Annotated in this window: 27 protein-coding genes and 1 pseudogene; 13 read left to right on the forward strand and 15 right to left on the reverse strand. The window is 68.1% G+C overall.

The window, feature by feature from the left end; translation table 11 throughout:
• The 3 genes from E2493_RS12990 to E2493_RS12995 form a co-directional block, all read right to left on the reverse strand.
• On the reverse strand, window positions 1-962 hold a 962-nt coding region (locus tag E2493_RS12990), incomplete at its 3' end, for an IS3 family transposase (protein WP_225421457.1).
• Entirely contained in the window at window positions 845-1,111 is a 267-nt protein-coding gene (locus E2493_RS21835; RefSeq protein ID WP_225421447.1) for a transposase, read from the reverse strand. The genes E2493_RS21835 and E2493_RS12990, both read right to left, overlap by 118 nt.
• Before the next feature lie 27 nt (window positions 1,112-1,138).
• Window positions 1,139-2,710: a hypothetical protein gene (locus tag E2493_RS12995; protein WP_135087455.1), complete on the reverse strand. Its 1,572-nt coding sequence runs from the start codon at window positions 2,708-2,710 to the stop codon at window positions 1,139-1,141.
• Window positions 2,711-4,101: 1,391 nt separating this feature from the next.
• On the opposite strand from E2493_RS12995, the gene E2493_RS13000 reads away from it, so the two are divergent.
• Window positions 4,102-5,019, forward strand: a complete 918-nt coding sequence (locus E2493_RS13000; protein WP_225421448.1) for a hypothetical protein — start codon at window positions 4,102-4,104, stop codon at window positions 5,017-5,019.
• 927 nt (window positions 5,020-5,946) lie between these two features.
• On the opposite strand, the gene E2493_RS13005 is transcribed toward E2493_RS13000, so the two are convergent.
• Genes E2493_RS13005 through E2493_RS13015 form a run of 3 tightly spaced genes read right to left on the reverse strand, consistent with a single transcriptional unit; the run spans window position 5,947 to window position 12,274 of the window.
• Window positions 5,947-8,325 carry a glycoside hydrolase family 2 TIM barrel-domain containing protein gene (locus E2493_RS13005; protein ID WP_135087457.1) on the reverse strand — a complete coding sequence of 793 codons (2,379 nt, stop codon included), beginning with the start codon at window positions 8,323-8,325 and terminating at the stop codon, window positions 5,947-5,949.
• A gap of 44 nt (window positions 8,326-8,369) precedes the next feature.
• Window positions 8,370-9,614 (reverse strand): glycosyl hydrolase 53 family protein, encoded by a 1,245-nt coding sequence (locus tag E2493_RS13010; protein WP_225421449.1) that lies wholly within the window; start codon window positions 9,612-9,614, stop codon window positions 8,370-8,372.
• Entirely contained in the window at window positions 9,611-12,274 is a 2,664-nt protein-coding gene (locus tag E2493_RS13015; RefSeq protein WP_225421450.1) for a TonB-dependent receptor, read from the reverse strand. Before E2493_RS13015 ends, E2493_RS13010 begins: the two co-directional genes overlap by 4 nt.
• A 68-nt stretch (window positions 12,275-12,342) precedes the next feature.
• Here E2493_RS13015 and E2493_RS21840 point away from each other — a divergent pair, with 68 nt between their 5' ends.
• The 3 genes from E2493_RS21840 to E2493_RS13025 all read left to right on the forward strand — a co-directional run bounded on the left by E2493_RS21840 (window position 12,343) and on the right by E2493_RS13025 (window position 14,838).
• The gene (locus tag E2493_RS21840) at window positions 12,343-12,483 is read left to right on the forward strand and encodes a hypothetical protein (protein WP_225421451.1); all 141 of its coding nucleotides are present in this window, start codon (window positions 12,343-12,345) and stop codon (window positions 12,481-12,483) included.
• A 570-nt stretch (window positions 12,484-13,053) separates the two neighbouring features.
• Window positions 13,054-13,365, forward strand: coding sequence for a hypothetical protein (locus tag E2493_RS13020; RefSeq protein WP_135087459.1), 312 nt, complete (start codon window positions 13,054-13,056; stop codon window positions 13,363-13,365).
• A 123-nt stretch (window positions 13,366-13,488) separates the two neighbouring features.
• Complete coding sequence (locus E2493_RS13025) at window positions 13,489-14,838, forward strand: MFS transporter (protein WP_135087461.1); 1,350 nt, start codon at window positions 13,489-13,491, stop codon at window positions 14,836-14,838.
• 67 nt (window positions 14,839-14,905) lie between these two features.
• Here E2493_RS13025 and E2493_RS13030 read toward each other — a convergent pair whose 3' ends face one another.
• A complete protein-coding gene (locus tag E2493_RS13030) occupies window positions 14,906-17,194 on the reverse strand; it encodes a glycoside hydrolase family 3 N-terminal domain-containing protein (protein ID WP_135087463.1) in 2,289 nt (762 codons plus the stop codon).
• 161 nt (window positions 17,195-17,355) lie between these two features.
• Between E2493_RS13030 and E2493_RS13035 the strand changes: the two genes are divergently transcribed.
• The 3 genes from E2493_RS13035 (at window position 17,356) to E2493_RS13045 (ending at window position 22,103) form a co-directional block, all read left to right on the forward strand.
• Window positions 17,356-18,402, forward strand: coding sequence for a LacI family DNA-binding transcriptional regulator (locus tag E2493_RS13035; protein ID WP_225421452.1), 1,047 nt, complete (start codon window positions 17,356-17,358; stop codon window positions 18,400-18,402).
• A gap of 172 nt (window positions 18,403-18,574) precedes the next feature.
• On the forward strand, window positions 18,575-20,014 hold the full coding sequence (locus E2493_RS13040; RefSeq protein ID WP_135087465.1) for a glucoamylase family protein: 1,440 nt from the start codon (window positions 18,575-18,577) through the stop codon (window positions 20,012-20,014).
• 157 nt (window positions 20,015-20,171) lie between these two features.
• Window positions 20,172-22,103 carry a hypothetical protein gene (locus E2493_RS13045; RefSeq protein ID WP_135087467.1) on the forward strand — a complete coding sequence of 644 codons (1,932 nt, stop codon included), beginning with the start codon at window positions 20,172-20,174 and terminating at the stop codon, window positions 22,101-22,103.
• A 24-nt stretch (window positions 22,104-22,127) separates the two neighbouring features.
• Here E2493_RS13045 and E2493_RS13050 read toward each other — a convergent pair whose 3' ends face one another.
• The gene (locus E2493_RS13050) at window positions 22,128-22,592 is read right to left on the reverse strand and encodes a DUF1579 domain-containing protein (RefSeq protein WP_225421453.1); all 465 of its coding nucleotides are present in this window, start codon (window positions 22,590-22,592) and stop codon (window positions 22,128-22,130) included.
• A 314-nt stretch (window positions 22,593-22,906) separates the two neighbouring features.
• Between E2493_RS13050 and E2493_RS13055 the strand changes: the two genes are divergently transcribed.
• The 4 genes from E2493_RS13055 to E2493_RS13070 are packed head-to-tail and all read left to right on the forward strand — an operon-like array spanning window position 22,907 to window position 28,171.
• A complete protein-coding gene (locus tag E2493_RS13055) occupies window positions 22,907-23,314 on the forward strand; it encodes a GntR family transcriptional regulator (protein ID WP_135087469.1) in 408 nt (135 codons plus the stop codon).
• Window positions 23,311-24,261, forward strand: coding sequence for an ABC transporter ATP-binding protein (locus E2493_RS13060; RefSeq protein WP_225421454.1), 951 nt, complete (start codon window positions 23,311-23,313; stop codon window positions 24,259-24,261). Before E2493_RS13055 ends, E2493_RS13060 begins: the two co-directional genes overlap by 4 nt.
• A 21-nt stretch (window positions 24,262-24,282) precedes the next feature.
• Window positions 24,283-26,070, forward strand: a complete 1,788-nt coding sequence (locus E2493_RS13065; protein ID WP_135087471.1) for a hypothetical protein — start codon at window positions 24,283-24,285, stop codon at window positions 26,068-26,070.
• Between the two features lie 46 nt (window positions 26,071-26,116).
• On the forward strand, window positions 26,117-28,171 hold the full coding sequence (locus tag E2493_RS13070) for a S9 family peptidase (RefSeq protein ID WP_135087473.1): 2,055 nt from the start codon (window positions 26,117-26,119) through the stop codon (window positions 28,169-28,171).
• A 146-nt stretch (window positions 28,172-28,317) separates the two neighbouring features.
• Here E2493_RS13070 and E2493_RS13075 read toward each other — a convergent pair whose 3' ends face one another.
• The 4 genes from E2493_RS13075 to E2493_RS13090 form a co-directional block, all read right to left on the reverse strand.
• Window positions 28,318-30,141, reverse strand: coding sequence for a discoidin domain-containing protein (locus tag E2493_RS13075; protein ID WP_135087475.1), 1,824 nt, complete (start codon window positions 30,139-30,141; stop codon window positions 28,318-28,320).
• A gap of 4 nt (window positions 30,142-30,145) precedes the next feature.
• On the reverse strand, window positions 30,146-30,820 hold the full coding sequence (locus E2493_RS13080; RefSeq protein WP_135087477.1) for a DUF6445 family protein: 675 nt from the start codon (window positions 30,818-30,820) through the stop codon (window positions 30,146-30,148).
• A 76-nt stretch (window positions 30,821-30,896) separates the two neighbouring features.
• Complete coding sequence (locus tag E2493_RS13085) at window positions 30,897-33,839, reverse strand: TonB-dependent receptor (protein ID WP_225421455.1); 2,943 nt, start codon at window positions 33,837-33,839, stop codon at window positions 30,897-30,899.
• Window positions 33,840-34,008: 169 nt separating this feature from the next.
• Complete coding sequence (locus E2493_RS13090) at window positions 34,009-35,595, reverse strand: tryptophan halogenase family protein (RefSeq protein ID WP_135087479.1); 1,587 nt, start codon at window positions 35,593-35,595, stop codon at window positions 34,009-34,011.
• A gap of 178 nt (window positions 35,596-35,773) precedes the next feature.
• Between E2493_RS13090 and E2493_RS13095 the strand changes: the two genes are divergently transcribed.
• Both E2493_RS13095 and E2493_RS13100 read left to right on the forward strand, forming a co-directional pair.
• Window positions 35,774-36,712, forward strand: a complete 939-nt coding sequence (locus tag E2493_RS13095) for a methyltransferase (RefSeq protein WP_135087481.1) — start codon at window positions 35,774-35,776, stop codon at window positions 36,710-36,712.
• A gap of 59 nt (window positions 36,713-36,771) precedes the next feature.
• Complete coding sequence (locus E2493_RS13100) at window positions 36,772-37,353, forward strand: YbhB/YbcL family Raf kinase inhibitor-like protein (protein ID WP_225421456.1); 582 nt, start codon at window positions 36,772-36,774, stop codon at window positions 37,351-37,353.
• A gap of 12 nt (window positions 37,354-37,365) precedes the next feature.
• Here the strand turns inward: E2493_RS13100 and E2493_RS13105 are convergent, their stop codons facing one another.
• The 3 genes and pseudogenes from E2493_RS13105 to E2493_RS21845 all read right to left on the reverse strand — a co-directional run.
• Entirely contained in the window at window positions 37,366-40,239 is a 2,874-nt protein-coding gene (locus E2493_RS13105) for a tandem-95 repeat protein (RefSeq protein WP_263854089.1), read from the reverse strand.
• A gap of 33 nt (window positions 40,240-40,272) precedes the next feature.
• Window positions 40,273-40,416 (reverse strand): annotated as a pseudogene (locus tag E2493_RS22250) (putative Ig domain-containing protein); the annotation flags it as partial.
• The coding region (locus E2493_RS21845) for a putative Ig domain-containing protein (protein ID WP_135087485.1) at window positions 40,413-42,462 on the reverse strand (2,050 nt) is incomplete at its 5' end. The pseudogene E2493_RS22250 and the gene E2493_RS21845, both read right to left, overlap by 4 nt.

Below are 42,462 nucleotides of genomic sequence, written 5' to 3' on the forward strand. Positions count from 1 at the left end.
GCAACGGCCTGCACGCGTGCAGGCCGTTGCTTTTCGAGCCCGGCGGCGAAGGCCGCCGGTGTGGCGTAGCCGAGCGAGGAATGCGGCCGCTCGGTGTTGTAGTCGTCGACCCACGTGGCGATGATCTCGCGGGCCTGGGCAAGGCTGAGGAACAGCGTCTCGTTCAGAAGCTCATCGCGCATGCGGCCGTTGAAGCTCTCGACGTAGCCGTTCTGCATCGGCCGGCCGGGCGCGATGTAATGCCAGTCGATCTTTGCCTCACCGCACCAGCTCAGCACCGCGTTCGAGGTGAGCTCGGTTCCGTTGTCGCTGACGATCATCCTGGGCGCACCGCGCTCGGCGACCAGGTCGGCCAGCTCGCGCACCACCCGCCTGCCCGAGATCGATGTGTCGGCGATCGCCCGCAGGCATTCCCGGGTGACATCGTCGACGATGTTGAGCACCCGGAAGCGTCTTCCGGTGGCGAGCTGGTCGTGGACGAAGTCGAGGCTCCAGCGCTGGTTGGGAAGCGCCAGCACCGGCGCCGGCGCCCGCGCGCCGACGGCGCGCTTTCGTCCTCGCCTGCGCCGCACCGTCAGTCCTTCCTCGCGATAGAGACGCTGCGTCTTCTTGCGGTTGATCGTGATGCCGTCACGACGCAGCAGGACGTGCAGCCGGCGATAGCCGAACCGTCGTCGCTCCGCGGCGACCTCGCGCAGTCGCGCCCGGATCTCGGCATCGTCGCCGCGACGCGAGCGATAGCGCACGCTCTTGCGATCGGCGCCAACCACCGCGCACGCCCGACGCTCGCTCATGCCGAATTGCGACCTGAGGTGCGCGACCGCCTCACGCCGGGCGGCCGCGCTCACCACTTTTTTGAGAGCAGGTCCTTCAGACCCGCATTGTCGAGCATCGCGTCGGCGAGCAGCCGCTTCAGCCTCGAGTTCTCGTCCTCGAGCGCCTTCAGCCGCCGCGCCTCCGATACCTCTAGCCCGCCATATTTCGCCTTCCAGGCGTAGAATGTCGCGCTCGATATGCCGTGCTTGCGGCACAGCTCCGTCACCACCGCGCCGGCCTCAGCCTCCTTCAGGATGCCGATGATCTGCTCTTCCGAAAACTGCTTCCGCTTCATTCGTCCGTCCCTTCCTTGGGCCGGACTCTAGCTCCAACTGGAGGAAAAAGCGGGGGTCACGTCAACGGAAATGCGTCCAACGTACATCGCCGCCCAAGCATCGAGCGACCTGGTTAACACCTCTGCTATGGGATCCTTGCGATCGATCGCGGCAATGACCAGAACTTCACCGAATGCCTCTACCGATAGATGGAGCAGCCCGGAGCGCGCGAGGAGACCGATCTGGAGATTGCCCGGGGTGGCGGTGATGCGCGCAACGTCCTTGCGAAGAGCGAGCGGGAGGTTGCCTATCGGCAGCCATTCGAGAGGAACGTCGGTGACGAGTTTAATGGCAGTCGCTCTCTCGATCACAGACGTGAGCTCAGGGCCCACGGCGGACGCTAATCGTTCTTGCACCCTCGCAAACGTCTTGATCAGCTTCCCGGTGGGCTTCGATTTCTCGGAACGCACGTGATTTGCGAACTGCCGTACAGAGCCTTGTGCCCGGTTCACAGCGGGCGGGACCCTGACGGTGGCTGCCATAGTGCCAGCCGCGGCGAGTCCCGCTGCCGCTACTTGGATGGCGATCTCCGCGGACCTAACCTCCATGATACCCCGAGCTAGTGGACTCTTCATGATCCGAGACCAAATCTGGGCATTTGCGTGTAACTGGTATCCGGCCTGCCGCGCCAAGATCCGAAGAAGGTCGCGGGCAGCGCGCTCATCCGGGGTGCCGGAGGGACCTAGTCCTTCCTCGTAGAAGTGGCTGTAAAGCGAAGGAGCAGTCACGTAGAGGTCGGGCTGCGGTGGGGTCGTGCGGAAGGCAGCCATTGAACGGTGGCGCGACCTCTCATCCAACACGTAGGTGGCCAACATCCGGATCAGAGCGACGTAATCCTCAGGGTCTGCTCCTACAAACGGGCCGGCATCCGCGAAATGAAAACCGGCCCCCTGCAGCGCCATGACCGCCGGCAGCGACACGTTGTGCCCCGGCACAGGTTTGGCAAAATTCTGGATTTCTCGCGGTGACCATTTCGACAGAGCCTCCGTTACGAGGCGGCGTTCCAAGGTAGGCTCATCTCTGGCGACCTGAGCCAACACGGCTCGGAAGTGGTCCAGCAGGTGACTTGGCGTTAGCTTACTCATCAAAATACGACCGCTCGCCTCGGACGCGCTTACGTGAAGCGGGTGGTAACGCTGACTTGCAATCCACCGATCCGCCTTCTTAGCGACCTGCGGGTCTTGAGTGAGAATGACCATGAACGGTGACTCGGCGCTCACGGAGAGTTCGCCGAGCACCCTCACTGCGAGCGGCGTCCAACTCCAAGCAGCCGTTCCGTTTACCCGTCGGCCTACTTGCGCTGAGCGAGGTAGCGCCGGCTCCAAAACGTCTGCTGGGAGCTCGACAAGCAGCCGTAGGACGTGAGCAGTTTCAACCATACCCTGCGAGAAGCCCTGCATCGGACTCGCCTCGCTGGGCTCGTCTTCAGGGATCAGCAACACGTACCGGATGGTAGGATCAACCTGAGGGTTCGGAATGGGTTTGGCCAGTCCACTTGCGATAGATCGCTTCCACGACACCGCGCGCCCTGCGGGCGACTGATCGTCGTTCTTATCCATGCTCCCGACCTACACCAGTTTCGCAGCGAGACGCGAAAAGTGGTTTGCGGGCGGCGCTCGCGCCTCAGATGGGCCGCCGGCATTGCCCGTAGTAAATTCATTGGCAGATCAACTCGCGGCGACCTGTCCGCAAGTGATGCTTTTATCCCTTCTTGCATGTTGTTGGCAGGTAGCTGTTTTTACTGCGTTTCTTGAGAAGGGCTGGGGCGGACCCGTTCAAAAGCGGCTTTGAAGCCCCTTCTCGCGCTCGGAGCGGTCGCGCAGCGGCTATCGATCCGGGCCGCGCTCTCCGGCGGTCCTAGCGGCCTTCTAGCGCCGTGAACAAGTCGGGATCATCGGCGTCGAGAGCGTCTATCAGGCGAGCCCGCCTCGCGGATTCGAAGTGTCGGGTCCTCCGTTCCCATGCCAACTCGGGCGAGCGATTCGGCCGATTCGTTATCGGCTCCAACTGCGGTCAGATTGGACCTGTAGGTCGGTTCGGGAAGGCCCGCGTGGCGTACGGCTCCAGACCGCGTCTACGTCGTTGCGGAGGGCTCGCCGCCATGGAAGAAGGATTGCGGCTAAGGGGGAGACTGCTGTCGTGGGTGTGCGTGAACGACTGGAGCGCTTCGTGTGGAGCGTCTTCTGGTGGGTTGTCTTCGCCGTTTGGGTTGCTGGCTTCCTGCTGTCCCTCCGCCTTCTGAGTTGGCGTACCGTGCCCGCCGTTGAACTTTGGCACCTCCTTACACCGATCTCCCTTTTTGCGGCCGCGGTGCTGGTGCTGTATCCTCCGTGGCGAGCGACTCTGTCTTCTCGCCTAGGGAAAGGGCGCAAGTGGCTGTTGGCAGCCCTGTTACTCGGCAGCCCATTGGCAGCTCTGATGGCGTTCGCCTCGTCACAAGAGGCATGGCATCGGACCCCGGAAGGGCAGATGGAGAAGGCGCAAGCGGATGAAGCGCACGAGCAGCGCCTGGCGGAAGAGCGGGAGCGCATTGACGAAATCCGACGGGCTACCGCGAGGGCGAAGGCACTCGGGGAGAAATGGGCTCGGGAAGCGGAGGGTCTTCCAGTCAATAGCGCACATGAGGTCTCCAGCTCTGAGGAGCCAGTGCTTGATCCAGTGCGCGAGTGCAGAGAACGAGGCGTGGCGTACTTCCGAGATATCGGCTCCTACCCCACTCTACACAGCTACCCGGACGCCGGCCGCACCGCTGAGGACGTGGCGGCGGAGCGGTGTTCCAGAGGACTTACGGCATTCTCCGGGAAGCCCTGACCCTTGCTGCTGTCGCTTAATCTCGGCCTCCCCTACCTCTCGTTGGCAGATCATCGATTCTCCCTGTATCCGGAACTGACGCGATGCCTCCCCGGCAATGCACGAGAGCACCGCGCGAATGACAGGCAAGACACGGTCGATGGACGAGGAGCTTGAGCGCCGCAAGCGCCACTACACCGATCCCATGCGCGGCCGGTTGCCTGAGCTTGAGCGATGTCTCGTCCGGCATCGTGCCCTGCAGATGATCCTCATCATCTACCATGCCGAGGAGCTGAAGCGCGACGTTATCGGCGGTGTCGCCGCGCAGAAGAGGTGGCGGCGGGCACTTTCCGACGACGATGATCCGCTGGACTCGGAGGAGGAGGTGAAGGGAGACAAGAAGCTGAAGCGAGCGTTCGATCACCTCGTGCGCGACGGTGTGCTGCTTGCGGCCGAGCGGCAGCACATGGTGAAGCTGATCCAGCGCCGGAACAGCATCGCGCATCACCTGGATCAGGTGACGGCGGACCTTTCCACGGACCGCTTTGTACGGGACTGGGTCGCGTATCTTCCCAACCGTCAAAGTCACGACTACGAGGCTTTGGACCAGCTGCGAGCTGCGCGCCGCCTCCTTTCGGAGCGGATGAGCGCAAAGCATTATGTCCGCGAGATGGACGTCCGCTCGATCTTATTTGAGGCGACGGAACGCGCCCTGAGCGCTGACATCAAGTCGCTGGATCGCCGCATTCGCAAGCTCATCCGCAAGCGCCGCGAGGATGTGGCGCGCGTGAACGCAGAACTCTCCCTGGAAGGGACCGGCCTCACCGGCGTGTTCGATCCTGAGTGGCCGGAAAACCGTTACGACCGCGGCCGCCTTACCCCGCGGGGCGTCGAGACGTGCTATCAGCTCTTCGACATTGGCAAGTCGCCCATGGCGGTGGCCCATTTGATGGGCCTCTCGCTGACGTCCGCCCGCCGCAGGCGGCGCATGTGGGAGGCGCTCGGCGGGCCTGAGCGCGAGAAGCGCGTGCTCGCTGATATCCCAAAGGTCCGCATCCGTTACCGCTACGAGGATTGAACGCCTTTCCCTTGGCGAGAAGCATCCTCCGGCCGCGCGCTGATGCGCCCACTGCTCGCAATTCCTCCCCTCGCTCCCTGACGCTTTGCGAGCAACAATCTTGCTTGGTGCACGGAGGCGCCTCGACTGCGGCGACTGATGCGAAAGAGATGGTCAGCCTATGGATAGAAGGCTGTGAAAGATGCAGGAGCGCCGCCCAGGATCGGGGCGGCGGACTTCCCCTTGAACATCCCTTGTGCCGTGTTGAAGTCGCTTGGATCGGCAAATGCGATCAGCACGTACTTTTTCCCGTTTGCGTCTTTGCCGGCACCGGTTTCCCAAGCGGACCTCATTTTGAGGCGCACGGCTCCTCGGATGAGGTTCGCGAACCCAGCACCTGCTGGAAGGGCTGCTCCGCTGTGTGCGACGAGAGCGATATGCGCCGCGGGGTGGTCCGCGAGGAATTGCAGCCACTTCGCCCCCGCTGGCCAGGTCGCGGCCGTACTGGCGGAAGCCGGTCGAGGAGCGGAAGGCTTCCGAGCAGACACCGACTTTTTCCGCGCCGGAGCCGCGACCTTGGCACGAGCCGGTGCAGTAGATTTGGACTTGCGCGGTTTTTTGGGTCCTCGCGGCTTGATCGGTTTCGCCATTGTCACCCCCTGAAGCAACGCGACCCTCCAACATCGGAGCGGCGAGTTCAAGCGGCGCCCCTTACCCGCCCCTTGTGTGGACGCGGGGTATCGTGGTGCGATAGCGTGCATCGCGCATCATCGGGAACCAACGCGGACGATTGAAGTCGCTGAACAGATAGAAAAATGCGCGAGCGAGCGTCGTTGTCGGGCGTTGCCACACGGGCTCTTAATCAGCGGGTCCTAGGTTCGAGCCCTAGTGCGTCCACCACCTCCCCCTCCATAGACACACCGCCGGCCGGGCCAATGCGTGTGAGCCCTAGCGAGGCGTCGCGCGCAGCACGACCTTGCCCGGCTTCAGGCCCTCTGCACGCGCCGTGACGACTATGCGGCCGCCGCCGCGCGTGCCGCGCACGAATGCCACCGCCTTGCCGCCGGAGACCGCGCGCACCGGCGCGGTGAACATCGTGTGGTCGGTGACGCTGCCGTTGTCATAGGCTGCCAGCGTCCCCGCCCCTTCCACGGTGAGCGCGACGTCGTGGGCCGCCGTCGGCACCAGCACGCCCTTCGAATCGACGATCTCGACGCGCACCGCGGCCACGTCCTCGAACCCGGCACCCACCGTCGCGGCTTCGCGCACCAACCGCACCGCCACCGGCGGGCCCGCGGTGCGCAGCCGATCCTCGGCGATCCGGCGCCCACCGCGGTAGCCGATCGCACGCAGCTCGCCCGGTGCGAAATCGACCGTCCAGGCGATCGCGCTGTCGTCTCGATTGCGCGGCTTGCGGCCGAGCGAGCGACCGTTCAGGAAGAGCTCGACCTCGTCGGCATTGGAATAGACCTCCACCTTCTCCGGATGGCGGGCCAGGTCGTCGGGAGTCCAGTCGGCGAGCGCGCCCGGCCCCCGCGGCTGCGGCATGGCGACTCCGACCATGGTCGGCAGCTCGCTGGTGTCGATCACTTCGGTGACGCGGCGGGCGAGCTTGACCACCGGCTGCTCCGACCACCAGCTCGCCCGCTCCCATCCGATCGGCTTCACCCCGTCGATCCGGTCGACGAGCCCGGAAGGGTTGCTGATCGCGGGCCAGCCGGCGCGGTCGGCCTCGCCGAGATAGTCGGCGCCGGTCCACAGGAACATGCCGGCATAGGCCGGGTCGTCCCGAACGACGAGCCAGCTGCCGCGGTTCTTGCTGTTCTCGGTTCCGACGATCCTGCGGCTGGGCTTGTCGGCATGGGCCTTGGCCAGCTCGTTCTCGCGATAATTCTGGCCGACCACGTCGAGCAGGTCGGCGGTGCCGTTCTCGTAATCGCCGGTCGTGTTCGGCCGGAACAGCGCCATCGTCACCGGCCGGGTCGGATCCTCTTCGTGGAAGATCGCTATCAGCCGCTTGATGATCGACTGCGCGACCAGGGGATAAGGCGTGTCGTGGATCTCGTTGCCGATCGACCAGATCACGACGCTCGGATGGTTGCGGTCGCGCCGCACGAAATCACGGGCATCGGTCGACGACCAGTCGGTGAAGAACAGGTGATAGTCCTTCGGGTTCTTGGCCACCGTCCACATGTCGAAGGCCTCGTTCATGACCACGAGGCCGAGTCGGTCGCAAAGGTCGAGGAACTCGGGCGAGAACGGATGATGGGCGGTGCGCACGGCGTTGACGCCGAGCGCCTTCAGCCCGCGCAGCCTGCGCTCGTAAAAGGCGAGCGGCACGGCCATCTCGAACGGCCCGCCGTCGGCGTGGATCGCCACGCCCTTGAGCTTGATGTTGCGGCCGTTGAGCCAGAACCCGCTCGCCGCTTCGAACCGGGCTTCGCGGATCCCGAACGGCACGCGCTCCTCGTAGAGCGCCGAACCGTCCGCCGCGACGATCTTCACCTGCGCCGCATACATCGCGGGATCGTTCAGGTCCCAGCGGCGCGGATCCCCGATGCGCCCGCTCGCCGAGATCGGCGTCGCCCGGCCCGGCGCGAGCGTCACCTCGGCGCCGCGCAGCGTCGTCACCGTCCGCCCGTCCGGGCCGATCACGGCGACCTCCATCCGCGCAGCCACCGGGCCGGCTCCGCCGTTGCGCACCGCGCTGTCCAGCCTGAGGTCGGCGGACGCCATGTCGAGCCGCACGACACGAACGGCGGTCGACCAGGTCTCGGCGTGCACGTCGCCCAGCGTGATCAGGCGCACGTGGCGGTAGATGCCGCCGCCGGCGTACCAGCGGGACGCCGGCTGCGCGCTGGTGTCGGCGCGCACCGCGAGCAGGTTCTCGGCTCCGGCGGCCGCGAGGTGCGGGGTCAGCTCGTAGCGGACGCTCGCATAGCCGTTCGGACGATGACCGATATGATGACCGTTGATCCACACTCCCGCCCGCTCCATGACGCCGTCGAGCTCGACGAAGACCCGTTTCCCGACACTGTCCGCCGGAAGCGTGAAATGCTTGCGGTACCAGGCGACGCCGCTGGGCAGGAATCCGCCCGATCCGGTCGCCGGCGCATTCCGGTCGAACGGTCCGGCGATCGCCCAGTCGTGCGGCACGTCCACGCGCTGCCATGCGCCATCGGCAAAGCCGGGCCGCTCGGCGCCCGCGGCGTCGCCGCGCGAGAAGCGCCAGTCGGCATCGAACGATTGCGATCCGGCGGGCTGGGCGCCGGCGGGCGCGACGAGGAGGAGTACGGCCGCAATCGCCCAGGCCAGTTTCGACAGCATCCTCATCTCCCCTTCCCCGGTCCACGCGGCGCCGTCACGGGCTTTCATCGCGGCTCGGCGCCGTCCGGCGCGCGGAGCCCGTAATCAGCGGCCATGCGGCGATATTCGTCGAGATGCGCATTGGTCACATAGTCGCCGCCGCGGCCGAGCCGAGCGACGGGCGGCGGCGAAGGCGGAGAGGGCGCGGCCGCACGCAGGCCGCCGGGCGCCTCGGCGGCGTTCACGCCCTGCGACAGCAAGTCCGGCTTCGGCCCGCCGCCGGCATTTCGTCCGCCGAGGTCGAACACCGCCTCCTGGTGCCGCATCGGCTCCCAGATGAAAGTCCCCCAGCCGCGCTTCCCCGGAAGCGCGTGCACCAGATCGTTCAGATAGCGCTTGCGCGAGGAATATTCGGCGACGAGCAGCCCCTTGTCCGGATAGCGGCGGACGAATTGGGCGAAGCTGCGCTCCCAATCGCCCTGGGCGCGCTGCTGGTAGCAGGACAGGCCCAGCACATCGAATTCCACATCGCGGGCGATCAGGGCGTCCGTCCACTCCCGAACGATGTCCCAGTGGCGGCCAAGATGGTTGTGGAGCTGGATCGTGATGCTCGGCTCGGCGGCACGGGCCCCGGCAATCCCGGCTCTCAGCAGCTGCGCCAGCGCGTCGAAGCCGCCGACCGGCCCCGCGTCGCGCTGGTTGGCGTCGGTCACCGGGTTGCCGGTGGGCGTCGACAGCCGAACCCGACCATAAGGCCACAGCATCCCGAACGTGATCTCGTTGCCGATCACCGCCATGTCGACCGGCGCGCCGCCGCCCCGCATCGCGCGCAGGCTGTCGCGCGTATGCGCCTCCACCGCCTGCGCGAGGCCCTTGAGCCCGAGGCCGCGCCAGCCGGCGGGAACCTGCTGATGCTCGGGATCTGCCCAGGTGTCGGAATAATGGAAGCTCAGCGCCAGCCCCATCCCGGCTGCCTTTACCCGCCGGCCGAGCGCGATCGTCTGGAGCAGGCCGCCCCATGCCTTGTCCGGCGCGGCGGCCGAATAGCCGCGGGCCGGATCGACGAACATGCGCAGCCGGATCCAGTTGAACCCGGCATTGCGCAGCAGAATGATCGGATCCTTCCTCACCTGCCCTTCGAAATATCGCGCGCCGGCCGCCTCGTCCTCGGGGATCCACGAGACGTCGGCGCCGAGCATGTAGGGGCCGGGGCGCGCGCCGTTCCCCCGCCCTGCAGCCGCCCGCGCCGCGCCCGGCAGCATCGGCACGGCGAGCAGGCCAAGGGCGTCGCGGCGGCGAAGCCCCCTCACATCCGCACGTTGATGCCGAGCATCACCGTGCGCCCGACCCTCGTCTCGAACAGAGTGTCGTCGCGGACGCTGTCGATGTAGAGCCGGTTCTGCTCGTCGGTCAGGTTCTGCGCCTCGAGGATCAGCTTGATGTTGTCGGTGACGTTGAACGAGGCGGACGCGTCGACATAGAGCGTCGGCGAATTGCCTTGCAGGTCGCTGCCCGGCGAGGCGGGAATGCCCCGGATGAACCGGTCGCGGTAATTCGCCGTCGTGCGGATGCTGAAGCGATCGTCCTCGTAATAGACCGTCGCCGACGCCGTGTTCTTGGAAAGGCCGACGAGGTCCGCCGTCGTCGTCACCGTCGGCACGCCGTTCAGGCTGGCGAGCACGTAGTCGATCTTCGAGGTGACGCGCGTGTAGTTCGCGAGGATCCCGAAATTGCCCAGCATCCCGGGCAGGAAGGTGAACGGCACCTGGGCGTTCAGCTCGAAGCCCTTGAGCGGCCCGCCCGGCGTGTTGAACGGCCGCGAAATGGTGAACAGCTCGGTCGGCGCGGTGTTGGAGCCGAACAGCAGCGCGTCGGGAAGGCCGAGCTCGTTGAACGGCTGCTGGCTGTTCACATTCTGGATGAAGCTCTTGATGTCCTTGTAGAAGAAGGCGGCCGAGAGCAGGCCTCCGCGGATGAAATACCATTCCACGGCGGCATCGAAGGTGTTGGCCCGGATCGGCGCGAGAAACGGATTGTTGACGTTGCCGACGCGCGTGATCGGATTGACGCCGCTGGTCGGCGCGAGCACGCCGAGCTCGGGACGCGCCATCACCTTGGCGCCCGAAAGGCGTACGAGCACGTCGCGCGTCGGCTCGATCACGAGATTGGCGGAGGGCAGCCAGTCGTCATAGCTGTTGGTCGCCTGGGCGAACTGGCCGACGAGGCCGGTCGGCGAGACGACGCCCGCCGGCGGCGCGACCGAGATATAGCCGGACGCATTGAGATCGGTCCGCACGTAGCGGACGCCAATGTCGCCGCGCAGGCCGAGGCCGATGCGGTCGCCGAGATCGAATTGCGCCATCAGATAGGCGCTCTTGATGTCCTCCTTCACACGGGTGCGGACGCCGCCGCATTCCGCGCCGCAGAAGCGCACGTCGTCGAAGCCGAAGACGTCGGCCCAGCGGTCGGGATCGATTGCCGCCCAGCTCGCCGGCGCGCCGCGCCCCCAGAGCTCGTCGACGCCGCTGATCTGGCGGGTGATGTCGGCCAGCGAGGTGCCGGCGGGCAGCGCCCGGACGACGAGATCGGCATTGTAGGGCCGCAGCGAGCTGAGCAGGAAGTCGCTCGACCGGAACTGCGCGCCGCCCTTCAGCACCAGGCCCTCGCCGAACGTCCAGGCGAGGTTCGCCTCGCCGGTCAGATTCTCGGTGACGTTCTTCTGCGGCCGTCCCTGGAAGCTGAAGCCGCCGAGCACCGTGCCGTCGGCAAGGCCGGGCGCGTAGGTGAAGGCGCCCGGATTGGAGACGTCGAAGCCGAAGCCGATCGTCGGGGTGCTGCCGCCGTCGCGGAAATCGATCGTGAAATTGTCCGCATCGATCACGTCCATGAAGGTTTGGAGCCGCTTCTTGCCCGCCCAGATCGAACGGTTGAGACCGACGAGCGCGCTGAGCTCCAGCGTGTCGGTCAGCCGCCGCTTGAAGTTCAGATTGGCCTGCTTGAACGTCGAGACGAACTGATCGACCAGTCCTTCCGAGCGCACGTCTACGCCGTCGAACAGGCCGTAGATCAGCGAGCCGTTCTCGTCGAACTCGATGTCGCGGACGGAGACCATCGGCTGGCCGTTGTTCGAGATCGAGCGCGCGAAGGAGAGGCCGGCGATATAATTGTCGCGACGCTCCACCTCGAAGCGCGAGTAGAGGAGGTCGAGCGAGATGTCGGTGTCGTCGTCCGGCTGGAACTGGCCGGTGAAGGTGCCGCCGATCCGCTCCTGGTCCTGCTCCGAGTTCACGTAGCGCGGAATGCGCGGGAAGAAGGCGCCGCTGCCCGGCGTGTTCGGCAGGTCGTCCCGGCGCAGCGCGAGGATCGCCTCATAGGCCGCGACGGTGCTGGTCCGCGGATTGCCGGTGCTGCAATTGGCGGCGGTGCTGCCGCGGCTGCCGATCGCCGGATTGACCGGCGTGTAGCCGACCGGCGAGCAGAAGCCGCCGTTGGTGTTGGAAGAGAGCAGGTCGACGGCCGAATAGCCGACCTCGCGGATGTTGCGGCGCTGATAGGCGAGTGATCCGAGCACGCCCCAGCGGCCGTCGTCGAATTGCTTGGAGACGAGCAGCGACGCACGCGGATCGACCTTCTTCGAGACCTCGTTCCAGATGGCGCGCGCGGTGGCCGTCACGACGAAGCCCTCGCGACTGTCGAGGGGCTTCGGCGCCGTCAGATCGACGGTGGCGCCGAGCGAGCCCTCCTCGACGTCGGCGGAAGGAGTCTTGCGGACGGACAAGGCCGAGAAGATTTCCGTCGGGAAGACGTTGAAGTCGAAGCTGCGCCCGTTGTTGCCGGCGCCGAAGATGTCGGAACCGCCGGTCTGGGCCGTGCCTTCCATGCCGTTGATGCGGACGCGGGTGAATGCCGCGCCGAGGCCACGCACCGAGATGTTGCGTCCCTCGCCGCCGTCGCCGCGGGCCAGCGCCACTCCCGGGTATTCGCTGCATCGACTCGGCGAGGTTCGAGTCGGGGAACTTTCCGATATCCTCGGCGACGATGCTGTCGATCGCCGCCGTCTCGTTCCGCTTCTGGTTCAACGCATTGTTGAGCGAGGCCCGAAAGCCGGTGACGACGATGTTCTCGTCCTCGACCGGGTTCGGCGGCACCGTGTCCTCGCTCTGCGCCGAGGTCTCCTGATCCGCCTCGGTCTGGGCGGCGAGCGGGGATCCGGTCGCAAGCGCGATGGTGAGCGCCAGGAGCGATGCGCCGCGGCGCGTACGGACAAACCGGTTCTCAGCTGCTGTCACGGCTCTCTCCCCTATCGCTTGCCGGTCGGGGGCGACTCGGCCTGGTCGTGTCCGGCGAGCTTCGGCGACTCGCTCTCTTTCTCTCGGCAGACGGCTCGTTGAGACGGTTATGCCATATTGTGGAGATGCTTTCCACCTTTTGGGATGAGGCGTATCGCGAGGGCGCCAGCATTCGATCGTGGCGATCGCCGCGCACGAGCATGCAAGCATCGTTCGAATGATCGGGAAGCTCGCGAGCCTCCTGACTTGGCGGGGATGCTCCAGGCCGATGCGACGCCCCGGCAGTGAGCGCGCCTGGCGTCATCTGCCTCCGCGCGTCGGGACCTGGAACCGCGGCGCCACCTTGCAGACCATAGCGCCACCTGGCCAGTCCCCTCCGCGCCTGCACCGGCCCGAACGGGATTGCCTTTCGCGCGGGAAGCGGGAAACCTGCCGCCTCAATTTGCCGGGAGGACATCACATGGCGGGAGCCGAGCCAGTCGCGAATTCGAACGTCGAGCCGATCGCGGGGTCGGGAAAGTCCGCCATCGTCTCGAACGAGCTCGATCGGATCACGCAGGCGGTAGCGGCCGTCAGCCCGGCCGACGCCGACATCGGCTTCGAATATGACGGCAAGCTCCGCATCAACATCGACATCCGCAAGCTCGAGGACCTCGCCCGCGTCGAGCTCCTCCTGCCGACGCTCTGCGGCGGCATCTTCTCTGACGTGCAGCGCGGCCTCGTCGACAATCGTCCGTTTCTCCACCGGCTGACGGCGATCGTCGACCGATGACCGAAGCCGGGAGGCTCGTCCCTCCCGGACTCTTCGCAGCGCCAAGGCCCTGAAACGACGCACCCGCTCGCCGGCGCGCGCGAAGCGCTTTCCCCTCGGACGATCACGCTCTAGGCGGAGCCCGTGCTGTCTCCCCCGTCTCCCGGCAAGCTCCGGCTGCTCCTGTTCGCGGCCGGCGACTTCGCCTTCAATCTCTACTGGCAGAGCATCATGCTCTTCCTGCTCTTTTATTATTCGGACGCGCTCGCCTTGCCGATCGCCACCGCCGCGGCGATCTACGCCGCCGCCTCGGTCTGGGACGGCATCGCCAATTTCGTCGCGGGGATGATCGCCGATCGCCGCCGACCGAGAGGCGGCTATGGCCGCGTGCTGATCGTCGGCAGCATTCCCCTCGGGCTCGCATGTATCCTCACCTACGTCCCGCCCGTCGCGCCCGGTTTCTGGGGGGTCGTCCTGCTCGCCGCCGGGCATTTCCTGTTTCGCACCGCTTACGCGGCGCTCAACGTCCCCTATCTCGCCATGACCGCGCGGATCAGCGTCGACAGCCGGGACCGCGCGTTCGTCGCCGGCGCGCGGATGCTGTTCGGCACCCTTGCCTGGGTCACCGTCGCCAGCCTGACGGTGCCGGTCGGCGCCTGGCTCGCAGGAACGGCGCGGCCGACCGACGCCTATTTCGGCGCCGCCATCGTGGTGGCCTGCGCCGCGACGGTGATCCTGATGCTGGTCGGCGCGACCTATCGCGACGAGACCCCGCCGGCGGCGAGCGAGCCGCAATCGATCCGTGCCGCCCTGGCGAGCCTCGCCGCCAATCGCGCCTTCGTGACGCTGAACCTGGCGATGATGGCGATGATCGTCGCCGTCAGCGTGCTCAACAAATCGGTTCTCTATTATTTCAAATACTTCCTCGGGGATGACGCCGCCGGCCAATCGGCGCTCGCCTGGATGGGGCTGGTCAGCGCGATCGCGGTGCCCTTCTGGATGGTCGTCCAGCGTCCGCTCGGCACGCGCAACGTCTGGTTCGTCGCCACCGGCGCCTGCATGGCCGGCCTTGCCTTGTTCGCGGCGGTCGAGATCGGCGATCCGCGGGCCATGCAGCTGTTCCTCGTCGCCATGCAGGCGGTGATCATCGGCCTGCATTTCTCCTTCTGGGCGATGCTCCCGAACACGATCGAATATGGCGAGCAGGCGACCGGGCTTCGCGTGGAGGGCACCGTCTTCGGCATGGCGGCCCTGCTCCAGCGCGTCGCGATCGGAATCGCCACCGTGCTGCTCGGGTTCGGCTTCAAGTCCGCGGGATACGTCGCCAACGTGGCGCAGAGCGCGGTAACGCTGAGCCTGATGCGGTGGACGATCATTGCCGTGCCGCTCGGCTTCCTCGCCCTCTCCTGCCTGCTGATGCTGCTCAACCCGCTCGGCAAGGGCGCTCACGCGCGTATCGTCGGGCGCCTGGAAGAGGAGTCGAAAAAGGGCTGAGAGCAGCGGCTCCCAGCCCTCTTCCAGTCACCGCAGCGGCGAGGCCGGGCTCGCCGCCCCGCCCGGATCAGGCGGCGGTCAGCTCGAAGGTCGTATGGACGCCCTCGGCCTCGGCCGAAGGAGCGACCCAGACGTCGAACTGCCCCGGCTCCACCGTCGGCTTGTTCTCGACGCCGTAGAATTGCAGCTGCTCGCGGGTGAGGCGGAAGCGGACGGTTTCCGAAGCCCCGGGGGCGAGCGCGACCTTGCGGAAGGCCTTCATCTCGCGGACCGGACGGGTGACGCTCGCTGCGCGATCGCGGATGTAGAGCTGGACCAGCTCCTCGGCCGCGCGGCTGCCGCGGTTGGAGACGCGCGCGGTGACGATCAGGTCGCCGTTCCACCCCATGGTCGCAGGCACCGAGAGATCGGAATATTCGATCTTGCCGTACGTGAGACCGTGACCAAACGGATAGAGCGCGGTGTGCGGAATGCCGCGATAGTGCGCCTTGTATTCGGCCAGCTTGTTGTCCGGATCGGGACGACCGGTCGGCTTGTGCGCATAATAAAAGGGCTGCTGGCCCGGCGAGCGCGGGAAGGTGCACGGCAGGCGCCCCGACGGGCCGTGCGCGCCGAACAGGATGTCGGCGATCGCGTTGCCGCTCTCGGTGCCGAGGAACCAGGTGACCAGGATCGCCTGCGCATCGGCCACCGCGCCCTGCAGCGCGAGCGCCCGGCCGTTCTTGAGCACCACGACAGTCGGCTTGCCGACCTTGGCGACGGCTTCCGCCAGCGCCTGCTGCGGCGCCGGCACGACGATCTCGGCGCGCGACTGCGCCTCGCCGGACATGCCCTGGCTCTCGCCGATCGCGAGCAGCACCACGTCCGCGTCGCGGGCCGCGGCCACCGCCGCCTCGATGCCGCCGGGCAGCGCCTGCTCGACGCCCGACCCCTCGACGATCGTGATCTGGTGGCCGTTGCCGACCGCGTTGCGCACGCCGGTCGCCAGATCGACGGCTTCCTTGTCGCTGCCGTAGATCACCCACGGTCCGACGAGATCGTGCTGACCGGCGGCGAACGGGCCGATGATCGCGATCTTCTTGCCGCTCTTCGGCAGCGGCAGCAGGTCGCCCTCGTTCTTGAGGAGGACGATCGACTTGCGTCCGGCCTCACGCGAGAGCGCGGTTGCCGGCTTGGTGCGGGCGCGCGCCTTCTCGCGCTTGGCGTCGATCCGGCGGAACGGATCCTCGAACAGGCCGAGCGCGGCCTTGACCGCGAGCACCTTGCGTACCGAAGCGTCGAGCCGCGCCATCGGCACCTCGCCGCTATTGACCAGGTCGGGCAGGTGCTTGCGGTAGAAGCCGCTGGTCATGCTCATATCCACGCCGGCGAGGAAGGCGAGCTTGGTCGCCTCGCGCGCATCCTTGGCGAAGCCGTGCGCGATCATCTCCTCGTCGCCGGTGTAATCGGAGACGATGAAGCCGTCGAAGCCCCATTCCTTGCGCAGGATCTGCTGCAACAGCCACGGATTGCCGGTGGCCGGGATTCCCGAAATCTCGTTGAACGAGGCCATGCCGGAGAGCGCGCCGGCATCGAAGCCGGCCTTGTACGGGGGCAGATAGACCTCGCGCAGCGTCCGCTCGGACATGTCGACCGTGTTGTAGTCGAGCCCCGCCTCGGCGGCGCCGTAAGCGGCGAAATGCTTGACGCAGGCCATCATCGCGTCGTTCGCCTTGAGGTCCTTGCCCTGGAAGCCCTTGACGCGCGCGGCGGCGATCAGCTCGCCCAGCAGCACGTCCTCGCCGGCGCCCTCCATCGTCCGCCCCCAGCGCTGGTCGCGGGCAATGTCGACCATCGGCGCGAAGGTCCAGTCGACGCCCGAGGCCGCGGCCTCGTAGGAGGCCATGCGCGCGGTCCGCTCCATGAGGTCGAGATCGAAGCTCGCCGCCTCGCCAACGCCGACCGGGAAAATGGTGCGGTGGCCGTGGATGATGTCGGCGGCGAAGATCAGCGGGATCTTCAGCCGCGATTCGGTCATCGCCACCGTCTGCATCCGCCGCGCCATCTCGGCACCGTTGCCGTTGAACACGCCGGTGAGCTGCATCCGGCGAACCTCGTCGAGCTGCTCCTCCCAGTTGGACCCTTGCGTCGGGGGGTTGAGCTGCGTGGCGATGCCGCCGCCCCAGGCACTGGGCAGCAGGGTCAGCTGGCCGGCTTTCTCCTCCACCGTCATTCGGCCGACGAGCCCGTCCACCAGCGCCGGCACCGGCAGGGTGGCCGCCGCATTGAGCAGCGCCCGTGCCGGGCTCGAGACCCAAGCCGCGACCGCACCTGCCCCAAGCAGCGCCGCGCGTCGCGAAATCTTGGTATCGATCATCACATTACCCCTTCTAGAACTGCCCTGCGGCCTCACCGTCCACTGCGCGCTGGCGCGCGCCGGGTCGATGAACTTTCCCGACGACGAAGCGACGTAACCGGTTACATAGCCTTCGGCCGAGGAGCATTGCAATCACCCGGTGGGTCTGAAATGCAGGAAACATGCAAGGGGCAGGAAGCAGGGGCAAAATGGGCGAGCCGACGATCCGGGATGTCGCACGGCGCGCCAGCGTGTCGGTCGCCTCGGTCTCGCGCGCGCTGAACGGGTTGGAGAATGTTCGCTCCGAGACCCGCGACCGAATCATGGCCGCCGTTACCGAGCTCGGCTACGTGCCCAACGCCGCGGCCCGCAGCCTCAGCCTGTCGCGCGCCCATGCCATCGGCGTGGTTCTTCCCGATCTGCACGGCGAGTTCTTTTCCGAATGCGTGCGCGGCATGGATCGCGAGGCGAGCCGCCGCGGCTATCTGCTTTTGCTCTCCAACATGCACGACGACAGCGAGCAATCCGCGATGGCACTGCGGGCGATGCGCGGGCGAGTCGACGGTCTGCTGGTCATGGCGCCGCATATAGCTCCGGCATCGCTCGAGCGGGCGCTTCCCCAGGCGTTGCCGGCGGTGCTCATCAACGCCCCGGGAGAAGTCACGTCGCGCCCCGGGCTCCGGATCGACAATCGCGCCGGCGTCGACGCGATGGTCCGGCACCTGCTCGACAGCGGCTATCGAAACATCGTCCACGTCGCCGGCCCAGACGGCAATGTCGATGCACAGGAGCGGGCCGGCGCCTTCCGCGACGCGATGCAGCGCCTCGCCCCCGATCTGCCGGCCCGGATCATGGCCGGCGATTTCACCGAGGAGGGTGGCGCCGCCGCGGCGCAGGAGATCCTCGAGGGGGACGCGCCGATCGACGCCGTGTTCGCCGCCAACGACATGATGGCCATCGGCTGCCTCCACGCCCTTCGTGCCGGCGGCAAGCGCGTTCCCGAGGACATCGGCGTCACCGGCTTCGACGACGTTCCCCTCGCCCGCTATCTCGATCTCACCACGATGCGCGTGCGCATCGCGGACATCGGCGCGCGCGCGGTCGCACGCCTGGTCGACATGCTCGACGGCCAGGGCCCCGGGGACGGCACCGAGCTCCAGGCGCCGGAGCTGATGGCACGATCGACGACGATGCCGCGAGCCGCGTCTTCCGCGGTGCCGCGGGCATGAGCGCGCGGTCGATCTCCACCGCCGGCCGCGCCGTCTCATGCGCCGCGGACCGCTCGGCGCGCAAAGGGACTGGCTTTCTTCGTGTCGTCGATGTAACCGTTTTCACATCTCCCCCTGAGGGGCGGCGCGCCCGACGCGTCGCCCCTCCCTTTTAGGGCCTCTAGGAGTCCGCATGATCGAACGACGGCAATTGCTCTGCGGCGCATCCCTGCTCGCCGCGGCAGCCCTCCTGCCTGGCTGCGCCACCTCGCTACGGCCCGGCGGTGATACGGCACCCGGCGGCAGCCTTCCGCCTTTTTACGTCGATATCGAGGAGCGGACGTTCCGCTTCTTCTGGGAGACGGTGAACCGCAGCAACGGCCTCGTTCCCGATCGCTGGCCCACCCCATCCTTCTGCAGCATCGCCGCGGTCGGCTTCGGCCTCACCTGCTATCCGATCGGCGTCGAGCGCGGCTGGTGCACGCGCGAGGATGCGCGCGACCTGACGCTCACCACGCTGCGCTTCTTCCACGATGCGCCGCAAGGTCCGGAGGCGCGCGGCCGGGCCGGCCACAAGGGCTTCTTCTATCACTTCCTCGACATGGAAACCGGCCTGCGCTTCCGCAACGTCGAGCTCTCCAGCGTCGACACGACGATCCTCCTGATGGGCATTCTGTTCGCCGGACGATATTTCGATCGCGACGAGCCGCGCGAGGCCGAGATCCGCCGCCTCGCGGACGCCATCTATGCGCGCGCCGACTGGAACTTCTTCCGCGCCGACGGACGCAAGGCCGTGTCCATGGGCTGGCACCCGGAGACCGGCCTGATCGCGCGCAACTGGGATGGCTATAACGAGGGCATGTTCGTCTACGTCCTCGGCCTGGGCGCACCCGAGCACCCGCTCCCGGCCGACAGCTGGGATGTCTGGACCGCGCCCTATGACGCTTTCTGGCGTGGCCAGGGCCCAACCCGCCACCTCGCGTTCGCGCCTATGTTCGGCCATCAGTACAGCCACGTCTGGATCGACTTCCGCGGCATCCAGGATGCGCCGATGCGCGCCGCCGGCATCGATTATTTTGAGAACAGCCGCCGCGCCGCTTACGCCAACCGCGCCTATTGCGCGGCCAATCCGATGCGCTGGGAGGGTTATTCGAGCGACATCTGGGGGCTCACGGCCTGCGACGGCCCGGGCGGCTTCCGCCTGCCGTTCAAGGGAGAGACGCGCGAATTCTACGGCTATGCGGCGCGCGGGCCGCTCGGCCAGCCGGACGAGCGCGACGACGGCACCCTCGCGCCGACGGCGGCGCTCGGCTGCCTCCCCTTCGCCCCGGAGATCGTCCTGCCCTGCGCCGAGGCCATGCTCCGCGAGCACGGCGATCGGCTCTACGGCAAGTACGGCTTCCTCGACTCGTTCAACCCGAGCTTCCGCTACACGGACGTGAAGGTGGACAAGGGGTCGGTGGATCCGGCCCGCGGCTGGGTGGACGACGATTATCTCGGCATCGACCAGGGACCGATTCTCGCCATGGCGGCCAACCATCGCAGCGATTTCGTCTGGAGCCGCATGCGCGAGGCCGAACCGATCCGCCTCGGACTCACCCGCGCCGGCTTCCGAGGCGGCTGGCTCGGTTGACGCGGGGAGCGCCGTTCGGGTGATCGTCTGAACCGCGCCGATGACGAGCGCCTACGCGTCGGACGCGGCGGTCGAGGTGGTGCCCAGAACGCTGTCAACAAAGCGCTTTCCTGAGATGCGCCGCCGTTGCATCCTCCCGGCCAGGGGGGAGAGAGCGATGGCGACCTTCGGCTTTGCGGAACAGGGGCCGGTCGAACGCGAGGGGCCAGGCGCATGGTGGGAAAGACCCCTGCCCCCGCTGCTCGGCCGCTGGCTGACCGCCTACACCGTTCTCTGGCTGCTGCTGTTGGTCCTTGCTGTCGCGGTGCCGGTCGCGTCGACCTGGATCAAAGGCATGCAGCCCTCCTTGGAAGGATGGGAGCCGCTGGGCCTGTCGGTGAACGCGCGGCAGGCCCCGCATCCCGTCACGCTCGTCTGGGGCGACGAGGCCCGCGCCGCCGGGATTCGCCCCGGCGACATGGTTGTTGCGATCGAGGGCTGGCAGGTCCGGCGCGGCGCCAGCGTGGAGACGCGCAATCGATTGGAGAAGCCGGAAGGAACAGAGATCGAGCTCACCGTGCGCGGGGCGTCCGGAGCCGAGCGCAAGCATCGCCTCCTCCGTCGAAGCGCAAACATCCAGGCCCTCCTCGACCGCGCCGGATCGCTCGGGACCATTTTGCGTGCCATGCTGCTCGTCGCCAGCCTCGGCCCGTCGCTGTGCATGATTCTCGCCGCTGCCTTGCTCTTTCCTCGGCGCCGAGAGGCAATGGCCGCGTTGCTCTCCTCGCTGCTCCTGTTGATGAGCGCCTCGGTCTGGAACGCGGCGGTGACTTGGGAATGGTTGCGGCTGCAGGCGGTGGGGTCGGTGCTCTCGGTGATCAGCTGGACCGGCTTCTCGCTCGCACTGCTTCTGTTCCCGAGCGGGCGGTTCGAACCTCTCCGGACCCGATGGCTCGCGCTGCTCGTGCTGCTGCTGGGAGCCGTCCAGCTCGTGCTCGAACTGGGGAGAAGCTCGACGACGGGTCCGCTGATCGCTCTCTGCTGGCTCGCGTCCGCAGCGCTCGTCATCTCCGGGCTGAGATCGCGTTATCGTCGCACTCCGGCGGGGCTCGAGCGCCAGCAGCTGCGCTGGACCTTCTTGGGGTTCGTGGCGGGGCCGGCGATGTTGATCGTCCTTTTCCTGGTGACGCTGGTCGAAAAGGTGTTTCTGGCGCATCGACCGGTCGCCAGCCTCGCCGCAGCGATCCTCGTCGAGCTTCTGATTGGCATCATGGCCGCGCTTTCGGTTGCGGGGCTCATCGTCTCGACCCTTCGTTTTCGCCTCTACGACGCCGATCTGGCGATCAGCCGTTCGGCAGCCGTGGCGATGCTGACGCTTCTGCTCGCGGCGGTGTTCGCCGCCACCGCGAAGGGCGCGGAGGTATTGGTCGACAGCTATTTCGGGGAGCGCGCCGGCGCGCTGCCGGCCGTCGCCGCCGCAGGGCTGGTGGTCATGCTCATCCACCCGTTGAACGCACGCCTTCAGACCTGGGCGGAGCGCCGCTTCCGCCAGCGGCTTCTGTCGCTGCGCCGCGATCTGCCGGCGTGTGTCGACGATCTGCGGGAGACCTGCACCTTGGCGGAGCTGCTCGACGAGATCACCGCGCGCGCCGCGAAGGGCGCCAATGCCGGCTCCGCCGCAATCTTGCTGGGGGGCGACGTCGCCGCCGTTCATGGCACCGATCCGGATACGGTCGCCACCTGGCGCAGCAGCGCGAGCCTCGACCCTGCGGCAGGCTGCGAATTGATATTTGACGATCGCGTCTTTCCGCTGCGCGTGCCGCTTCGCGTTCGCCACAGTGAGGACGGCGCGCTCGGGTGGCTGCTCGTGGGGCTGCGGCCGGACGGCACCCTCCCGGACGCCGACGAGCGCGAGGCACTGTCCGACGCTGCCGATGCGATCGCACGCGCCATTCGGATCGTCGAGCGGCGCGAGCAGTGGGGCCGCGCGAACCGGGCAGCGATCGCCGCCATCACAGCACGGCTCGATGCTCTCGAAGCACGCGTGGGCACCGCCTCCCGGCCGAGACGCCGTCAGACAGCTACCAAGGCCCTCCCCGCCGGTGGCTGATCCAAATGCGCCGCAATCGGCCGCTCAGCGCGGCAAAACTGCTCCGGCGGCGGGCCAGTCGGTTGATCCGACTCTCTTCAACCGCATCTCGAACACCTTTACCGGCGGCCGGTCGCCCGCGACATATTCGCCGATCTCGTGCCACTCGCCACCGGCAATCGTGGCGGTGTAGCGCACTCTGGCGTCCGGCCCTGCCGGTATCTCCCAGGCGAAACCGGTGGCGGAGACCGAAATCGGAAAGGTGCCCGACGAGCCCATCGCATTGGCCTGCATCGCATAGGCCCTGGTGGCGGGATCGTAGGAGATGACGCCGAGCGCGTTGAACGCGGTGGTTCCATCCGCGGCATAGCCGCGCCCCTCGACCAGCTTCACCGTACCGCCGAGCAGCGAGCCGACGCGTTCGGTCTGGGTCAGATCGATGCGTTTCGGCGGTCCGTCAGGCGAGGGCTGCAGGCTCCACGCCGGTCCGCGCCAGGCTCCGTCCAGCATGCCAGCGGCTTCATCGCCTCGGCCTGGGCGGCGGCGCGCGCCGCCGGATCCTGGAAGGCCTGCGCGCCGGCAGCGCCGGACACGGTCAGGAGCAAGGCGGGCACGATCGATCGCAGGCGCATGGCTGGTCCTCCCCGCGAGCGAGACTAGCCCCCCGCCGCTGCAACAGGAAGCGATATCGTCGCCGAGCCCGCTACGCCGCTCGACCGTGCGAGCCCCGCCAATGCTGGGCGGGCCGCCGTGAAGGTCTGAAGACGTGCTGGACTCGCTGTGCCAACTGTACTATGTGTCGTAGTACAGAAGGAACACAGACGATGCGGGTTCAACCTCTTCTCATCCAGATCGCCACAGGCGACAGCCGCTCGATCAGCAAGCAGATCGTCGATTCGATCCGCATGAAGATCGCCACCGGCGAGCTCATGCCCGGCCGGCAGATCCCCTCGGTGCGTGGCCTCGCCCAACAGCTGCGGATCAATCCGAACACGGTCGCCAAGGCCTATTCGGAACTCACCGGCGAAGGCTGGCTGGAGTCGCGGCAGGGCCTGGGCCTCTTCGTCGCCGTGCCGCGCCAGCGCCTCAGCGACGAGGAGCGGGAACGGCGGCTGGAGGAGGCGATGAGCCGCTTCATCAACGACGTCATCGCCCTGGGCTATGCTTTGCCCGAGGCCAGCGACCGGCTCGAAGCCGAGATCGAGGCGCTGATGCCGAGGAAGCGCGCGTGATCCGCCTCCTCCCCAGCGCACCCGAGGCCCCGGTGTCCGCACCGTCCGGCGCCGAGTTCGTCGTCGAGACCATCGGCCTCACCAAGAGCTATGGCGGCAAGACCGTTCTCGACCGGCTGGATCTCCGCCTTCCGCGCGGCGGCATCCACGCCATCGTCGGCGCCAACGGCGCGGGCAAATCGACCCTGTTCCGCATTCTGCTCGGCTTCCTCGGCGCGAGCGGCGGCACCGCGCGGCTGCTCGGCCGCGACAGCCGCTGCCTGACCGCCGATGATCGGCGGCGTGTCGGCTTCGTCAACGAGGAGCACAGCCTCCCCGACTGGATGAAGGTCGGGACGGTCACCGCGATGCAGCGCAGGCTCTATCCGGCGTGGAACCAGCCGGTCTTCGAGACGGTGATCGGCAGCTACAACGTTGATCCCGGCCAGAAGGTCGGCCAATTGTCGCGCGGCGAGCGCGCCGGGTTCAACCTCGCTCTCGCGCTCGCCCAGGGTCCCGAGCTGCTGATCCTCGACGAGCCCACCCTCGGCCTCGATGTCGTCGCCAAGCGCGCTTTCATGGAATCGCTGATGTACAGCCAGGCCACCGAAGCCTGCACGATCGTTTATTGCTCGCACCAGATGGAGGAGATCGAGCGGCTCGCCGACAATCTGATCATCCTCGAGCGCGGCCGGCTCCGCAACATGTCTCCGCCCGAGGATTTCTGCGCCCGCGTCCGCCACTTCGTCGCCGACGTGCCCTTCAAGGGCCCCGATCCGGCGAGCGTTCCCGGGCTCCTCCAGGTCCAGAGGATCGACGGCCTCCATCATTATCTCGTCCTCGATCAGGGGGACGGCTTCGCCGATTTCCTCCGCGCCGCGGGGGCGCGCAACATCATCGATCAGCCGGTGGGGCTCGACGAGGCGGTCAACGCCATCCTCGGGCAGCACCACGCCGCGCCGCGCTGAGCCTTCAGAAGGTCCATCCTCATGCTCGATCTCCTCAAGGCGGAATGGCTGCGCTTCCGTGCCCTCGCCGCGACCGTCGCCCTGCTCCATCTCGGCGTGATCGCTTTCTACGGCCGGATGGTGGACCTGCTCCAGCAGCCGCCGATGATCGTCCAGGCCGTCGCGGCCGCCTACGCGCTGGCGGGCCTGCTCCTCGGCCTCTACCAGATGGGAAGCTACCGGCGGCCGAACCGTTGGCTGAACCTGCTCCACCGCCCGCTGCCGCCGGCGCGGATCGCGCTCGCTCTGGCCGGCGCGGGCGCCCTGCTCCTCACCGTCGCGCTGGTCCTTCCGATGCTGATCATGCTCGCCGGCCAGGAATGGATGAGCGCGCGCGTCGTCGACGTCCGCCACTGGCTGTTGCCGCTCGCCGCGCTGCTCAGCGCCATGGCCGGCTATCTGGCCGGCGCCTACGCGATGGTCGGCGTGCGCCGCTATGCCCCGCTCGTTCTGATCCTCCCCGCCATGCTCCCATTCTCGAACGCGGTCGGGATCGGCGCGATCGCGATCCAGGTGCTGGTCGTCGCATGGCTGCTCTATCTGCTGGTCACCGCGTTCCGGCCGGATCCAGGCCGCATTCCGGAGCGGCCTCTCCCCCTCATCCTCACCGCCCTTCCGGTCCAGCTCGCGCTTTACCTCGTCCTGCTCACCGCCGGCGACATCCTCTTTCAGCTCGGATGGATCATGTCGGGCACGCACCCGCTGAACAGCGTTCCGCCGCGCGGGGGGCTGGTCGAGGCTAGCCGCGCCGAAGGCCCGGATCTCGTCGTCGCGGGACTTGCCGCCAGCCGCTCTCCCGAAGCGCCGCTCTGGCGGGAGCAGGTGAGCATATCCGATGCCTTCCGGATCCAGCCCGGCTTCGATCAGCTCCCTGTGCGCGGCGAGCTCACCAACAGCGTGCCGATCGAGTTCGAGGATGAAGAGCATCAGGTGCACTGGACCTTCAGCCACGACAGCATGCGCTTCGAGGGTCGGGGCACGATCGACGGAGCGCCGCGCGGGAGCCTCGGCCTCGGCGAGAGCGGTGCACGCTTCCAGCGGCCGCCGGTCAGCCTCGGCGAAGGCGTGATGGTCGATGCCGGTCGCCTGGTCCGCTTCGATCCCGAGATCGGCCGCATCGTCCGGCGCCTCGCCCTTCCGGCGGGAGAGACGATCGCGGCGGCGCCGGTGCCGGTCGGCGATGCCGTGGCGATCCTCAGCGACAAGGCGCTCTACCTCTACGACGCCCAGGTGCTGGAGGAAGGAGACGCCGCCTTCCCTGCGCGCTGGCGGGCGCCCCTCCCCGGTCCGATCGGCGATCTCGAACGCGCCGACATCGTGGAGCTGCTCGACGCGCACCTCGTCTCCTTCGCTTATGGCCGCGGCAATCCGGACGGCGCCGCCGCTCCGTTCCAGACGATCCTGCGCGTCGACTCGCAGGGACGCGCGATTGCAGTCGGCGCACGCCCGTTGAAATCGGATTTTCCCCTGCTCTCCCGCTTTCGCGATCGATGGCTCTCGCCCGCGATGAACATGGTTCGTCATGCGATGCTGAACCTCTTCGCGCCGCGGACGCCGCTTACCGCGGCAGCCTCGGCGCCGACGCCGCCGTCGATCTGGGCTCTTGCCCTCGCCCTCTGCCTCGGCTCGCTCACCGCCGCCTGGTGGTGGACCCGCCGGGTGGCGCTCCCGGGCCGCGAGCGGGTGGGCTGGACGCTTGCCGCCGGAGCGATCGGCCTGCCCGCGCTGATCAGCCTCTGGCTCTTCCATCCGCGACGACAGGCGGAATGATCGCGGCGCCTTCAGCGCTCCTGCCTCATTTTTTCCAGGATCCACCATGCAGACCCTTCGAACGGGGCTGGTGCCCCTCCTTTGCCTGACGTTCCTCTTCGCTAGCTCCGGCGCCGGCGCGGCCCCGGCGGCGCTCGCCCCGCAGCTCGCGGCGGAGCGTGCACGGGCCGCTGCACCGGTGCTGCCGCGCGACGCATTCCTCGCGCCGTCGAGCCTCGCCGACTTCCGCTTGTCGCCCAAAGGGAAGGCCGTTGCCTATCTGCGCGTCCCGCCCAGAGGCCAGGCGGGAGGGAACGGCCTGTGGCTGCTGGAGGCCGGCGGCGGCGCTGCCCGCCGGCTGCTGCGCAGCACGGACGCAGCGACGCTATACTGGTCGGCGGACGGAGAATGGCTCTTCCTCGAATCCGGGCGCGGCCTCTCCGCCCTCCCACTGCGGAGCGCGCGTGGATCCGGCATGATGACGCTGCTTGGCCGCGAAAGCGGGCGCGACGTGCTCGGCGCCGATCCGATCGTTCCCGCCGCCATGCTGGTCCGGGAGCGCGTCTTCCGACCCGGATCGTCGCGCATCGCCTCCTGGCGGCTGCTCCGCTTCGTGCCGGGCCGGCGGCCCGAGCTCCTGCTGCACGCCGGCCGGGAGATCGCCGACGTGGCGCTGGGCCGCGATGGCCGCCCCGCTTTCGTGCGGATCGTCGAACCCGATCATTTCTCCATCCGCCGCGTCGGCGGCGGCGCGCCGGCGCGAGAAGTGCTGCGCTGCGAGCGGCTCGCGACGTGCGGTCTGCTCTCGAGCCCGGCGGCCGGCGAGTCGCTCCTCGCCGGCGACGTCGGCGCCGGACGTAAGCGCCTGGCCTTGCTCGATCGCCAGGGCCGCGTGCGCGAGGTGAACGGCGATGCCGAGGCCGATCTCGACGAGGCGGTGCTCGATCCCGCCACCGGTCGCGCCCTCTTCGCCGCCTACCGCAGCACCACGGCCTCGCTTGTTGCGCTCTCCGGCGACGCAGCGCATCACCTCCAGGCGCTCCGCGCACGGTTCGGAGCGCGCGATCTTCACCTGACCGTGGGGCGCGGCCCGGGCGCGCGCTGGCTCGTCGCCGAGACGGGGGACCGGCTCCAGCACCCGCGCTGGCACCTCTACGATCCTGCGACCGGCGCGACACGGGAGATTCTCGCCGAGGAACAGCTCAAGGCACGGCAGGTGCCCGAAGCGGCCGCCGCTCGCCGGATCCCGTTCGATTACCGGGCGTCGGACGGCCTCACGCTCCACGGTTTCATTTCCATCCCGCCCGGACGAGACCTGCGCCGCGTTCCCCTCGTGGTCGCGGTGCACGGCGGCCCCTGGGCGAAGCTGCCGCCCGGCTTCGTTCGGATGACCCAGGTCCTCGCCAACCGCGGCTATGCCGTCTTCGAGCCCGCCTTCCGCGGCTCGATGGGCTTCGGCCGCGCCTACACCGCCGCCGGCGGCAGCGATTTCGGCAACGGCCGCGTGCAGCAGGACATCGTCGAAGGCACCCGCTTCCTCCTGGCGCAGGGGGTGGGGGATCCCCGGCGGGTGGCGATCACCGGAGTCTCGTTCGGCGGCTATGCCACTTTGCTCGGCCTCACCTTCCAGCCGGACCTGTTCAAAATCGGCGTCGCCGCGATGCCGCCTCCCGATTTCGGCTGGAACATCGCCTGGCAGATCGGCAGGCCGCCGCGCGGCGCCGCGAACGGCATTCCGCTCGCCGTCACCCTTCCGTTTCTCGGCCTCGATCCCGCCGACCGCGCCGCCATCGCGCGGCTCCGCGCCCAGTCTCCCGTCGCTAACGCGCGACGGCTTTCCCGCCCGTTGCTCATCGTCGCAGGCGGTGCGGACGAGACCGTGCCGGTGCGCAGTGTGCTCGATTATGCCGCGCGGCTGAAGCGGCTCGGCAAGCCCGTCCGCCTCTACGTCGATCCCCGCTCCGGCCATCGTCTGGACCGTCCCGACGCCCAGGAGACCTTCCTCTATCTGATGGAACAGAGCTTCGGTCGGGCGTTCGGGATCGAGGTGACGGCGCCGAGTGCAACCACCCGGCGCGCGCTCGCTGCGAACCTGCGGATCTCTGGCCACCCTCCCCGTTGAGAAGAGGTGGCGCGCGAAGCGCGTAAGAGGGTATCAGCGCTCGATGCGATCGCGGCCAATCCGCGTCTGGCACGCACGCTGATACCCCTCCACCAGCCTTCGGTGGTCCCCCTCCCCTTGCAGGGGAGGATGGAGATGCCGCCGGCTTAGCGGATCCGCACCGGTGCGCTGCGCCTCGAGACGCCGCTCTCGTTGAACGCCTCGACGGCGACCCAATAAGGCTCGCCGACGTTGAGCGCGCGCAGCTCGAGCTCGGCTCCCTGCTCCGCCCAGCGCTGATAGCTGAGCGTCAGTCGGTCGGGGCGGACGCCCCACAGGACGTTGTAGCCGACGGCGCCCTTCACCGGCTTCCACCGGATCGTCGCATCGCGCTCGTCGCCGTGCCGACGGGCCTCGGTGACGCTCGACCGCGCCGGCGCCTTGCCGCCGGCCGAGCCGAACACGCGGATGTCGGCGATCGCCAGATTGGCCGCGCCGACATGGCCGTGGACGTAGCGCACGTAGCGCGCCTTCACCGGCGCCGGCAGCTCGAAATAGGCGTTCGGCCGGTCGCGACGCGGTGCCTCGGTGCGGGCGAGCGGCGCCCAGGTTCGTCCGTCGGACGAGGACTGGAGCTCGAACTCGGTATAGACCTCCGGACCGTCCGCGTAGATGCCGGACTTGTAGTCGGCATAATTGACCTGGACGGCGCGGAGCGTCTTCTCCGCCCGCAGGTCCAGCGTCAGCGTCTCGCCCGGCCTGTTGGCGCCCGCCACCCAGAAGGTGCGCGGATTCTCGTCGGTGGCGTTGGCCGCCGCGAACTCGCCCGTGGTCGAGGAGGCGGTTGCCGTCTTGCGATAGGAGAGGAGCATCCAGCCGGTGAACAGGCTCTCCGGATCCTCGACCTTCGTCGTCGGCGCATAATGAGGGAAATCGCCGAAGCGGGTCGAGGCGCTGAACTGCCCGTCCTTCTCGAACTTCGCCGGATACATCACGATCCTGCGCTCCATGCCCCAATTGTAGCCGACCCAGGAGGTGCCGCTGTTCCACCAGTTTCCGTGGACGTCCTGGAAGGTCGAGCCGTGGCCGACACCCTGGGCGAAGCCGCCGGGGCGGTAGGCCACCGGGTTCCAGCCGGCGTATTCGAACGGGCCGAGCGGCGAGTCCGAGACATAGGTGCCGTTGGCGTAAGCGTTGAACTCGGATCCGGGCGCCCCGTACTGAAGGTAGTAACGCCCGTTCACCTTCGTCATCCAGGCGCCCTCCATGTAGGAGGGGCTTGGCCGGCCGGGCCCCCAGCAGGCGCAATGATCCTGGCCGAACCGTTCCCAGCCGTGCTTTGACGGGTCCATGTTCAGCATCGGCTTCGGCGTGCCCTGGTAGATCAACCTGCCGTCCTGGAAGGCGATCTTGCTGCCGTAGAGCGGGAAGACGTTGGACGATCCCCAATACATGTACCACTGACCGTCATCGTCCTTGAACAGGGCCGGGTCCCACGGTCCGGGCGGGATCTCGCCCTCCTTCATCTCCTCTGGGCCCTTGTTCACGGAGCCGGGCAGCGGCGGCATGCGGCGGACCAGGAAATCGAGCTTCCCGGTCTCCGGCGAAGTCGTGGAGAGGATCGCTTCCGGCTCCATCATCGAGGGCTGGAGCACGATCTTCTCGCCGTCGGACCAGGCGGCCGGCGCGACGATGCTGTCGAACGGCCAGCGGCTCGGCGTGATGAACTGCCAGTCGACCAGGTCGGTCGAGCGCCAATAGCCGTCCGCCAGCGTCTGGAACATGTAATAGGCCCCCTTGTGCTGGACGATCGCCGGATCGGCGCCGGTGCGGTAAGAGGCGTTGTCATTGATCTGCTCGAAATTGTACCGGTAATCGATGTCGATCGGGTTGATGTAGGTCTTCTTCCCGGGCGCCTGGGCGATCGCGGAAGAGCCCGCCAGGACGGCGGCGGCGGCGGCGGTGGCGGCGAGGAACGCGAGTTTCGGCATCTTGTCAGTGTCCACGGATGAAGATGTTGGCGGTGAGACGGCCGCGTCGCGGATCGTCGCTGAGCGGCATGTCCGGCGGAATGATGCCGGAATGAAGAAGGCAGCTGGGATAGATGATCAGCCGGTCGGGAAGCGCCTCGACCAGGCCGATCTGCTCGAACGGGGCGTTGGAACCCTGGATATAGCCAGACAGGCCGACGCTCTCGCGCCGCGCCGCGGCGACGAACTCTGCGACGTTCGTCTCGCTCACCCGCTCGATCCCGGTCGAGCGCTGGCGGAAGAAGGCGGTGCCGGTGCCCGGCGTGTCGCTGAGATAGTGGAGCACGGCGAGTTGCTTCGGATCGGTCGTGTCGAAATGCGGCGCCCGCTGGAGCGGGTTCAAGCTGCTGGGCGGCGCCGTGACGATCGAGAAGCTCGCCTCGATCAGGTCGAAGCCGTCCATGTCGAAGCCGCCGCCGACGAACGGCGCGGCCGCCTCGAGCGTGCGGACGACATAGTCATGGGCCGGCGCGTCCTCCTCGGCGATCACCCGCCGGAGCCCGGGATAATAGTTCGACGCGGGCGGGTAGGGCTTGAGCGCGTCGGCCAGGGCACGCGTCTGCGCCAGCGAACCGCCGAAGCCGTCGATGATGACGACCGGCGTGTTGGAGGTGCCGACGTGAATGCGCCGGGGCGTCATGCGCTGCTCCTCATGCGACAAGGGGAAGGGAAGCCGGAGCCCCCTTCCCCCTCTCTTCAGCCGACGATCCGGGGGATCAGAAGCTGTACTTCAGGCCCGCCTGGAAGCTGCGCGCGCGGCCGACGGTGCCGTCGTTGTCGTTCTTCAGCGGCGGGTTGATGCCGTTGCCCGAGCCCCAGGTCGTGTAGTTCCGGTTCACCCAGTCGAACACGTTGTAGACCTGGAAGTCGACGGTCGCCTCATGGCCCCACGGCGTCTTGAACGACTTGGCGAGACGCAGGTCGAGCGACTTGTAGGCGAAGGTCTTCTCCGGGAAGTAGACGCCCGAGCCGTTGAACACGCCGCCATCCGGATAGAAGATGACGCTGCCGAACGACGGACCCGAGGTGAGCGTCAGCGTGCCCGAGAGCGTGAAGTCGAGCGGCAGGCCGACGATGCCGGTGCCGACGAAGCGGTACTTCTCGACGCCCTGCGAGTAGTTCCAGCCGAACTGGTTCTGGTCCGGACCGGCGAAGAACTCGTCGGCGTAGAGCTCGGTGCCGACGTTGGTCCGCGGCCGCTGCCAGGTGAAGGTCGAGGTGACGCCCCAGCCCGACTGACGGGTGTACGGCTTGTCGGCCTGGACGAAGACGCCCCAATAGCGGGACTCGCCCTCGTTCGCGCCGATGTTCAGCTTGCCGTCGAAGCCGGGCAGGTCGCCGGCGGTCGGGAAGTTGTCCTGGATGATGAACTCACCGGTGGCCGACGTGGTCGGATAGCTGCCGTCGGGGTTCCGGTTGCCACGGACATATTGGAAGATGTTGTGGCTGCGGATGTGGCTCAGCGTCAGCGACGTGTTCCACTGGCCGAAGCGCTTGCGGACGCCGACGTTGAACTGATCGGAATACGGCAGCTTGGTGTCGTTGTTGAGCAGCCACACGTCGCCGCGCAGGCCCTGGGCGATCGCGGCCGCGCGGAGCGCCTCGACGTCCTTCGGGATCGGCTGCCCGGGCGCCGCCTGCACCGTCGAGACCGACTGGTACAGCGCCTTGATCGTCTCGATGCCCGCGGTGAGGAACAGCGGACGGTCGTAATAGCGGCCGGCGCCGGCGAACAGGATCAGGTCCCGATCCCCGTAGACGTCGTACGCGACGCCGAGACGCGGCTGGAACGCCTTCCAGTACGGCTTCCGGTTCTTGCCCGTCGAGATGTAGTCGTCGGGATTGATCCCGGCCGCCTGCCAGCCCGGATAGGCGCGCAGCGCGTTGACGATGTTGGCCGGGGTGACGAAATTCTCGTTCTTGGCGTTGGTCTCATAGTCCCAACGGATGCCGGCGTTCACAGTCCAGTGATCGTTCGGCGTCCAGTCGTCCTGGATGAACAGGCCGAACTGGGTGTTCTTCGCCGTCGCAGCCTCGACCGAGATCGTCGAGATCGCCGCCTCATAGGGAGTGGAGGTCTCGAAGCCGGTATATTGATCGGCCCTGAAGAAATAGGTCGCGTTGCTGCGGAAGTCCTCGAGCCGCGAGTATTTGTTGAACGTCACGCGGCCGCCGGCCTTGATGATGTGATCGCCGCGATCGAACGTCGCGTTGTTCTTGATCGTCCAGGTCTCCTGGCGATCGTTCTGGACGAACGGATGGGCACCGAGCTCGGCACTCCGCGCATTGATGTCGTTGCGCGGTCCGCAGATCGCGCCGGCGGCCGCTTCCGCCGCCGTCGGCTCGACGCAGGTCAGCACGATCTCCGGTCCGTCGCTGATCCGCGGCGTGCCGTTGGAGAAGGTGTTGTAGGCGAGGGTCAGCTCGTTGAGCCAATTGTCGCCGCGGTGATCCCACTCGAGCTGGTAGAGCTCGCCGTTGCTGGTGATGTCGTGCCCGTGGGTCGAGACGGCGATGCCGCCGAAGTCGCGCAGGTTCTGCTCCTTGCGGATGAACGCGCTGGCGTCGATCGTGTCGTCAGGCGTCGCGAACAGGCTCAGCTTGCCGAAATACAGGTCCTGGTTGAAGCTCACCGGGAAGCTGCCGTTGAACTCGTTCGAGATCGAGGCTGCAACACCGCGGCCCAGGTTGACGCTGGTCGACGGGTCTTTCTGGCGGGTGCCCTCATAGGCGACGAAGAAGTGGAGCTTCTCCGGGATGATCGGCCCGCCGAGATCGCCGCCGAACTGCCAGCGCTTGTAATCCGGCTTCAGCTTGCTGCCGTCGAGGTTGTTGGCGTTGCCCGGACGATCGAAGAACGGACGGCCGATGAACGACTTCGGCTGGAACTGGCCGAAGACGTCGCCGTGGAACTCGGTGCCGCCGGTCTTGGTGACGGCGGTGATGATCGCCGAACCGGCCTGCTCGTACTCGGCCTTGAAGTTCTGGGTGTCGACCTTGAACTCCTGCACCGCCAGCTGCGGGAAGGGGTTACCCTGCGAGAAGTTCTGGCCGGCGACGCCGCCGTGGTTGACCGGGTTCTTGAGGCTGAGGCCGTCGATGAACACGTTCACCTGGTCGCCGCTGACCGCGCCGGCCTGGACGCGCTTGTCGCCGCCCGACGGCGAGACGCTGACGCCCGGGGCGAGCGCCGCGAAGTTCAGGAAGTTGCGGTCGTTCTGCGGCAGATTCTCGATCTGCGCCTGCGAGACGTTGGTGGTGACGGTGGCGGTGCGGACCTCGGTGCGGTCGCGGCGGCCCTGGACGATGATCTCGCCGCCGGTGTCCGGCGACACCTCGGCGGCCGGCGCCGCATCGATCGTCACGATCTGGCCGACCGGAACGGTGACGTCCTCGGCGAGGCCGCTGCCCTCGACGCGATAGGTGCTCGGACGAAGACCGACGACGACGAAGGTTCCGTCCTCGTTGACGGTGGCGGTGACGCTGCGTCCGGTCACCGTGTCGGTGACGGTGACGGTCTCGCCCGGCTGGCCGTGCTCGCCGCGGATTGTGCCGGCGGTTTGCGCCATCGCCGGCGTGGCCGCAACGAGCGCGACGGCGACGGCCGCGGCCGAGATGCCGAATGCGAAAGGCGAGCGTTTGGCGTGGACTTGATTCACTTCTTTCCTCCCCGCGACCCCGTAACCGGTTACACTCCGGAACGAGCGTCGTTATGACTGGTCTCGCGCACACGAAAAGCGCGTTCGTTTCGTCCTGTCAATCAGCCGACTCAGCGGAATGAAACCGTTTACGCGGCCCTGTGGCCGGAGAGTCACGCTCCGGCGCGTCTCAGCGGCGCGCCGCCTCGAAGCCGAGGTCGATCTTCGGCGGCCCACCCGCAGACGCACCGCGGCCGGCACCGCTCGCCGGCAGTCGCGAGAGGAAGGCGGCATGCTCCGGCATTCGTCCGGCGACGTCGGACATCACCGCCGCCATGTCGTCGAGATAGTGGACCAGATCCTCCGTCCCGACGAAGCGCGTCACCGGGTCGGCGCGCGCTTCGAAGCCCTGGCCGATCAGGACCTGCACCCAGCTCTCCTCGGCGAACAGCTCGGCTGCGCCGTGCTTGAAGAATCGGCCCGACGAGCGGAACAGCTCGAGCCGCTCGGCCAGGCTGTCGGGCACGTCCATCGTCCTGACATGGTCCCAGAAGGGATCGCCGCTGCGGCGGGTCACCTTGTAATGGGCGATGACGAAGTCGCGCACGTCTTCATATTCGTCGCGCGACTGGCGGTTGTACTCGTCGATGTCGGGGGCGCAGAGGCCACGTGCCGGGAACAAGGCGAGCAGGCGCTGGATCGCCGTCTGGATCAGGTGGATGCTGGTCGATTCCAGCGGCTCGAGAAAGCCGGACGAGAGCCCGACGGCGACGACGTTCTTCTCCCACGCCTTGAGCCTGCGCCCCGGCGCGAACCGCACCGGCCGCGGGTCGGCGGTCGGGGTCCCGTCGAGGCTGGCGAGCAGCGCGTCGGCGACTTCGTCGTCGCCGATCATGCCGGAATTGTAGACGTAGCCGTTGCCGATCCGGTGCTGCAGCGGGATTCGCCACTGCCAGCCGGCCCGCTTGGCGGTCGAGCGCGTATAAGGAGTCAGCGGCGCCACGCTTTCGCACGGCACCGCCATGGCGCGGTCACACAGCAGCCAGCGATCCCAATGGTCGTAGCCGACGCCGAGCGCCTCGCCGATCAGCAGCGCCCGCATGCCCGAGCAGTCGACGAACAGCTCGCCGTCGACCTCGCGGCCGTCCTCCAGTCGCAGCTGCTCGACGAAGCCGGTCTCCGAATTGCGGCGGACCTCGACGATCCGGCCTTCGATCCTCTCCACGCCCCGCGCCTCGCTCTCCTCCCGCAGCAGCCGCGCGAACAGGGAGGCGTCGAACTGATAGGCGTATTCATAGTCGGCGAGCGGCGAGGTGCGATCGCGCGGGTCGGGGAACATGAACCTGTTGCGAAGCGCCGCCTGGGCGCTGATCGAATATCGATCGAAGTCTTTCACCGAGCCCGGCGCGCGTTCGCGCGCGGCCAGCCACAATTGGTGGGTGTGGAGCCACAGCATGTCGCGCCCGATCCTGCCGAAGCCGTGGAAATAGGTCTCTCCCGGCGCCCCCCAGTCGACGAACTGGATGCCGAGCTTGAAGGTCGCCTTCGCGGCGTCGATCATCTTCGCCACGTCGATATCGGCGAGCGCGAAATAGTTGCGGATGTGCGGGATCGTCGCCTCGCCGACGCCGATCGTGCCGATCGCATCGGACTCGATCAGCTTGATCTCGACCTGGCTGAGCCAGCGGGACAGAACGGCCGCGGTCATCCAGCCTGCGGTGCCGCCCCCCACAATCGTGATCTTGCGCAGCGGCTCGCCGGGTCCGGTGTCGTTCATTCGTCAGTCTCCTCCCGCGCCCCGCGCCGGTTTCGGAACCGGTTACAGCCTCGCGGCCGCGGATGCCAAGCCGTCTTCCCGCATCCTTCGGTCGCGCCTGGCCTCCGCCTGACGCGACGGAACCCCCCTCCCCGCAGCGCTTTGTCCCCCCTGCCAACCCCTCCAACGAGGAGCCTCCATGTTCGACGGCCCCGTCGCCGATCATCTGCTGCAGATCCTCGCGGCGCTGCGCGACACCAACTATCGCTTCACCGCGGTGACGCCGGCGACCCACGCCCGCATCCTGCGGCGCGACGGCGGACGCGAGGCCCGCGACCTTCGCGACGTTTTCGGATGGAGCAGGCCGTTCCGGCGGGACACTTTGCCCGCGGCAATGCTGGCCATGCTCGAGCGTGCCGGTCGCCTCGAGCGCCTGCCCGGCGAGATGCTCAAGAGCGGCATCCGCGTCTCCTCGCTCGACGACCTGCTGCTCATCCATTCCGCTTACCCGACCGACGATGCGCATTCCGTCTTCTTCGGCCCCGACACCTACCGCTTCGCCCGCTTCATCGCGTCGGAGCTCGAGGACGCGCCGCCGCCCCGCCGCATCGTCGACATAGGCGGCGGCACCGGCGCGGGCGCGCTGGTCGCCGCGCGACGCTTCCCCGAGGCGCGCGTGACCGTCACCGACATCAATCCTGACGCGCTCCGGCTTGCCGCCGTCAACGCCGCCCATGCCGGAGCCGCGATCGAGACGGTCCTCGGCTCGGGGCTGGAGGGGGTGGAAGGAGCGCTGGACCTGATCCTCGCCAACCCGCCCTTCATCATGGACGCGGAGGCGCGGGCCTATCGCCACGGCGGCGGCATGCACGGGGCGGAGCTGTCGCTGCAATGGGCGCTGTCCGCCGCCGAGCGGCTGGCCCCGGGCGGCCGCTTCCTGCTCTACACCGGCGTCGCCATCGTCGACGGCGAGGACGGGCTGCGCGCGGCCCTCGAGGCGCGTCTGCCTGCCCTCGGCTGCACGATCCGCTACGCCGAGCTCGATCCGGACATCTTCGGGGAGGAGCTGGACGAGCCGGCTTATGCCGATGTGGAGAGGATCGCGGCGGTGGGCGCGGTGATCACGAGGCCAAGCTGAGCCCTCCTCCGTCGCCCGCTTCTGCGTTATGATGCCGGCCCTGGCCGGGAGCGTCGGCGATGAGACGGATGGTCCTCGCATTCTGCCTGTTCGCGCTTGCCTGCTCCGATGCGGGCAGCGCCGGTGCGCAGCGCACCGTGCTTGCGGCGCAGCGCGGCGAAACGGCTGCGGCGGCGCAGCTGCAGGTCAGCTCGCCGGCCTTTTCCGCCGGGGCGCTCATCCCGTTGCGCTACAGCGCCTATGGCGACGGGATCTCGCCTCCGCTCGCCTGGTCCGCTCCTCCGGAGGGGACCCGCAGCCTGGTGCTGATCATGGAGGACCCCGATGCGGTGTCGGCGAGGCCGTTCATCCACTGGCTCGCCTGGGGCATCGCTCCGACGCTGCGGCAGCTCCCCGAGGGCGTCGCCGACGCGGCGCCGACGGGACTGCGTGAGGGGCGCAACACGCGCGGGCGCGCCGGCTATTTCGGCCCGCGGCCGCATGGAGCCAGGCCGCACCATTACCATTTCCAGCTCTTCGCCCTCGACACGGCCCCGGCGCTCGCCGCCGGGTCGAACCGTGAGGCGCTGCTCGCGGCGATGAAGGGCCATGTCCTCGCCAAGGGCGATCTCGTCGGTCTGTTCGCACAGCCGCGGCGCTAGATCCCCTTCCCGTCAGGCGAAGAAGTCGAACCTTTGCGTCTCGGTGTGACGGGACAGCGAGTCGCCCTCCCCCCGCCGTCCGCCGAACGACGCGATCGCCTGGACCATCGCCGAGATGCGGCTGTCGGTCCCCGCTTCCGCAATGGCGGCGAGCCCCTCGTCCTCGGCCGGCGCGAGCATCGCCGGGATGTCCTGGCGCCGCTGGGCCGATCCGGCCGCGTCCGCGCTCGCCGGCATCGCGTCGAACAGGGCGAACGGATCGGCCGCCGTCGCCAGACCCGCCGCGCCGCCGAGGCCCTGGTCGTCCAGCCCTGCCCGCAGCGCGGTCAGCAGCCCGTCGTCGCCGCGAAGATCCTTGAACAGTTCGAGCGTGGAGCGCAGGCCGCCCGACGCGCCCGAAGACGCTCCGCTCGGCCGGAAGGCAAGCGCGGCGTCGCCGAGGCTGCGAACGGTGCCGTCGCCCAGGGTGAAGCTGCCGGTGGCGACCAGCATGTTGTCGCCGATCTTGCCGGTCTGCTCCGTCGCCCGCGCCGAGAGGCTGATCGAGGCGATGTTGAGCGCCTGCAGGGTCCTGAGCTCGCCGCCGTCGGTCACGCCGTTGCGGTTCGAGTCGACCCAGACCTTCAGCTCGCCGAAGCGCAGGTCGGCCGCATCGAGCTTGCGGTCGCCGTTCGAGTCGAGTGCGCCGAGCGCATCGAGGTCGCTGCGTGCGCCGGGCTTCTCGGCAAGGAAGCTGAGCTCGTTGGCGCCGGTGATCAGGCCGTCGTTGTTGCGGTCGATCACCAAGAAGCCGTCACCCTTGCCGATCCAGCCGGTGTCATCGCGGCTGCCGTCTCCGTCCATGTCGTAGCGCGCGTCCGATTTGTCGCGCTTGACCATCTCGATGCCGTCGCCGTCGAGATCGAGGATCACCGGCGCGAGCATCCCGACGGTCTTGTCCTTGAAGCGCATCACCGTCGCCGCGTCGATCTGCCCGGACACCGGATCAAGGCTGCCCTTCGCCTTGCGGAGCGTGACGAACAGCTGCCCGCCCTGCGCGACGATCTGGTACTTCTCGTCCTTCTTGGCGAAGGCGCGGGCGCGGACCTCGATGCTGCGCACCGCGGCCGAGCCCGAGAAGAAGGTCAGCGCCGCGTCGGACAGCATGCCGTTGCTGCCGTTTGCCCGCGTGAACTGGCCGGTGTTGATCGCGACTGCGTCTCCCGCCCGCGCCGTGACGTTGGTCGCGGTTCCGGAGAGCGAGATTGCGACGACGCCCGAGGTGGCGAGGGTGGTGATCTCCGTCGCCGCCGCGACGCCGTCGCCATTGCGGTCCTGCCAGAGGCGGAAATCGCCGAACCGCGCATCGACCGAGGAGAGCCTGCCGTCGCCGTTGCTGTCGAACGCGCGCAGGCCCTCGAGATCGGAGCGCGCGTTCTCGGCGTCGCCGACGAAGCTGAACTCGCGGGCATTGCTCACCGTGCCGTTGCCGTCGCGGTCGAGGAACAGGATCGCGTCGCCGCTGCCGATCCAGCTGGTGTCGTCGGCCTTGCCGTCGCCGTCCATGTCGAACCGCGCATTGCTCTCGCTGGCGCTGACCAGCTCGGTGCCGTCTCCGTCGAGATCGAGCACGATCGGGGAGGCGATCGACAGGGTCTCGCCGCCGCGGAACTGCAGCCGCTCGATCCCGACCAGGGTATCGATCCCGTCGTTGCCGTTCGCGACCGGATCGAGATCCCTCAGGTAGAGCTCGCCATTGGCGGTGGTCAGCACGTAGGTCGCCCGGTCGCCGGCGAGCACGGCCGTGTCGAAGCCGTCGCCGCCGTTGAGCTTGTCGTTGCCGGCCATGCCGTAGAGCGTGTCGTCGCCCTGCATGCCCTGCAGGTGATCATTGCCGTCGCCGCCAGCCAGCTTGTCGCTGAGCTTGCCGCCCTTGATGTGATCGTCCCCTGCCCCGCCGAAGATCTCGTTGGGGCTCGACATGTTGCCCTTCAGCTGGTCGGAGCCGCCGCTTCCCTGCAGCCACCCGTCGAAGGGATTGCTGACCTTGATCGTGACCCAGGCGGTGCTGGTCAGCGCGCCGTCGGTGATCGTGTACTGGAAGCGGTCCTCGCCGGTGAAATTGAGGTCGGGGGTGTAGACGACCTCGCCGGTCGACGCGAGGCGCGCCAGCCCGTTTGTGCCGTTGGCGACCGAGAGGATACGCAACGCGTCGCCCTCGACGTCGCTGTCGTTGAGCAGCAGCTCGGCCGCGGCGATGGTGAGGACGTCGCCCCCCTTCACCATGAACAGGCCGTCCGCGCCCGCGGTCGGCGCGTCGTTCACCGGTCTCACCACCAGGTCGAACGCCTGGGTGGCGGTGAACTCGCCGTCGCTCGCCGAGAGGCGGATGGCGAAGCGGCCCGACTGGTTGAGCGGCGGCGTTCCGACCAGCCTCTGTCCCTCGAGGCGGAGCCACGTGGGCAGCGCGCTGCCGTCGGCGAGCGTCGCGCTCAGCGCCAGAGTGTCGCCGTCCGGATCGACGAAGGCGCCCGCCGGGATGGCGAAATTGACCGCGACGTCCTCGTCAATCGTCACCGTGCCGATCGCGCTTCCCACCGTCGGCGCCGAGTTGGTCGGCGTGATCTGCAAAGCGAAAGTGTCGGTGACCGCCAGCGTGCCGTCGCTGGCGACGAGCTCGATGGCATAAGTGGCGGCCAGGCTCCGCGGCGGATTGCCGCTGAACCGGGTGCCGTCGAACTGAAGCCAGGCGGGCAGCGGGTTGCCGCCGGCGAGACGCGCGCTGAGCGTGAGCGGATCGCCGTCGACGTCCACGAACGTGCCCACGGGCACCGGGACGGTGAAGGCGAAGCCGCCCGGCCGGACGAGATCGGCCATCGCGGCCCCGATGGTCGGCGCATCGTTCACCGGATCCAGGATCAACCGGAAGCTCTGCGAGGCGGAGAGCAGCCCGTCGCTGGCGAAGACCTCGAGGACGATCGTGCCGTTGAAGTTCGCCGGCGGGGTGCCGGTGAAGCGGCCGCTTTCGAACTTGAGCCAGGACGGCAGGGCATAACCGTTGCCGAGCCGCGCGCTCAGCGTCAGCGCATCGCCGTCGACGTCGTGAACGCGTCCGCCGGAAGCGCGAAGTCGATCGCGCTGTCCTCGGGCCGCCGCACGTCGGCGAGCAGTCTGCCGAGCCGCGGCGCGTCGTTCACCGCCAGGATGGTGAGGCGGAACGTGTCCGTCGCCGAAACCTGACCGTCGCTCGCCGAGATGGCGAGATCGAGCGTGCCGTTGAAATCCGCCGGCGGCGTGCCGGCCAGGCGGCCGTTGGCGAAGGTGAGCCAGGCGGGGAGCGGCCGTCCGTCGGCCATCAGCGCGCTGAGGGTCAGCGCATCCCCGTCGGCATCGGCGAAGGTGCCGATCGGGACCGCGATGTCGATCGCGCGATCCTCGGCAGCGACCGCGTCGGCGAGCGGCGCGACCACCACCGGCGGATCGTTCACCGGCGTGATCGTCAGCCGGAACAGGTCGCCGACGGTGAGCGCACCGTCGCTGGCGAGCACTTCGATGTCGAGGAAGCCGTTGAAATTGGCCGGCGGCGTTCCGGTGAACCGCGCGCCGTCGAAGCTCAGCCACGCCGGCAGGGCGCGGCCGTCGGCGAGCCGGGCGGAGAGCGTCAGCGCGTCGCCGTCGACATCATGGAAGCTGGCGATCGGGACGAGCACGTCGACCGCGACGTCCTCCGGCCCCTGCGCGTCGGCCAGCGCCGCCTGCAGCGTCGGACGGTCGTTGACCGGGTCGATCGTCAGCCGGAAGACGTCGCTGGCGCTGAGGGCGCCGTCGCTGGCGGTGACCCGAATGTCGAGAGCGCCGTTGAAGTTCGCGGGCGGCGTCCCGGTGAAGCGGGTGCCGTCGAACGACAGCCAGCCGGGCAGCGCGCCGCCGTCCGCCAGCGTCGCCGCCAGGACGAGCGAGTCTCCGTCGACGTCGCTGAAGCTCCCCGCGGGAAGCGGGATGTCGATCGGAAGATCCTCGAGCGCCCGCCGGTCCGGGAGGAGCGCGGCCGTTACCGGCGCGTCGTTGACCGCCGTGATGGTCAGCCGGAACGTGCTCGACGCCGAGAGGCTGCCGTCGCTCGCCGTCACGACCACGTCGAGCGCGCCGTTGAAGTCGGCCGGCGGCGTGCCGGTGAAGCGGGTGCCGTCGAACGCCAGCCACGTCGGGAGGGCGGCACCGCCGGCGAGCGTGGCGGACAGGATGAGCGCATCGCCGTCGACGTCGGTAAAGGTGCCGGCGGGGACGACAAGGTCGATCGCCCGATCCTCTTCGCTGACCGCGTCGGCGAGCGGGACGAGGGTCACCGGCGCATCGTTGACCGGCCGTATCGTGAGACGGAAGACGTCCGCCACGGAGAGCGTGCCGTCGCTGGCGGTGACCTCGATGTCGAGCGCGCCATGGAAGTCCGCCGGCGGCGTGCCGGTGAAGCGGCCGGCGACAAAGACCAGCCAGGCCGGCAGCGATGCCCCTCCGGCGAGCCGCGCGCTGAGCGTCAGCGCATCCCCGTCGACATCGGCGAACGCACCGGCCGGCAGGGCGACGTCGATCGCGACATCCTCGTCGCCGGCGACATCGACCAGCGCCGCGACCAGCGTCGGCCGGTCGTTGACCGGGTCGATGGTCAGGCGGAAGACGTCGCTGACGCTGAGCGCGCCGTCGCTGGCGACGACACGAAGGTCGAGCACGCCGTGGAAGTCGACCGGAGGCGTGCCGGTGAACCGCGCGCCGTCGAAGCTCAGCCATGCCGGCAGAGCCGCGCCGTTGGCGAGGGTGGCGGAGAGGGTCAGGCCATCGCCGTCCACGTCGGCGAAGGTGCCGGCCGGCAGCGCGATGTCGATCGGCTGGTCTTCCGCGGAGACGATGTCGGCGAGCGGCGCGAGCAGCACCGGCGGGTCGTTCTCGGCGCTGATCGTCAGACGGAAGATGTCCGACACGCTCGCCAGACCGTCGCTGGCGATGACCTCGATATCGAAGGCGCCGTTGAAGTTCGCCGGCGGCGTGCCGGTGAAGCGGCCGGCGACAAACACCAGCCAGGCCGGCAGCGCCGATCCGTCGCCGAGCCGCGCGGTGAGCGTCAGCGCGTCGCCG

The sequence above is a fragment of the Sphingomonas parva (ex Maeng et al. 2020) genome, from assembly GCF_004564275.1.
GTDB lineage: Bacteria > Pseudomonadota > Alphaproteobacteria > Sphingomonadales > Sphingomonadaceae > Allosphingosinicella > Allosphingosinicella parva.

What these genes read in the sequence shown, in the direction of transcription:
- E2493_RS12995 (WP_135087455.1), bottom strand. Translation starts at nt 2,710, where the DNA reads ATGGATAAGAACGACGATCAGTCGCCCGCAGGGCGCGCGGTGTCGTGG.
- E2493_RS13020 (WP_135087459.1), top strand. Translation starts at nt 13,054, where the DNA reads ATGGCGGGAGCCGAGCCAGTCGCGAATTCGAACGTCGAGCCGATCGCG.
- E2493_RS21835 (WP_225421447.1), bottom strand. Translation starts at nt 1,111, where the DNA reads ATGAAGCGGAAGCAGTTTTCGGAAGAGCAGATCATCGGCATCCTGAAG.
- E2493_RS13065 (WP_135087471.1), top strand. Translation starts at nt 24,283, where the DNA reads ATGCTCGATCTCCTCAAGGCGGAATGGCTGCGCTTCCGTGCCCTCGCC.
- E2493_RS13000 (WP_225421448.1), top strand. Translation starts at nt 4,102, where the DNA reads ATGGACGAGGAGCTTGAGCGCCGCAAGCGCCACTACACCGATCCCATG.
- E2493_RS13035 (WP_225421452.1), top strand. Translation starts at nt 17,356, where the DNA reads ATGCAAGGGGCAGGAAGCAGGGGCAAAATGGGCGAGCCGACGATCCGG.
- E2493_RS13030 (WP_135087463.1), bottom strand. Translation starts at nt 17,194, where the DNA reads ATGATCGATACCAAGATTTCGCGACGCGCGGCGCTGCTTGGGGCAGGT.
- E2493_RS21840 (WP_225421451.1), top strand. Translation starts at nt 12,343, where the DNA reads ATGCTGTCGATCGCCGCCGTCTCGTTCCGCTTCTGGTTCAACGCATTG.
- E2493_RS13005 (WP_135087457.1), bottom strand. Translation starts at nt 8,325, where the DNA reads ATGCTGTCGAAACTGGCCTGGGCGATTGCGGCCGTACTCCTCCTCGTC.
- E2493_RS13040 (WP_135087465.1), top strand. Translation starts at nt 18,575, where the DNA reads ATGATCGAACGACGGCAATTGCTCTGCGGCGCATCCCTGCTCGCCGCG.
- E2493_RS13080 (WP_135087477.1), bottom strand. Translation starts at nt 30,820, where the DNA reads ATGACGCCCCGGCGCATTCACGTCGGCACCTCCAACACGCCGGTCGTC.
- E2493_RS13090 (WP_135087479.1), bottom strand. Translation starts at nt 35,595, where the DNA reads ATGAACGACACCGGACCCGGCGAGCCGCTGCGCAAGATCACGATTGTG.
- E2493_RS13050 (WP_225421453.1), bottom strand. Translation starts at nt 22,592, where the DNA reads ATGCTGGACGGAGCCTGGCGCGGACCGGCGTGGAGCCTGCAGCCCTCG.
- E2493_RS13045 (WP_135087467.1), top strand. Translation starts at nt 20,172, where the DNA reads ATGGCGACCTTCGGCTTTGCGGAACAGGGGCCGGTCGAACGCGAGGGG.
- E2493_RS13075 (WP_135087475.1), bottom strand. Translation starts at nt 30,141, where the DNA reads ATGCCGAAACTCGCGTTCCTCGCCGCCACCGCCGCCGCCGCCGCCGTC.
- E2493_RS13095 (WP_135087481.1), top strand. Translation starts at nt 35,774, where the DNA reads ATGTTCGACGGCCCCGTCGCCGATCATCTGCTGCAGATCCTCGCGGCG.
- E2493_RS13070 (WP_135087473.1), top strand. Translation starts at nt 26,117, where the DNA reads ATGCAGACCCTTCGAACGGGGCTGGTGCCCCTCCTTTGCCTGACGTTC.
- E2493_RS13055 (WP_135087469.1), top strand. Translation starts at nt 22,907, where the DNA reads ATGCGGGTTCAACCTCTTCTCATCCAGATCGCCACAGGCGACAGCCGC.
- E2493_RS13100 (WP_225421456.1), top strand. Translation starts at nt 36,772, where the DNA reads ATGAGACGGATGGTCCTCGCATTCTGCCTGTTCGCGCTTGCCTGCTCC.